General features: G+C 59.2%; 67 protein-coding genes and 3 tRNA genes (1 of these 70 only partly in view). 28 read left to right on the top strand and 42 right to left on the bottom strand.

Translation table 11 applies throughout. The features are described from left to right. Positions 1-655: 655 nt before the first annotated feature. The 3 genes from A6U87_RS23675 to A6U87_RS23665 are packed head-to-tail and all read right to left on the bottom strand — an operon-like array spanning position 656 to position 1,916. The gene (locus tag A6U87_RS23675) at positions 656-847 is read right to left on the bottom strand and encodes a hypothetical protein (protein WP_244499559.1); all 192 of its coding nucleotides are present in this window, start codon (positions 845-847) and stop codon (positions 656-658) included. Further along, on the bottom strand, positions 844-1,680 hold the full coding sequence (locus A6U87_RS23670) for a DUF2312 domain-containing protein (RefSeq protein WP_065693748.1): 837 nt from the start codon (positions 1,678-1,680) through the stop codon (positions 844-846). The genes A6U87_RS23675 and A6U87_RS23670 overlap by 4 nt, the downstream gene beginning before the upstream one ends. After that, on the bottom strand, positions 1,677-1,916 hold the full coding sequence (locus tag A6U87_RS23665) for a hypothetical protein (protein WP_065693747.1): 240 nt from the start codon (positions 1,914-1,916) through the stop codon (positions 1,677-1,679). Before A6U87_RS23665 ends, A6U87_RS23670 begins: the two co-directional genes overlap by 4 nt. Positions 1,917-1,999: 83 nt before the next feature. On the opposite strand from A6U87_RS23665, the gene A6U87_RS23660 reads away from it, so the two are divergent. Next, positions 2,000-2,728, top strand: coding sequence for an XRE family transcriptional regulator (locus tag A6U87_RS23660; protein ID WP_065693746.1), 729 nt, complete (start codon positions 2,000-2,002; stop codon positions 2,726-2,728). Further along, positions 2,728-3,597 carry a DUF3800 domain-containing protein gene (locus A6U87_RS23655; RefSeq protein ID WP_065693745.1) on the top strand — a complete coding sequence of 290 codons (870 nt, stop codon included), beginning with the start codon at positions 2,728-2,730 and terminating at the stop codon, positions 3,595-3,597. Before A6U87_RS23660 ends, A6U87_RS23655 begins: the two co-directional genes overlap by 1 nt. 177 nt (positions 3,598-3,774) lie before the next feature. On the opposite strand, the gene A6U87_RS23650 is transcribed toward A6U87_RS23655, so the two are convergent. Continuing rightward, the gene (locus A6U87_RS23650) at positions 3,775-4,083 is read right to left on the bottom strand and encodes a hypothetical protein (protein ID WP_065693744.1); all 309 of its coding nucleotides are present in this window, start codon (positions 4,081-4,083) and stop codon (positions 3,775-3,777) included. A gap of 400 nt (positions 4,084-4,483) precedes the next feature. Between A6U87_RS23650 and A6U87_RS23640 the strand changes: the two genes are divergently transcribed. The 10 genes from A6U87_RS23640 to A6U87_RS23595 are packed head-to-tail and all read left to right on the top strand — an operon-like array spanning position 4,484 to position 9,179. Continuing rightward, positions 4,484-4,747, top strand: a complete 264-nt coding sequence (locus A6U87_RS23640) for a hypothetical protein (RefSeq protein WP_065693742.1) — start codon at positions 4,484-4,486, stop codon at positions 4,745-4,747. Between the two features lie 10 nt (positions 4,748-4,757). Beyond that, entirely contained in the window at positions 4,758-4,964 is a 207-nt protein-coding gene (locus tag A6U87_RS23635) for a hypothetical protein (protein ID WP_065693741.1), read from the top strand. Continuing rightward, positions 4,961-5,185 carry a hypothetical protein gene (locus tag A6U87_RS23630; RefSeq protein WP_065693740.1) on the top strand — a complete coding sequence of 75 codons (225 nt, stop codon included), beginning with the start codon at positions 4,961-4,963 and terminating at the stop codon, positions 5,183-5,185. The genes A6U87_RS23635 and A6U87_RS23630 overlap by 4 nt, the downstream gene beginning before the upstream one ends. Then, positions 5,170-6,189 carry a hypothetical protein gene (locus A6U87_RS23625; RefSeq protein WP_065693739.1) on the top strand — a complete coding sequence of 340 codons (1,020 nt, stop codon included), beginning with the start codon at positions 5,170-5,172 and terminating at the stop codon, positions 6,187-6,189. The genes A6U87_RS23630 and A6U87_RS23625 overlap by 16 nt, the downstream gene beginning before the upstream one ends. Beyond that, positions 6,189-6,431, top strand: coding sequence for a hypothetical protein (locus tag A6U87_RS23620; protein ID WP_065693738.1), 243 nt, complete (start codon positions 6,189-6,191; stop codon positions 6,429-6,431). The genes A6U87_RS23625 and A6U87_RS23620 overlap by 1 nt, the downstream gene beginning before the upstream one ends. Next, positions 6,428-7,387, top strand: coding sequence for a recombinase RecT (locus A6U87_RS23615; protein WP_065693737.1), 960 nt, complete (start codon positions 6,428-6,430; stop codon positions 7,385-7,387). Before A6U87_RS23620 ends, A6U87_RS23615 begins: the two co-directional genes overlap by 4 nt. Before the next feature lie 2 nt (positions 7,388-7,389). Next, complete coding sequence (locus A6U87_RS23610; protein WP_065693736.1) at positions 7,390-7,587, top strand: hypothetical protein; 198 nt, start codon at positions 7,390-7,392, stop codon at positions 7,585-7,587. After that, positions 7,587-7,934, top strand: a complete 348-nt coding sequence (locus tag A6U87_RS23605; RefSeq protein WP_065693735.1) for a hypothetical protein — start codon at positions 7,587-7,589, stop codon at positions 7,932-7,934. The genes A6U87_RS23610 and A6U87_RS23605 overlap by 1 nt, the downstream gene beginning before the upstream one ends. Then, complete coding sequence (locus tag A6U87_RS23600; protein ID WP_065693734.1) at positions 7,927-8,109, top strand: hypothetical protein; 183 nt, start codon at positions 7,927-7,929, stop codon at positions 8,107-8,109. Before A6U87_RS23605 ends, A6U87_RS23600 begins: the two co-directional genes overlap by 8 nt. After that, positions 8,109-9,179, top strand: coding sequence for a tyrosine-type recombinase/integrase (locus A6U87_RS23595; RefSeq protein ID WP_083199666.1), 1,071 nt, complete (start codon positions 8,109-8,111; stop codon positions 9,177-9,179). Before A6U87_RS23600 ends, A6U87_RS23595 begins: the two co-directional genes overlap by 1 nt. 26 nt (positions 9,180-9,205) lie before the next feature. Here A6U87_RS23595 and A6U87_RS23590 read toward each other — a convergent pair. The 3 genes from A6U87_RS23590 to A6U87_RS23580 form a co-directional block, all read right to left on the bottom strand. After that, positions 9,206-9,282: transfer RNA gene (locus A6U87_RS23590), tRNA-Arg, on the bottom strand. 52 nt (positions 9,283-9,334) lie between these two features. Further along, a complete protein-coding gene (locus tag A6U87_RS23585) occupies positions 9,335-9,640 on the bottom strand; it encodes an ETC complex I subunit (RefSeq protein ID WP_065693733.1) in 306 nt (101 codons plus the stop codon). A gap of 157 nt (positions 9,641-9,797) precedes the next feature. Next, entirely contained in the window at positions 9,798-11,468 is a 1,671-nt protein-coding gene (locus tag A6U87_RS23580; protein WP_065693732.1) for a phosphoethanolamine transferase, read from the bottom strand. A gap of 171 nt (positions 11,469-11,639) precedes the next feature. Between A6U87_RS23580 and A6U87_RS23575 the strand changes: the two genes are divergently transcribed. Next, positions 11,640-11,716: transfer RNA gene (locus A6U87_RS23575), tRNA-Pro, on the top strand. Positions 11,717-11,752: 36 nt separating this feature from the next. On the opposite strand, the gene A6U87_RS23570 is transcribed toward A6U87_RS23575, so the two are convergent. Both A6U87_RS23570 and A6U87_RS23565 read right to left on the bottom strand, forming a co-directional pair. After that, the gene (locus tag A6U87_RS23570; protein ID WP_065693731.1) at positions 11,753-12,019 is read right to left on the bottom strand and encodes a DUF2277 domain-containing protein; all 267 of its coding nucleotides are present in this window, start codon (positions 12,017-12,019) and stop codon (positions 11,753-11,755) included. Between the two features lie 219 nt (positions 12,020-12,238). Beyond that, positions 12,239-12,856, bottom strand: coding sequence for a L,D-transpeptidase (locus A6U87_RS23565; protein ID WP_065693730.1), 618 nt, complete (start codon positions 12,854-12,856; stop codon positions 12,239-12,241). A 239-nt stretch (positions 12,857-13,095) separates the two neighbouring features. Here A6U87_RS23565 and A6U87_RS23560 point away from each other — a divergent pair, with 239 nt between their 5' ends. Both A6U87_RS23560 and A6U87_RS23555 read left to right on the top strand, forming a co-directional pair. Further along, positions 13,096-13,311 carry a hypothetical protein gene (locus A6U87_RS23560; RefSeq protein WP_065693729.1) on the top strand — a complete coding sequence of 72 codons (216 nt, stop codon included), beginning with the start codon at positions 13,096-13,098 and terminating at the stop codon, positions 13,309-13,311. A gap of 207 nt (positions 13,312-13,518) precedes the next feature. Next, positions 13,519-14,157, top strand: a complete 639-nt coding sequence (locus A6U87_RS23555; RefSeq protein WP_065693728.1) for an outer membrane protein — start codon at positions 13,519-13,521, stop codon at positions 14,155-14,157. Between the two features lie 45 nt (positions 14,158-14,202). On the opposite strand, the gene A6U87_RS23550 is transcribed toward A6U87_RS23555, so the two are convergent. Together A6U87_RS23550 and A6U87_RS23545 are read right to left on the bottom strand one after the other, a co-directional pair. Continuing rightward, positions 14,203-14,685, bottom strand: a complete 483-nt coding sequence (locus tag A6U87_RS23550; RefSeq protein WP_065693727.1) for a DUF192 domain-containing protein — start codon at positions 14,683-14,685, stop codon at positions 14,203-14,205. Next, the gene (locus tag A6U87_RS23545) at positions 14,685-15,263 is read right to left on the bottom strand and encodes a cold-shock protein (protein ID WP_065693726.1); all 579 of its coding nucleotides are present in this window, start codon (positions 15,261-15,263) and stop codon (positions 14,685-14,687) included. The genes A6U87_RS23550 and A6U87_RS23545 overlap by 1 nt, the downstream gene beginning before the upstream one ends. Positions 15,264-15,456: 193 nt before the next feature. On the opposite strand from A6U87_RS23545, the gene A6U87_RS23540 reads away from it, so the two are divergent. The 3 genes from A6U87_RS23540 to A6U87_RS23530 all read left to right on the top strand — a co-directional run bounded on the left by A6U87_RS23540 (position 15,457) and on the right by A6U87_RS23530 (position 17,390). Further along, positions 15,457-15,897: a VOC family protein gene (locus tag A6U87_RS23540; RefSeq protein WP_065693725.1), complete on the top strand. Its 441-nt coding sequence runs from the start codon at positions 15,457-15,459 to the stop codon at positions 15,895-15,897. 157 nt (positions 15,898-16,054) lie between these two features. After that, entirely contained in the window at positions 16,055-17,119 is a 1,065-nt protein-coding gene (locus tag A6U87_RS23535) for a D-Ala-D-Ala carboxypeptidase family metallohydrolase (RefSeq protein ID WP_065693724.1), read from the top strand. A 196-nt stretch (positions 17,120-17,315) separates the two neighbouring features. Beyond that, positions 17,316-17,390 (top strand) — tRNA-Glu (locus tag A6U87_RS23530). Positions 17,391-17,483: 93 nt separating this feature from the next. Here A6U87_RS23530 and A6U87_RS23525 read toward each other — a convergent pair. From A6U87_RS23525 to A6U87_RS29965, 4 genes are all read right to left on the bottom strand, one after another. Next, complete coding sequence (locus tag A6U87_RS23525; RefSeq protein ID WP_065693723.1) at positions 17,484-18,524, bottom strand: tyrosine-type recombinase/integrase; 1,041 nt, start codon at positions 18,522-18,524, stop codon at positions 17,484-17,486. Continuing rightward, positions 18,521-18,697, bottom strand: a complete 177-nt coding sequence (locus tag A6U87_RS29970) for a hypothetical protein (protein ID WP_158007294.1) — start codon at positions 18,695-18,697, stop codon at positions 18,521-18,523. The genes A6U87_RS23525 and A6U87_RS29970 overlap by 4 nt, the downstream gene beginning before the upstream one ends. 73 nt (positions 18,698-18,770) lie before the next feature. Further along, entirely contained in the window at positions 18,771-18,935 is a 165-nt protein-coding gene (locus A6U87_RS29425; RefSeq protein ID WP_083199665.1) for an Arc family DNA-binding protein, read from the bottom strand. Positions 18,936-19,013: 78 nt separating this feature from the next. Then, positions 19,014-19,187 carry a hypothetical protein gene (locus tag A6U87_RS29965; protein WP_158007293.1) on the bottom strand — a complete coding sequence of 58 codons (174 nt, stop codon included), beginning with the start codon at positions 19,185-19,187 and terminating at the stop codon, positions 19,014-19,016. Positions 19,188-19,271: 84 nt separating this feature from the next. Here A6U87_RS29965 and A6U87_RS23515 point away from each other — a divergent pair, with 84 nt between their 5' ends. Both A6U87_RS23515 and A6U87_RS23510 read left to right on the top strand, forming a co-directional pair. Continuing rightward, entirely contained in the window at positions 19,272-19,556 is a 285-nt protein-coding gene (locus A6U87_RS23515) for a TraY domain-containing protein (RefSeq protein ID WP_083199664.1), read from the top strand. 109 nt (positions 19,557-19,665) lie between these two features. Then, entirely contained in the window at positions 19,666-20,550 is an 885-nt protein-coding gene (locus A6U87_RS23510) for a DUF4747 family protein (protein WP_065693720.1), read from the top strand. 533 nt (positions 20,551-21,083) lie between these two features. Here the strand turns inward: A6U87_RS23510 and A6U87_RS23500 are convergent. Genes A6U87_RS23500 through A6U87_RS23470 form a run of 7 tightly spaced genes read right to left on the bottom strand, consistent with a single transcriptional unit; the run spans position 21,084 to position 27,390 of the window. Then, positions 21,084-23,780, bottom strand: a complete 2,697-nt coding sequence (locus A6U87_RS23500; RefSeq protein WP_065693718.1) for a phage tail tape measure protein — start codon at positions 23,778-23,780, stop codon at positions 21,084-21,086. A gap of 11 nt (positions 23,781-23,791) precedes the next feature. After that, positions 23,792-25,447 (bottom strand): terminase large subunit, encoded by a 1,656-nt coding sequence (locus A6U87_RS23495; protein WP_065693717.1) that lies wholly within the window; start codon positions 25,445-25,447, stop codon positions 23,792-23,794. Positions 25,448-25,449: 2 nt separating this feature from the next. Continuing rightward, entirely contained in the window at positions 25,450-25,866 is a 417-nt protein-coding gene (locus tag A6U87_RS23490; protein WP_065693716.1) for a phage terminase small subunit P27 family, read from the bottom strand. 54 nt (positions 25,867-25,920) lie between these two features. Further along, positions 25,921-26,265 carry a phage head closure protein gene (locus A6U87_RS23485; RefSeq protein WP_083199663.1) on the bottom strand — a complete coding sequence of 115 codons (345 nt, stop codon included), beginning with the start codon at positions 26,263-26,265 and terminating at the stop codon, positions 25,921-25,923. After that, the gene (locus tag A6U87_RS23480; RefSeq protein ID WP_065693715.1) at positions 26,262-26,669 is read right to left on the bottom strand and encodes a DUF3168 domain-containing protein; all 408 of its coding nucleotides are present in this window, start codon (positions 26,667-26,669) and stop codon (positions 26,262-26,264) included. Before A6U87_RS23480 ends, A6U87_RS23485 begins: the two co-directional genes overlap by 4 nt. Continuing rightward, positions 26,670-27,086 carry an HK97-gp10 family putative phage morphogenesis protein gene (locus tag A6U87_RS23475; RefSeq protein WP_065693714.1) on the bottom strand — a complete coding sequence of 139 codons (417 nt, stop codon included), beginning with the start codon at positions 27,084-27,086 and terminating at the stop codon, positions 26,670-26,672. Position 27,087: 1 nt separating this feature from the next. Further along, positions 27,088-27,390 (bottom strand): head-tail connector protein, encoded by a 303-nt coding sequence (locus tag A6U87_RS23470; RefSeq protein ID WP_065693713.1) that lies wholly within the window; start codon positions 27,388-27,390, stop codon positions 27,088-27,090. A gap of 188 nt (positions 27,391-27,578) precedes the next feature. On the opposite strand from A6U87_RS23470, the gene A6U87_RS23465 reads away from it, so the two are divergent. Then, a complete protein-coding gene (locus A6U87_RS23465; RefSeq protein ID WP_065693712.1) occupies positions 27,579-28,022 on the top strand; it encodes a hypothetical protein in 444 nt (147 codons plus the stop codon). A 43-nt stretch (positions 28,023-28,065) separates the two neighbouring features. Here the strand turns inward: A6U87_RS23465 and A6U87_RS23460 are convergent, their stop codons facing one another. From A6U87_RS23460 to A6U87_RS23395, 14 genes are all read right to left on the bottom strand, one after another. Further along, positions 28,066-28,665 (bottom strand): hypothetical protein, encoded by a 600-nt coding sequence (locus A6U87_RS23460; protein ID WP_065693711.1) that lies wholly within the window; start codon positions 28,663-28,665, stop codon positions 28,066-28,068. A 338-nt stretch (positions 28,666-29,003) separates the two neighbouring features. Beyond that, on the bottom strand, positions 29,004-29,600 hold the full coding sequence (locus tag A6U87_RS23455) for a hypothetical protein (protein ID WP_141684036.1): 597 nt from the start codon (positions 29,598-29,600) through the stop codon (positions 29,004-29,006). Between the two features lie 28 nt (positions 29,601-29,628). Next, positions 29,629-30,108 carry a hypothetical protein gene (locus A6U87_RS23450; RefSeq protein ID WP_065693709.1) on the bottom strand — a complete coding sequence of 160 codons (480 nt, stop codon included), beginning with the start codon at positions 30,106-30,108 and terminating at the stop codon, positions 29,629-29,631. Positions 30,109-30,184: 76 nt separating this feature from the next. Further along, the gene (locus A6U87_RS23445) at positions 30,185-30,565 is read right to left on the bottom strand and encodes a hypothetical protein (protein WP_065693708.1); all 381 of its coding nucleotides are present in this window, start codon (positions 30,563-30,565) and stop codon (positions 30,185-30,187) included. 69 nt (positions 30,566-30,634) lie between these two features. Beyond that, positions 30,635-31,786 carry a phage major capsid protein gene (locus tag A6U87_RS23440; RefSeq protein ID WP_065693707.1) on the bottom strand — a complete coding sequence of 384 codons (1,152 nt, stop codon included), beginning with the start codon at positions 31,784-31,786 and terminating at the stop codon, positions 30,635-30,637. 6 nt (positions 31,787-31,792) lie between these two features. Then, positions 31,793-32,323: an HK97 family phage prohead protease gene (locus tag A6U87_RS23435; protein WP_065693706.1), complete on the bottom strand. Its 531-nt coding sequence runs from the start codon at positions 32,321-32,323 to the stop codon at positions 31,793-31,795. Next, a complete protein-coding gene (locus tag A6U87_RS23430; RefSeq protein WP_065693705.1) occupies positions 32,310-32,687 on the bottom strand; it encodes a gene transfer agent family protein in 378 nt (125 codons plus the stop codon). The genes A6U87_RS23435 and A6U87_RS23430 overlap by 14 nt, the downstream gene beginning before the upstream one ends. Then, positions 32,680-33,930 (bottom strand): phage portal protein, encoded by a 1,251-nt coding sequence (locus A6U87_RS23425; RefSeq protein WP_065693704.1) that lies wholly within the window; start codon positions 33,928-33,930, stop codon positions 32,680-32,682. The genes A6U87_RS23430 and A6U87_RS23425 overlap by 8 nt, the downstream gene beginning before the upstream one ends. A 110-nt stretch (positions 33,931-34,040) precedes the next feature. After that, positions 34,041-34,469, bottom strand: a complete 429-nt coding sequence (locus tag A6U87_RS23420) for a hypothetical protein (RefSeq protein ID WP_141684035.1) — start codon at positions 34,467-34,469, stop codon at positions 34,041-34,043. A gap of 300 nt (positions 34,470-34,769) precedes the next feature. Continuing rightward, a complete protein-coding gene (locus A6U87_RS23415) occupies positions 34,770-35,405 on the bottom strand; it encodes a hypothetical protein (protein ID WP_065693702.1) in 636 nt (211 codons plus the stop codon). A 145-nt stretch (positions 35,406-35,550) separates the two neighbouring features. Beyond that, positions 35,551-35,826: a hypothetical protein gene (locus A6U87_RS23410; RefSeq protein WP_065693701.1), complete on the bottom strand. Its 276-nt coding sequence runs from the start codon at positions 35,824-35,826 to the stop codon at positions 35,551-35,553. 312 nt (positions 35,827-36,138) lie between these two features. Then, entirely contained in the window at positions 36,139-37,410 is a 1,272-nt protein-coding gene (locus tag A6U87_RS23405) for an NAD(P)/FAD-dependent oxidoreductase (RefSeq protein WP_342587911.1), read from the bottom strand. A gap of 110 nt (positions 37,411-37,520) precedes the next feature. Then, on the bottom strand, positions 37,521-38,009 hold the full coding sequence (locus A6U87_RS23400) for an SRPBCC family protein (protein WP_198928751.1): 489 nt from the start codon (positions 38,007-38,009) through the stop codon (positions 37,521-37,523). Further along, on the bottom strand, positions 37,984-38,340 hold the full coding sequence (locus tag A6U87_RS23395) for a helix-turn-helix transcriptional regulator (protein ID WP_065693698.1): 357 nt from the start codon (positions 38,338-38,340) through the stop codon (positions 37,984-37,986). Before A6U87_RS23395 ends, A6U87_RS23400 begins: the two co-directional genes overlap by 26 nt. Before the next feature lie 115 nt (positions 38,341-38,455). On the opposite strand from A6U87_RS23395, the gene A6U87_RS23390 reads away from it, so the two are divergent. Further along, positions 38,456-39,097, top strand: a complete 642-nt coding sequence (locus A6U87_RS23390; protein WP_065693697.1) for a dihydrofolate reductase family protein — start codon at positions 38,456-38,458, stop codon at positions 39,095-39,097. A 61-nt stretch (positions 39,098-39,158) separates the two neighbouring features. Here the strand turns inward: A6U87_RS23390 and A6U87_RS23385 are convergent, their stop codons facing one another. Next, positions 39,159-39,446: a hypothetical protein gene (locus tag A6U87_RS23385; protein ID WP_141684034.1), complete on the bottom strand. Its 288-nt coding sequence runs from the start codon at positions 39,444-39,446 to the stop codon at positions 39,159-39,161. A 420-nt stretch (positions 39,447-39,866) separates the two neighbouring features. On the opposite strand from A6U87_RS23385, the gene eco reads away from it, so the two are divergent. The 3 genes from eco to A6U87_RS23370 all read left to right on the top strand — a co-directional run bounded on the left by eco (position 39,867) and on the right by A6U87_RS23370 (position 43,609). Continuing rightward, positions 39,867-40,373, top strand: coding sequence for a serine protease inhibitor ecotin (gene eco, locus A6U87_RS23380; RefSeq protein ID WP_342587910.1), 507 nt, complete (start codon positions 39,867-39,869; stop codon positions 40,371-40,373). A gap of 140 nt (positions 40,374-40,513) precedes the next feature. Continuing rightward, on the top strand, positions 40,514-42,739 hold the full coding sequence (gene chrA / locus A6U87_RS29415; RefSeq protein ID WP_083199660.1) for a chromate efflux transporter: 2,226 nt from the start codon (positions 40,514-40,516) through the stop codon (positions 42,737-42,739). Positions 42,740-43,132: 393 nt separating this feature from the next. Beyond that, the gene (locus A6U87_RS23370; protein WP_065693695.1) at positions 43,133-43,609 is read left to right on the top strand and encodes an NUDIX hydrolase; all 477 of its coding nucleotides are present in this window, start codon (positions 43,133-43,135) and stop codon (positions 43,607-43,609) included. 82 nt (positions 43,610-43,691) lie between these two features. Here A6U87_RS23370 and A6U87_RS23365 read toward each other — a convergent pair whose 3' ends face one another. The 4 genes from A6U87_RS23365 to A6U87_RS23350 all read right to left on the bottom strand — a co-directional run bounded on the left by A6U87_RS23365 (position 43,692) and on the right by A6U87_RS23350 (position 49,526). Continuing rightward, positions 43,692-45,749 (bottom strand): acyltransferase family protein, encoded by a 2,058-nt coding sequence (locus A6U87_RS23365; protein ID WP_244499563.1) that lies wholly within the window; start codon positions 45,747-45,749, stop codon positions 43,692-43,694. A gap of 204 nt (positions 45,750-45,953) precedes the next feature. After that, positions 45,954-47,285 carry an FAD-binding oxidoreductase gene (locus A6U87_RS23360; RefSeq protein WP_065693694.1) on the bottom strand — a complete coding sequence of 444 codons (1,332 nt, stop codon included), beginning with the start codon at positions 47,283-47,285 and terminating at the stop codon, positions 45,954-45,956. 122 nt (positions 47,286-47,407) lie between these two features. Then, complete coding sequence (locus A6U87_RS23355; protein WP_065693693.1) at positions 47,408-48,634, bottom strand: adenylate/guanylate cyclase domain-containing protein; 1,227 nt, start codon at positions 48,632-48,634, stop codon at positions 47,408-47,410. Positions 48,635-48,758: 124 nt separating this feature from the next. Then, positions 48,759-49,526, bottom strand: a complete 768-nt coding sequence (locus A6U87_RS23350) for a TIM barrel protein (protein WP_198928754.1) — start codon at positions 49,524-49,526, stop codon at positions 48,759-48,761. Positions 49,527-49,701: 175 nt separating this feature from the next. Between A6U87_RS23350 and A6U87_RS23345 the strand changes: the two genes are divergently transcribed. Then, complete coding sequence (locus tag A6U87_RS23345) at positions 49,702-50,883, top strand: MFS transporter (protein ID WP_065693691.1); 1,182 nt, start codon at positions 49,702-49,704, stop codon at positions 50,881-50,883. A gap of 112 nt (positions 50,884-50,995) precedes the next feature. Further along, positions 50,996-51,208, top strand: coding sequence for a hypothetical protein (locus A6U87_RS23340; RefSeq protein WP_065693690.1), 213 nt, complete (start codon positions 50,996-50,998; stop codon positions 51,206-51,208). A gap of 94 nt (positions 51,209-51,302) precedes the next feature. Here the strand turns inward: A6U87_RS23340 and A6U87_RS23335 are convergent, their stop codons facing one another. Further along, entirely contained in the window at positions 51,303-51,587 is a 285-nt protein-coding gene (locus A6U87_RS23335) for a BON domain-containing protein (protein WP_065693689.1), read from the bottom strand. A 291-nt stretch (positions 51,588-51,878) separates the two neighbouring features. Between A6U87_RS23335 and A6U87_RS23330 the strand changes: the two genes are divergently transcribed. Beyond that, positions 51,879-52,884, top strand: partial view of an arylsulfatase gene (locus tag A6U87_RS23330; RefSeq protein ID WP_065693688.1) — the 5' portion only. 605 nt of this gene lie beyond the right edge of the window; only the first 1,006 of its 1,611 coding nucleotides appear in the window; it begins with the start codon at positions 51,879-51,881; its stop codon lies beyond the right edge, outside the window.

Here is a 52,884-nt window from a genome sequence, read left to right as displayed (position 1 = left end):
CGGAACAGCTCATGTGGCTTGATTGAAATTCTCGGGTCGGCGTACCAGGCGTCTTTCGTCCTGGTGTAGGACCAGCCCAAAGCGCGAGCCGCCGCTCTGATCCGCGCTTGGACGCTACCTACGAGAGGAGGAGCAATTTCCTCCCTCAGAGCCTTCTGGCAAAAGTCGACTGTGCTCATTTCTGATTTCTCCGAAGCCTTTTCGGACATTTCCGAAACCTCCTGTGCGATCACTGGTCTCGTTCCACGGAGACTACCGATGCGCAGGACCGACACTGAAAACGACAAAGGGGAATGCCTTGCAGGGCGTTCGCCCTTTGTCGCCGGCCCGCCGCCTGGGCATGCCGTCATTTCATTCCGCAGAGCCGAAACGTCCGCCTCGTCCGGTTCTGCTGCAGGTGGCGATCCGCCGTCGCCACCTGCTAATTTTGAGACCCTTGGCGATGCTGTGAGCGCAGTCCTTCTGCGCATTCAAAACAGCAGGCTGAGGATCAGGGTTGCTGGTCCCGGTGCTCGGGAGAAAGACCGGGACCAGCGCTGACGAGCCATGGGGGTCGCCCGTCAGTCTCGAAGCCGGAACCGAACGGTTTTGGCGAGAAGGAATCCGAGTGGAACCGACATGACGACCCAGGCGCCGAGCGCGATGATGATGATTGTCATGCTGCTTCACTCCCTTTGAGAGCTGCCTTGCGGCGGCGAATTTCCTGTTCGGCCTCGAAGCGGGAGCGGCCAGAAACAGCGCCAAGCTCCGGGTCAATGATGATGACCGTCCCGTCGTGCGTCGTGATCGCGCTCAACCGGGCAACTTCGGTATGGATATCCAGCGATGACTTTGTTTCGGGGATCATGCCGCCACCTCTTCCGTTTTCGCTGCCTTCTTGCAGGAGAAACAATGATTGCTGCCGTAGCCGCCGCAGTTCTCGGGACGCAGGCAATGTGGGCGAAGTGGTTTGGCCGGGGGTACTTTGAACGAGGCCCCGGCCAGATGTGTTGCGGCAGACGATTGAGCGGCTACATGATCGCCTCCTACGTTGGCGCCGACGGAATTCTTCTCACCGCCGAGGCTGTGGCCTTCGCTGCGATCCTCATTCGGATCGATCTCTGGATTGGTGGGGAGGTCGACCGAAGCCGCCTCCCCGTCGTGGCGGCCCTCACGATCCGCAAGCATCCCGGTTCCAGTCCCGGCAGGAGAGGCTTCGGCTTGCGGACCTACCTCTGGGGATGGCTCATCGTTATTCGAGGGCCTCTCGGGTGCATTCTGTTCCTCAGCCTCTTCCTGCTCGATCATGATATCGATGGCAGTGATCAACGCGGCGCGACCGGCTTCGGTCTGCATGCCGTCGACGACCTGCTTGATGAGGCGTGGATTTGTGTCGAAGACCTCGCCGGTTTCCCGATCGACGTTTTCCTCATGCGTGTGCGTAGCAACTGGCGTGCCAGATGCGCGCTGGTAAGCATGCAGGTATGTGTCGAAGATGCTCTCCGCTTCCGCGATGGCCACGGCACCCTTCTTCAGCTCTGCGCGCAGATGAGCCACAACCTTGCCCATGATGGTCTTGTCGTAGCCTTCAGCCTTCGCTTCGGCGTAGATCTCGCGAATGTCGTCGCCAAGGGCGTCCTGTTCTTCCTTCAGACGGAGAACACGGTCGATGTAAGCCTTGAGCTGATTGTCGGCGGTCATGCTGACACCGCCTTCCTGGACGATGTGTGCCGAGTGGCCAGCCACTTCCAATCAACGCCCTTGATGCTCTTTCGCGCCGCGGCGGCGATGACGCCGTTCCAGTGCCGGGGCGAGATGCTTTCTCGAAGCCTCATCTGGCGGGCCGCCTCGTATCCGCAGCCGACATCCGACGCGAATTCTCCGATGGTTTCCCACTCGTCTATGAGGCCAGAAATGGAAGTAGGTGTTTTGCTCATGACCGATATCGTACAAAGAGTACGACGAATGCGCAAGATGAAATCGTACACATTGCACGATAAATTTAAGCGATAATGTACGAATGGAATTGCCGAAGGATCGATTGAAGCGCGCGAGGGCAGCGGCCGGGTTTGACAGCCCTACCGATGCCGCCAACGCATTTCCCCGGGACATCAACAAGAACACGTTGATAAGCAACGAGAACGGAAACCGGCCGATTTCACGGAAAGCCGCTGAAAAATATGGCGAGCTCTTCGGCGTGAAGGCCGGGTGGATTCTATTTGGCGACCGTGAAGAAGAAGCTCCAGCCATCAGCGAGATTGCTCTCACGCGGGTTGGAATGGTGACCGGTCGCGTAGCAGGCCTCGTCGAGGCGGGCACCTTTCGCGAGGTCGACGAGTTCGACCAGTCTGAGCCTGAAGAGATTATGCTGCCGCGTGACGAACGCTTCCCGAACGCCCGGCTGCTCGTCTTCGACTGCAGCGGCGACAGCATGAATGATCTGCGCCCTCGCCCGATCTTCCCCGGCGATCGCCTCGTCTGTGTGGCATATGATGATATCGAGCACCTGGTCGAACTCAGGTCTGGAATGGTGGTCGTCGTCGAGCGTACCCGCGATGGCGGACACTTTCGCGAGTGGTCAGTGAAGCAGCTCGAGCTTTTTACGGATCGTGCCGAGTTTCACCCGCGATCCACAAACCCCAAGCATAAGCCGATTGTCGTACCCATCGATCATCAGGCGGACGACGGCGTACATGTTCATGTCATCGCGGTCGTGCGGCGTGTAATGAATGAGATGCCAGGGTTCTAATGAACGTCCCAGATTTCGAGTTCATCGCCTACATCGACGAAGCGGGCGACCCGAGCTTGAAACGCGTCAGGCCGATCGATGACAAAGGCGGCACGGAATGGATGGTGGTGTCCGCTATTCTCGTGAGCAGAGATGTTGATCCGAAACTGAAGGGCTGGGTGGCAGAGATTTGTCAAGCGATCGGCTCCCAGCACAACCAGGTCATCCATTTCAAGGATCTTACGGTTGAGCAAAAGCTAGCGGCCTGCAACTACGTTGGAGGATTGCCTATCCGCATCTTCACCGTCGCATCCAATAAGAAGAACATGCGCCGCTATCGTAACGAGAGGGCAGAGCGCGTTCACTCAAGACAATGGTTCTATAACTGGCTGGTGCGAATTCTGATTGAAAGGATGACCGACTGGTGCTGGCGTCGGGTCCAGAAATTTGAACTTCAGCGTCGCCACGTAAAGTTTGTCTTTTCCCAGTCAGGAGGGCACCTTTATAGCCAGACCGCTGCCTATCACGAATTGCTCCGCTACCAGTCCCAAGGCAACATCCATCTCAGAAAATGGATACCCCGCCGGGAGGTCATGAACATGAACTTGGTGGAGGCCTATCCGCACTGGAAATTTGCAGGCCTACAGCTCGCCGACATAGCAGCAAGTTCGTTCTATCAGGCGGTAGACAACCTAGACACCGGTCCATGTGACGTGCAGTTTGCCAAGGCCCTCGCACCTCGCTTAGCTCTGAACACAAGCGGAGAGCACCGAGATTACAGCTTGGTTTTGCAGCCCACTCCCCCTTGGGAAGCTGATATTTCGGCGGATCAGAAAGAGGTGTTCGAGTACTTCGGCTACGATTTCACCCGCCCGATTTGGGCAAAATGAGGTGGCAGGCCCCGGCTCCAGTTTCGTCCGGAATTGGTAGGCAGCATCATCGCTGCCATATCCCGAATAAGACGCTTTCGCGCCGAGAGTGATCGGCGTTCCTGCCGAGAACAAAATAGGAATATCCATCACGAGTCGCAAATGAACTTATGTTAACGACACGCAAGCTTCGGCCGGCTAAGCGGCGAAGTGGCGCAATCCCTGTAGATCGAACTGCCGGCAGGCAGCAGCGATCTCCTGCAACAGCCATCGCTTCGGTTGATTGCACATGTAGCTTTTGCCGTCGTCGCCTAGGAAGTTCATGATCGGCAGAACACAGAATTCATCCTCTTCGCCGACCGGCGCGAACGGCCCAACCTTGAAGCCGTAGCCTGGGAACCGGTTGCCGAGGTAATGCTCGAACCTCTCCTTTGCAGCCGCCACGGCGGCGCGCTGCTCGTAAGGCGGAATGATTACGAACTGCAGAACATCCTTCTCAGTAGCCATAAGCATTTTCTCCTCTGATACCAAATAAGCGCCCGATCACGCCCCCGCATGGGTGGCATCTGAATGGAAGCCTTTCCAAGAAAACGCTCTCGATAAGCTCGTCCGCATCTCGCGGCACGTCATCGCCGATCGGCATCTCAACTACCCTTTCGCTTTCCCTCAAGCAGTTGTCGCACCGAATGTGGAGCGTGAATTGTCTGGCCTGTTTCAGAAGCGCTAAACCCATAATGTTCTCCTTTCGTTCTCATGAAAGCAGAACGTCGCAGCCGAGTCGAATCGATTCTTTCCTCGGCGTTAAGTTTTCCATTTCGTACAAATCGTACAAAATGTACTTGACGATCCATCGTACATAACGTACGTTTTTCTCATCAACGAAACGCCACGGCGACGAGGGTGAGACATGCAGCACATTCGCAACATCGAGACTGAGCAGAGCAAGCGTGACCTGCGCTGGAACTCCGCTCGCACCCTCTCCGCATGTGATCAGTACATGGCGATCGAAGCCCAGCGCTGCGGCGCTCACGGCTTCATCTTCATCCGCCGTCCCGAGCACGCCGTGCGCGGTCCAGACTGGCTCAATGGCGCTCTGGCGAACGTCGCCAACCACTACGCCTACGCCCGCGAAATCATGGGCGTCACCGACGCCGACCAGCTTTACGCTTGAGGATCAGGACATGACCGAACGCGAACAGATCTACCAACTCCGTATGGGTCTCGCGACCGCCATCGGATACCTGCAGCACTTCAAGGGTGACGCCGAGTGCAATCTCCCGTCCTTCCCTGACACCATCCAGAAAGCGATCGACGAGCTTGAGAGCGTCCGTCGCGGCGGGTCGGGCACTCCAGCGCTGCAGTCCGCAGTTGTGGCTGGTGCTGCGTGAGCTCGCACCTCGAAGAGGCTCAGTCCTTCGTCGATCGCGCCAGGGCGATCAACGCCAAGCACGAAGCGGCCCGCCGCCAAATGATCGCCGGCCTCAATCAGGCGGTCGTGGTGATCATCCTTCTCGCCGCCGTCGGTGTCTGGGGCCTCTCCGAAGCCGACACTCAACTCAAAACCCGAGCACTAGAAAACCAGGAGAATGTGAAATGGCCGAAGCAGTGACAGACATCTGGTCCTGGTGGACCAACGCGCTCACGGGCAACTTCGGCCCGATCCACGATGGTGACCCACAGCAGGGCTACTACCGTACCCGCTTCAAGGATAAGCCTTGGGAGCCTGTCGCCATCTGGTTTGAGGATGGAAAGTGGCACGCCATGCGCGGCGAGCGCCAGATCGACGCTTCCGACATCTGGACGTGGTGCTGCCGCAACCCGATCACCTATGAAGCCTATACCAAGGCTATCGAAGGCGGCGGCTGGGATGACGAACCCGAAACAACCTTCGGCGACAACAAGCCGACCGACCTCGACCCCTATCAGGCGCTGCTCCACGAGTTTGCCGCCGAGAAGGAGCAGGCCGAGGCTTTCATGAAGAAGCCGATCACGACGCAGGCAGAAGCCGACCGCGCCGCGATCTGGTCGAAGCGCCTCTCGACGATCGCCAAGAAGGCCACCGACCTGCACAAGGTCGAGAAACAGCCTCACCTCGATGGCGGTCGGGCTGTCGACGACAAGTGGCGCGGCCTGAAGGACGAGCCGGACGCAATCAGCAAGCAGCTGAAGCGGCACATGGACGCCTTCCTGCAGGAGCAGGCCCGAAAAGAGCGCGAGCGCCAGGCGGCAGCGCGGGCGGAAGCCGATCGCATCCAGCGCGAAGCCGACGCAGCCCGTGTCGCGGCTGAGAAGGCTGCGGCCCAAAACGACAACGACGCGGCGGCTGTCGCTGCACAGAACAACGCCATCGCCGAGGCTGAACGTCTCGCCCAGCAGGCGGCTCAGGCCGAACGCGATGCTCAGGCCCGCAATGCCAGCGCTGGACGCACCGGCGCCAAGGTCTCGCTTCGCACCTTCGTCTTTGCCGAGATCACCGACTTCGATGCGCTCCTCATGGCGCTGAAGGACCGGCCCGAGATCAAGGAAGTCGTCGAGACCCTCGCCAACCGAGCCGCCAAGTCGGGCGTCGAGCTCGCAGGCATGGCGATCCGTTCTGAACAGAGGGCAGCCTAATGGACGACACGAACGCTCCGCTCCTCGTCGCCGCCATCAAGTTCAAATGGCAGAAGGACGAAAAGACCTACGACTACTTCATTCCGTCCGATCTGACCGTCAACGTCGGCGACAAGGTGGCCGTCGAGACCGTACGCGGTGAAACCACCGTCGAGGTCATGGAGATCAGGACGCTCTCGACGATGGCGCAGAAGAAGATCCTGCGCGTCGTTGAGCCGGTGACTGAAGGAGAGAAGGCATGAACGCCCATCTTCCTGCACTTTCCGGCGGCGGCAATGTCCTTGCCATCGTGCCCCAGACCTTCGAGGAAACCTTGCGCATTGCTCGAGCAGTGTGCGCCTCTGGGCTCGCTCCAGCCGCTCTGATCGGAAAGCTTGAGGGCGACGACGCGGCAGCTGCCGTCGCCGTGGCCATCATGTCCGGCGCAGAGCTTGGCCTCAAGCCGATGGTCAGTCTTCGCAGCTTCACCGTCATCAATGGTCGGCCAGCGCTTTACGGCGATGGTCTGATCAATGTCGTCCGCATGTCCGGCAAGGTCGCGTACCTCCGAACCGGCTGCGACGAGCGCGGCGGGAAGATGGTTGGTTACTGCGAAGCCAAGCGCCTCGATACCGGAGAAGACAAGCGCGTCGAGTTCTCGCAGGCCGACGCCGAGCGCGCTGGCTTGTGGCAGACCAAGGCCGTCGTCATGAAGTGGAACAAGTGGGACAAGAAGAACGAGGAGAAGCCGAACGATAGCCCGTGGTATCGCTTCCCCCAGCGCATGCTTGCCTGGCGCGCGGCTGGATACTGCCTGCGCGAACTCTTCGGCGACGTTCTCGGTGGTATCCGTGACGAGTTCGAGGTCCGCGAGATCGCCGACGCCGAGGAGATGCGCAACATCACTCCAGAGCCAGAAGTCGAAAACAAGCCGACACCTCCCAAGCCTCCGAAGCCTCCCGTTCCGCCGTCGGCAGCTAAGATCATCGACGCTGAGCCCGTCGTCGAAAACACCAGCGAGTTCGATCTGGGCGCATACCTCGACGAGATCGAGACCGCTTTGGCCAGCGCGAAGGACGAGGCAGACGTCGAGGAGATCTGGAACGACTTCGACGCGGGTGCTGTGCTTGAAACAGAAGGCCATGCCGACATGATCGAGACCGCTCTCGCGATCAAGATGCGCCGGCTCGCCGATCTGTCTCCCCTGAACGCGGGTTGACCATGATCAAGAAGGCACCAGAACACCCTCCCTTCTATCTCGTCCGCGATGGCGAGGCGCCCGCTGGTTGCGGCATTACCGACCCATCGGCACGCGATTGCCCAAACAGGAAGGAAGCCGGCGGCGGCATGGATGGCGAGCGATATCGCTGTGACGTGTGCGGCAAGGGCTACTTCCTCGATTATGAGGATATGAAGTGATGGTCGGTTTCCTCCTCAAGAAATACGACGTCGCGGTGCAGGGCTTCCCTGCTCATCCCTACGACGCCCATTCGCCTGCAGCGGCTCGCGTTAAGGCGTGGCATGCCTACTGCTCCTATCGTCACTGCTCATTCAAGGAGTTCATGACGATCAGCAGCATCAAGCGGGGAGTTGACCCCGAAGACTACGGACGCCCGATCATTGTCAGCGGCAAGCCAGCTTTCCTTGTGGGTCGCGATCACTACGTCCGGTTCGTCTTTCCAGGCGAGACGACTGTGCTGAATTCGCACCCGCTCGACGTTACGGAGGCCCCAGCGCCCCTACAGAGGGAGATAAACAATGGGTAGGCGTGCAGTTGCCTTCACTGAGGATTCCGTCTCCCGTGCAATTCGTGCCGTGAAGAAGGCCGGCGTGGACGTCAAAACGGTCCGCGTCGAGCCGGATGGCTCGGTCGTGATCAACGGCGAAAGCGAAGGCTTCACCAAGAAACAACTTGACGAGAGCGCGGCTGGTTACTTCTGATGGAGACCATGCCGCGCAAAAAATACGCCAACACCCTTCGAGAAGTCGATCGCTTCGGCAATGTCCGATGGTACTTCCGCATTGGGAAGGGAAAGCGAACGCGTCTGCCTGGCGAGTGGGGATCTCGGGAGTTCGCCGACGCGTGGCGCAAATGCATGGCCAACGAGGAAGCCCCGCCAGCTCCCACAAAACGCACCCTGCAATGGCTTGTAGATAGATATGTCCAGAGCGCGGCCTTCAAAGCGCTGCGCGAGTCCACCCAGAGAGCGCGGCACAATATCCTGAAGGTGGTTTGCAAGACAGGCGGCAAGGTCATTCTCTCACAAATCGATCGCAAGATGATAGCAGCCGGCCGTGACAGGCGAGCTGATACGCCATTCGCCGCGATCACGTACCTGAAGGTCATGGGATACCTGTTTGAGTGGGCTGTTGACGCCGGCGTTATGACAGAGAACCCGGCCAGGGGAGTGAAGAAGCCGAAAGCTAAAACTGAAGGCTTCAAGGCTTGGACGGCTGAAGATCTCGAAAACTTCTATGCGAAGCACGTGGAAGGTAGCCAAGCGCGACTCGCCATGGATCTGTTGCTCTTTACGGGCCTTCGGCGCTCCGACATCTACAGGATCGGTCCGCAGCACATCCGCGATGGGATCATTGAGTATCGAGCCTCGAAGAACGAGGAAATGACCTATAGCCCGGTTCACCCGACGCTCGCCACGATCCTCGAAGCGCATCAGACGACGCACATGGCCTATCTAATCACACCCGTTCACGGCCGACCGTTCAAGAGCGCGGCAGCTTTCGGCAATTGGTTTGGAGATGTGTGCGCTGAAGCAGGCGTCGACGGAAGAGCCCATGGGCTCCGCAAGACGCTAGCAACGATCCTGGCTGAAGCAGGAAACAGCAACAGCGAACTGAAGGCGCGGTTTGGTTGGAAAAGCGACGCGATGGCCAGCCTTTACACCCGCAGCGCCAATAAACGGAAGCTCGCGATCGCGGGCGCAGAGAAACTGAACGAGAACATCCTAACCCCTCACTTGCATTCAGTGAGGGGAAAACAGCCGAAAGATTAGGCGAAATCAATAGCTTAAAAAATGAGTGGCGACCCCTGCAGGAATCGAACCTGCGACAACCTGCTTAGAAGGCAGGTGCTCTATCCAGCTGAGCTAAGGGGCCGCGTGACCGTGTGTTTCACCACGACGGTCATATCTGTATGCCTGGAAGCGGTTCAGTGCGTCCAGGGCTGCGTCCGCGTATAGCGGAAATTGTCGGGATAGGCCACTACCTGTCGCTGCGGATCCTTCGGCGCGATCACACGATAGTCGATACCGTTGCGCGTCGCATAGGCTTCGGCAAGTTCCTGCGTTTCGAAGGTCAGCTTGACCTGCTGGCGCATATCCGAGGACGAGGTGTAGCCCATGATCGGATCGATCGTCCGTGGGGTCTCCTGATCGAACTCGAGTACCCACATATGGGTCTTTGCCTTGCCGGACTGCATCGCGGTCTTGGCTGGACGATAGATCTTGGCAGACATTGCTGCAACGCCTCCGAATTAGGGCCTTCGTATTCAAATCCTGCACGCCGTTGCCGGAGCGCTGTCTTCGTACCATCGCACGAAGAGGTGAATTTTGCTTAGCCGCGAATCCCCGCCTTTTCAAGAAAAAAGCCACGGCTCCAGAACGTTGCGGCCGTCAGCCCTTCTTCGTCGCTTGGGCAAGCGTATCGGATGTCTTGCGGCAGGTTGCGAAGAGATCGAGCTTGGCGTCGTAAACGCTGGTCGCGACGTCCATCAGGCCAAGTACGCTGTGGAAGAAATTATCATGCGACGCCGGCTCAGTTGTCTTTGCAATTAGGCACCCCATGTCGATCTTCGATGCGGCGCTGAAATCCGGCGACAGCCAGGCAATGATCGGAACACGGGTCTGAACGTCAGGAGCGATGATGTAGGGCGTGCCATGCAGGTAGAGGCCGTTTTCGCCAAGCGACTCGCCGTGGTCGGAGACGTAGAGCATCGACGCCGAAACCGAGTTCGCATGCTGCTTCAACTCATCGATCACCTTGGCGACGACGTGGTCGGTGAAGAGGATCGTATTGTCATAGGCGTTGACGATCTCCTCCGGCTTGCAGGAACCGAATTCCCCTGTCCGGCAATCCGGAGTGAACTTACGGAAATCGTCTGGATAGCGGCGATAATAGGCGGGGCCGTGGCTGCCGAGCTGGTGAAGCACCAGAACGCTGTCCGTCTTCACATTCGCAAGCCAATCATCGAGCTTGTCGAGCAACACCGTATCCAGGCATTCCCCGTCGGTGCAGAAGCGCGGATCGGCGGCATCGGGCAGGAACTTGTAGGAGACCCGGTTGGCGACGCCGTAGCTGCCGGTGTCGTTGTCCCACCATTCGACCTTGACCTTGGCGTGGCCGAGAATATCCGTCAGATTGTCCGTCTCCAGGCCTTTGCGATGCGTGTACTCTTGCCGCGGATAGACCGAGTACATGCAGGGAAGGGAAACGGCCGTCTCCGTCCCGCAGCTCGTCGCGTTAGCAAAATAGACGACGCCCCTCGCCTTCATCTCGGGATTGGTCTCGCGTGCATATCCCCCGAGCGAAAAGTCCTGCGCGCGCGCGGTCTCGCCGGCGACGATCACTGTCACGCGCGGCTTGCCGTTGGCGCTCGCCGAGCGCTGATGGGCATCGGTACCGAGCGGCCGACGCACAATGTTGCGATCCTCCTCCGACGCAAACACAAACCGTGCAACGCTGCCGATCGGCAGGAACGGATTGAGCGTCAGCATGATATCCCTGTGCAGCCGCCCGACCGCCGCAAATGTCTGAGAGAACCCCAGGCCCGCGGCGACGAAAATGGCTAGGCACGGCACGATCACCGCCATGTTCCAGGCAAACTTCTTCAGGAACGGCCGGTGCACCACCCTCACCCAGATGATGAAGAGCGACGGCAGTATGCCGGTCAGGAAAACGTGGAAGAGAAATGCGGGCGTAATCAGATGCGCCGATTCAGCGCGCGTCGTCACCGCCGCGTTGCGGATCATCTCCTTGTCGATAATGACGCCGAACTGATCGTTGAACCATGCAGCGATCGCCGAAATCAGGATGAAGATGATGAGCGCAGGCTTGATAAGATATTTTACCGACGGTGTCGTCATCGCTGCGATCATGAGTGCGGCGATTGCGACAACGAACGCCACAAAGGCATAGGGTGTTGGCGCGAGATACCCGTAGGCCCGCGTCCAGAATGTGTGGTTCGCAACAACAAGAATGTAAATGGCAGTCAGAACCGACAGCGTCACGCTGCCAATACGCGGACGCGCGCTCCGCGCCGGCGCCGCTACGTCGAAATCTTCCAAAATGTATCTCCGGATGCGAGAACCGAGGGCTGGCCGCAGCCATCACGCCTTCCGAAGGGAGATGTCAATCTTTTCTGACATCGACCTGAACGGCTGTGAAGAACCTTCCGGACAAATCATTTTAGTTATTGCGGCTTAGGAACGAACCGTGTATTGCGCTCCTCGTCGGCACGGAGTGTAGCGCAGTCTGGTAGCGCATCTGGTTTGGGACCAGAGGGTCGGGAGTTCGAATCTCTCCACTCCGACCACTTTACCCCTAGTTTATCATCATCATTCGCCGGTTCTTAAGCGAACCGGGCCGCCGTTCTTGCGCGCGCCTTGGCCGCGACTTCCTCGCGATCGCGGGGTGGCTGCGAGGTTTCCAGCGAATCGAGCAGCGCGCGTGCGCATGCTGCGATGGAGCTGACTGCCTGCTCGAATGCGATTTCATTGCGCTTCGATGGTTTGGTCGTTCCGCTCAGTTTGCGAACAAACTGGAGCGCGGCATCATGGATTTCGTCATCCGTTGCCGGCGGATCGAAGTTGAACAACGGCTTGATGTTTCGACACATGTTTCGCCTCCTGAACACCTGCCTCTGCCGTCGAAAGGCAGCTGACCGGAATAGAAGTAGTCGAATCACGGAAGGTGGCAACCGGTACCGGACGGAACGCTCCTCTGCATCGCGGCAGGTTTCGAACGCCTGCCGGGCAGAGCGCCACAGGAAACATGGACTACGGCGGCCACCGGGACCAAACCTAGGCGCATGCCGCGCGCCGATGACGAGATGACTTCAGCGCTCGACGATGACCCTCGTTCCCGGCTGGACCATCTCGTAGAGTTCCTCGACGTCCTGGCGATACATGCGAAAACATCCGCTCGACGCGTTGGTGCCGATCGAGGACGGATCATTCGTGCCGTGGATGCGCAGCAGCCCGTCGGCCAGATAGATTGCTCGGGTTCCAAGCGGGTTCTTCGGCCCCGGCCCGACGACAGCGGGGAGCCTCGGATTCTTCTGGCGCATACTCGCTGTCGGTCGCCACTCGGGGTGCTCCCGCTTCGACACCACCCGCGTCGATCCGTACCATTGCTTGCCTTCGCGACCGACGGCAATCGGGTAAACGTACTGCTCGCCGCGTGATGTCGTGTAGACCAACGTGTGTTCCCGCGTGGCAATGACGATGGCTCCAGCTGACCGCCGTGTCGACGGTGCCCTCCGCTCCCGCGGCGGCTCTCGATAACGAGGCATTGGCTCATAGATAGGCGGTGGCGGATACGCGCCGTACGGATCGTCATAACCGTAGCCGCCGTACTCGTCATAGCCGTCGTAAGGCCCATAAACCTGGGCTTGCGCCTGCGCCTGAAACACCGTCAGCAGAAGCGCTGCAGCGAGGAGAGCCAGCAATCTCATTTTTTGCCATCCACTGTTGTAAAAGCATGGTTGGGCCGAACTCTGTGGCGGCACTATGGCCAACTGCCATGACGAGTGCCGTGTTTCCATCCCGGCACGCTCCCCGGGATACAGGCGAGACGGCAGCTCCTGTTAAAATCTCTTGCCGGGACCATTGCCGTTTTCTGATTTTGCGCGAACTTACTGCTTACTATCTCCGCTCCGGCCGTGCCGGACGAACCTCAAGGTTGGAGGGAAAAATGGATCTGCCGAAACTTCGAGAAGACTACCAGCAGAAGATCAAGGAACACGAAGAGCACATTCAGACGCTTCGGGAAAACAAGGCACAGCACTTCGTGCAGGAGGGTAATGGCCCCTTGAAAAACATCACGAAACAGATCGAAGACGAGTATCACCGCCATATCGAGGGCTACGCAGCGCTGATTGCGCAGATCGACGCCATCCTCGGCGTCTAGCACCGGATAGCGCTCAGCCGACGGCAGGGTCTCCTGCCGTCCTCTCGTCATTCCCGCACCCATGGCGGGCAGATGACTTGGCCCCGCATGCGAAAAATACACGCGTCGCGGAAGCCTCGCGCCTCATCCGTCGGAAACCCATTGTTAAGGTTGTATATCGTATATTTACCATATTGCATGGTAAATCATTAACCTTGGGAGTGACGAATGAAGTCCTTGAGCGCAAGTGCAGCGCTGCTCGCGGTCGTGCTTGCAATGCCGGCCTATGCTGCAGATCTCGTTGAGGTGCCGATGCAGCCTGCCCCGGTGACCGCTCCGGTGTTTAGCTGGACAGGTCCATACGGTGGCTTGAGAGGCGGCATGAGCTTCACCAACGGTGACTTCAACGTCCTCGGCACAGATTCTTCGCAGCACTATAACGGCGGCCAGATCGGCGGCTTCCTTGGTGCGAACTACCAGATGGACACGATTGTCATCGGTATCGAAGGCGATCTCGCCTACACCTGGGATCAGAAGGAATCCGATTTCCTCGGCTCTGGCGTTGAAGCTGGCACGGATCTATCGGGCTCTGTTCGCGCACGCCTAGGCTACGCTTTTGACCGCGCACTGCTCTACACCACGGCCGGCTGGACGGGCCAGCGCGCCTACATCGAGACCAGCGGCGACAAGGAAGACAAGACCTTCAACGGCTGGACGATCGGCGCTGGAGTCGACTACGCCTTCACGGACAACGTCTTCGGACGCGCCGAGTATCGCTACAACGACTACGGCAGCAAGACCATTCGCGGCACCGATGTCGACCTCGACCAGCATCTTGTCTCGGCCGGTATCGGTCTCAAGTTCTAGGCTGCCGTCGTCACCGGCAGCATCCGAATGGCGTTTGGTGCGGCGCTACTTACGCTTGGTCGTGGTAGCGCTCATCACCCTGTCGCCGGTCTTGATCCCGAGCCTGGCGGTCACGCCTGCATTGAGCTCGATGACGTATTTAACCGACGTCATTGAGTCGATGATATCTTCCGAATAAGGCACCGCGTTCTGCTTGATGTTGCGGATCGTCCCTGTCGAATCCACGAACAGCATGTCCAGCGGCAGGATGGTATTTTCCATCCACATCTGAACCCGGCGAGAAACGCCGAAATCAAAGATCATGCCCGCGTCTTGCGCCATCTCCTTGCGATACATCAGGCCACGCTGACGCTGTTCGTTGGTATCGGCGACCTCAACGATGAAATTGAACGTCTTGCCGGATGCCGTCTGGATGACCAACGGCTCCTTGTCGAAGGTCATGGGTTCCTGGGCGAACACAGGAAAGACCAGCATGAAAAAAAGCGCCGCAAGGGCGCTTCTGATCGTATGAGCTGAGAGTGTACGCATCAGTGCGCGCGGCTCGTGGGGCTCGGAACATCCGGGTGGATTTCGGCCGCCATCAGGCCCTTGTCGCCGTCACCGAAACGAACGAGCACGACCTGACCGGGCCGCAGCTCGGTAAGACCGAAACGACGCAGCGTCTCCATGTGAACGAAGATGTCCTCAGTCCCCTCGCCGCGTGTCAGGAAGCCGAAGCCCTTCGTGCGGTTGAACCACTTGACCAGCGCCCGCTCGAGGCCGCTTGTTGCCGTCACCTGCACATGGGTGCGCACGGGAGGCAGCTGCGACGGATGAACCGCCGTGGACTGATCCATCGAAAGAATCTTGAACGCCTGATAGCCACGCTCGCGGCGCTGGATGAGCGCGACGATGCGGGTACCTTCGAGAATGGTCTGGAAGCCGTCGCGGCGAAGGCAGGTCACATGCAGAAGAACGTCCTGCATACCGTTGTCGGGGACAATGAAGCCAAACCCTTTGGCCACGTCGAACCACTTCACAACGCCGGTGATCTCAATGAGATCGATCGCGTCTCCCGCGAGTTGATCGAGGTCGGTGAATTCCTTCGATGAAATCCTGTCAGCCATTTCGCCAGCCCCCTCAATACGCGTCACACTGTTACGGTTAACTGATTCTTGAGATCAAGATTAACATGTTGGTAACGGATTAGCGCAAGTCCTACTTTCCGATTATTCGCAGTTCATAATCATACCCCTGTGTCTTGCCCGAAGCTGACGTTCTGCCACATAACATCGGGCCTGCATTTAGAGAGGAAACAGAATGCGTTATCTACACACGATGGTCCGCGTGAAGGACCTGGACGCCTCCCTGCGTTTTTATGGGACGCTCTTCGGCCTGGAGGAAGTTCGCAGGATCGAAAACGAAAAAGGCCGGTTCACCCTGGTTTTTCTCGCCGCCCGCGACGACAAGGCGGATGCGACGTCGAAAGGCGCCCCGTGCCTCGAGCTCACCTATAACTGGGACGCCGAAGACTATACCGGCGGGCGCAATTTCGGCCACCTCGCCTACGAGGTCGACGACATCTACGCCACATGCCGGAACCTGATGGACAACGGCATCACGATCAACCGTCCGCCGCGTGACGGCCACATGGCCTTCGTGCGGTCTCCGGATGGCATTTCGATCGAGATTCTCCAGAAGGGCGGCAGCCTTCCAAGCGCCGAGCCATGGGCTTCGATGGCCAATACCGGGGCCTGGTAGGCCGAGGCTTTTGCGAGGCTTGCGGCTTTTGCGATTTCCTGACCGCGTGTCCGGATCACGCTTGTAGCCGCTAGCCCACGCGGGCACTCTCCGCACGACTCGAGGCGAAGAGCGCATCATCTGCTGCGTTCTCCGCCATCCATTGGAGAATGCTCGCTTGCTCGCTGTTGAAAAGCGGATGCCCCTCGGGGCCACCTTTCTGATCGCTGCGTCGGCTCTGGCGCTTTGCGGCTGCGTGTCCGACAAGAATGCCGCCGACGCGACAGCAGCACTCACACCAGCGCCGGCAGCCGCTGCCGCGCCTGCCCAAGCGGCGCAAGGCGCGGCGCCCGCAGCATCCGGCTATCGCGATCCGATGATCGCCAATGTGTCCGGCGCCGCTGCCGCGACCACCGACCCAGCGACCGCCCAACCCGCCGCCGTGGGCTCCGCGGCTTCGGCTCCCGCCAATATCGGCGGTCTCGCAATGCAGTCGACCGGTATCAACGCCGAAGCCATGAGCATCTTTTCGGTGCGCACGGTGCCGCAGAACAATTCCACATCGACACAACTGCAGCCGGGAAATGCCTACGCACCGGGTGGCGTAAACGCAGTGCGCTCCAGCGTCTACAGCAGTCAGCTTCCCATCGAGCAGACGCCGCAGGCGGGTCAGGCAACCCAGCCACAGCAATCCTCGCAGAATACCAGCACGCAGTTCGCGCCGGCCCAGACCGCGTCGCTGGAGACGAACGCACTCCCCGGCCAGACGATGAACGCGCTCTACACGGCGCCGAAGCAGAACCTCCTCGGCAGCCTCTCCGGTCTGCTGCAGAAAGCATCCTTGCCGGGAATGACGCGAACGGCGCCGAACGGCCTGCTGATCCAGAACGACAAGGTGGAAGTCGGCTGCTTCAAGCCGGATCTGATGAATGTCATCAAATCCGTCGAAACCCATTTCGGAAAGCCCGTCGTCGTCACGTCGGGCTATCGCGATGCCGAACACAACCGGATGGTCGGCGGCGCGGAAGAATCGATGCACAAGACCTGCGACGCGGCCGACATCCAGATCTCCGGCGTCTCGAAGTGGGATGTCGCGAGCTACATCCGCTCGCTGCCAAACCGCGGCGGCGTCGGAACCTATTGCCATACAGACTCCGTCCATCTCGACACCGGCAAGAACCGGGACTGGAACTGGGGATGTGGCGGCAGAGGCCCTCAAACGACCATCGCACGGGCCCTCTGACGCCCGGCCGAGAATAGGCTGACGTTACGTCAGCACCGTCACGAATTTAAGAAGATCCACACATAGGCGCTTGATTTACAACCGCTAATAGCTTTTTCGCGCCTGCAAAAATATCCCGTCATTTTTTTGTAAAAAATCGAAATTGGCGCTTGCGGGATTCGCGATGCCTGACTATAAGGGCGCCACCACGAAGGAAGCGCCCTTCGTCTATCGGTTAGGACACCAGATTTTCATTCTGGGAAGAGGGGTTCGACTCCCCTAGGGCGTGCCATCGGGTTCTTCTCCCCCAATTTTTTCAATACGTTATAGTGGCCTTTGGCTAACCTGTATTCGGGGTTAGCCAATCTCTGTTTTTCGTCCGTTCTCATTCCAGCGTTCCTAGTTTGTCCATGGCCCCTATGGCCAGCTTCTTCTTGCTCGCTGCTGCGACGTAGACTTCAAGCTCCTTCAAGTTCGCGTGTCCGGTTATGCTCATGATCTGCGATGCTGATGCGCCAGCTTCTGCCAGTCGCCGGCATGCCGCCTTGCGCAGTCCGTGCGGCGATCGATGGGGCGGAAGCTCTGCTTTCGTCGCGGCCTCGATCATCCAATTCGTGAAGCTTTTTTCGGATCGAGACGCGCCGCGCTCGGTTACAATCAAGTTGAGATGATTGTGTTTGATCCCGTCTAACACCTTGCGGAAAACTGGTCTGATCGGAATGAAAAGGTCCGCTCCGGTCTTCGATGCAGTGATCTCGATGGCGTTGCCCTTGATATGCTGCCGGCCAAGACGAACCGCGTCTTTCCTCCGAAGTCCAGTATGTAACAGGATCTCAAAGGCAATTCGCTGGGGCGTACCCTCCCCCCAGAACGCACGGAACTTCGCAATGTCTTCCTCGGTCCACGTCTCGTAACCGGTGCTTTCGTGGTCCACCTGCCCAACGTTGACCATCGGATTGTCTTCCCGGTACTCCCATTTGACGGACAGTGAGAAGAGCGTGAACATGCGCTTATAGAGGTTCTTGGCTTGCGCTTTGGACGTCTCGGCTCGTTTGGCGATGATCTTCGACAGGTGCAGCGGTTTGGCAGCGGGCACGGAGAGTTCCCCGTATTCGGCGTCTAGCGCGTCGATCAAGCTCTGGTAGTTTCGTTTCGTCGCGTCGGCAAGTCCGGTGAATTCCTGCGAAGAGTAGTAGTCTGCAATGAGCGCACGGAGCGTGTGCTTCTTCGCGATCGCAGCCGCTGCCCCCGGCTTAACAACCGCCTTTCCATCTAACGCGGCAAAGTACGCCTTACAGAAAGCCTCGCTGCCCAGCGGACCCGGCAACGGGACCTTCGGGCATCCCGGCTTGCGTAGATAGATGCGTGTCTTTCCGTGCCGATCTAGGTGCACATGCACATAGCGAGGTTTCTTATAGGCGATCATTTGAATTTATCCTCCCAAGCTTGCTCCTCGGCACTGAGCGCGCTTGGCTCGGCTTTTGGGGCAGCTCCGGGGGCAATGCTGGCCACGGTGTACTTGCCATCGCCCTCCACGAAGATCGAAATATCCTTGCCCTTGCTTGTCAGGAACTTCGCCAGTTTCTTGACGTCGGACATTTGAGCTTTCCGGCGAGCGAGGACACGGGCTCTAGCGTCTGCCCGCATGCCTGCAGCGATCTTGCCGATAACGCTAGGCATTGGCGCGCTCTCCCCGGTCCCGGTTTCGTTCCTGTTTCAAAAGTTGCACAAGCTCGGCATTCATCGATCTGCCGTTCTCTTCGGCGCGCTGGGCCAGCCATTTCTTGATGTCGTCGGGCATACGAAGACCGAAAGGTGCTTTGGGCTGCTGTACCATTGTGATTTCCTTCTTGCTGAAGACTAATCATTCGCTGGGGGCAGGCCGCTAAGCCCGCCCCTGCTGGCACGATCGTATCTATTCGGTGATGTGATCAATGATCTGAGCAGCGTCCTCGCCGCCTCGGTCCTGCTGGACTCCTTCGGCGAATGAGCGAGCGTCGTCATGGGTCTTGAACGCATGGCTCTTGCCCGAGTAGCGGACCCAGTAGTTTGCATGTTCGTCGCGGACTATTTCGATACGTACGTTCATTGATGTGCTTCCTTGTTATTGACTACATGATGTAACTATAGCGACACCCTTTCGTCAATAAACCTTTCGCTGCATATTGGCTCTATGGCTACACGTGAACATGATTTGAAAATCGGCAGCATCACCCCGTTCGGGTTGCGCCTTCACCCTGACCTAAAACGGCGGTTAGAAGACGCTGCCCGCCGTTCTGGTAGATCCCTGAACGCTGAAATTGCGGCACGGCTGGAGGCGTCACTAATCGTTGACGAAGATGCACGAAGTGAAGATGCAGCGCGCCGGCTGCTGCGCTCGGGCATGGGGGATGATCTGGAGAAGCGACTGGGCGAACTAGAAGCTCGGGTTGAACACCTCGAACAAGCCGCTCGATAGCACCATTAAAGCTGCGGATAAGGGGGACCTGAGGCCAATTGCTTAGAAATTTCGCTTGCGGTATCTGCGGCTAAAATTACAACAATGGCGCGAATAACCGGAGATTGAAATGTCGCGTCCCTTTAAGCATGAAGTTGCTGCCCTAAATATTCGTATCAACGACAAGGACAGACGCGACTACCCAAAACTCATCAAACAAATAGCTGATCTCAAACGCGGCGTCCGCGTTCTAGGGAAGACAAATTTAGCAATTAGCTATTTTGACGAGATAAGCCTGCGCGGGATCATCCTCAAGTACGACGAATTGCCGGCAGCGGACGAGTGGTTTAATACGGAAAACTTTGATGGCGCTTCTCTGGAGGACCTGAAGGAGATTGTCATCCCCGACAAGCTCAAACCAAACTACGCTAGATTTTACTTTGCCCTCGATCCGAACTTGCACGTCATTGCTTTCCAAACCTACGGGCGGTCTAAAGGCCTCAGCACATTGGCCGTCGAGAAATATTTTAAAGCCGCGGTAAAGTTCGAGGAAATCACTGATGCCTTTGGACAGGTGGATGCTGACATAATTGCAGACCACGGAGCGATTGATCGCATTTTGAATTTGGACAATCTGAAAGAGTTGGAAATTATCATTCGTCCACCTAACTCCGACGACATTGGTGAAACGCTAGCCCAAATTATAGAAGATCGTCTGCGCGAACAAAACGCGGAAGAATATCGTGAGCGCCTAAAGACCAAGGGGAAAAAGCATATCGAACCCAATGAACGCACGCGTGCGCTTGCCCACGTTGCAGGCCAAAACGGTGAGGTCAAAGCGAAAAACTTGGAAGGCGGGGCACAAGTTAGCTACAACTCCGACAGTTCGCCGCTGAAAGAGATGCGCACTACAGCTGAAAACGGCCAAGACTTAACGATGTTCAACATTCTCTCACGGTTCATTTTTTCGAAGGTCGGGATCGCCCGCGAAAGGCAAAAAAGCGCAAGTTCATGAGTAGCGGGACCGGCTTAATCGAGAACCTTAAGATAGTCTATGAAAGCTACGGACGCTTCAAAAGCTTCTATAGCTCAGGCTACACGTGGGTTGCTTTTATCTTTACTGGTTTGTCGTGGAGAACCGCCTTTGACGGTAGTTGGGTTCAATTGGCTTTCCCAATACTTCCAACGTTGGCAGGCTTTTCGATCGCTGCATACGCTGTCTATTTCTCCGTGTTATCGGAGAAGGAAAGAGCCGCGTTGCAAAAGCCCGACCCCAAACTAGATAATCGGTCGCCGCTGTTGGTTTTGGCTAGCGCGGTATCTCACGCCGTTTTTGTTCAGGTTTCGGGAATACTCCTAGCAATCGTGTTCAATGCTAAGCCCTTTCCTACGCCCCCGGGTTATTCCGATTGGGCCCGTTACTTCAATTTTGCCTTTTCGTTCTGTGGTCTATTTCTCACAATATACGGGATACTTTTAATACTTGCGTCTGTTCTGTCCATCTTTCGCATTCTCCATATAAAGGCCAGCGTAGGGAACTAAGATCCGTTAGCGCCGCCGCTGTGCCGCGAAGAGCCCCCCGGGTCGCATCTGGTTGATGGTCCAATCGGTCATTTGCTGATCTATGGCTTGCGCGACCACGCGGCCCATATCCTTGCTGTATTGCTCGTCTTTGGCCTTGTCCCCGGTGCTGCCGTTGGCGTTCACGCTGACGTTGATCCCGCCGACATTCAAGCCGCCGCCCGCCGTGCCGGCCTTGCTGCTGCCGATCGCGCCGCCGTCTGCCAATGCCGGGACACGGCCCCCGTTGATGCTCTCCAGAAGGGAGCGATAGCGCGCCGTCTGTCTGGCGTTCACGACGAACTCGCCATCGGAGAGCATGGCCGGGATGCTGTCGCTCGTGCTCGTGCCGGGACCACGGACAGAACCGCCGCCCGCCAGATAGAGCCTGGTGCGGCGATCATGGGAGACGGGGCCGCCGTCTTTGCTGAATAGCCAGCCCAGAAGGCCACCAACGGCGGTAGAGCCTCCCCCCGATGATTTCCCGCCGCCAAGGCCGGCAAGTGGCCCCTCGCCCAATAGCGCTGCTCTGAGCGCCGCGTCTATCAGGCTATTGGCGAGTTGCTTGACTGCGCCTTCGAGTGTCTGTGTGCCTGTGAGCAGCCCAGATAGGCCGGAGGTGAAGTTTTCCGCGAAATATCGCTGAGCGTCCGCCAGCCCTTCACTGCTCGCCTGCACCTGCTTGTTGGCGGTGTTCAACTGTTCGGTCGCTGTGATCTTCTCACGGATCTGGTTTAGCTCTTGGTCGGAAAGCGTAATACCGGCGCGCGCGGCTTCCTGTTTGGCCCGGAAGACACCAAGCTCGATCTGCTGCTGATTGGCAGAAAGGCCGGATATGCTGTTTTCGAACTGGGCAAGGTCGAGGCTTTCTTGCACGGTCCTGTTGAGGCTTTTGCGGGCTTCGTCCTGCTGCTTGGTGAGTTCGGCGGCCTTTTGCTGTGCCGGCGTCGGATCGAGGGCCGCGCCCACCGTAGGCGTGGCGCTGGCAACGTTGCGAATGGTCGCGTCGTCTACGTTGCGCAGCCCTTCCCACTCATTGCGCAGCGCTGCAGGATCGTTGCCACGGCGGCGGTGCAGGAAGTCGAAAACCGCGTCCTGCGTATCCTCGTTAAAGAGACGGTCACCCGTAAGGCCAAGCCCGCTCATAGCGTCAAGGAGCGTTTGCCGGGTTACCTGATAGCGCCCGACTGCGGATGAATTGAAGGTGTTCGCCGGATTGGCGAGCATCTGCTGTTGCAATGCCAGGACCTGATCAATCGTCATGCCGGTGAGATTGACCGCGCCCCCGGTGAAAGCTCCATAGCCAAGCGTCTCGTTGTATCCCCGGCCCGCGTCGGTGCCTTCAGCCGCCCCCACCAAATCACGTAGGTTCGTGGCGTTTCCGAACCTCGCCGACGTAATTGCACGGTCCCGGATCGAGGTGGCATTTAGAACGTCTCCCATCGTCCGGGCGTTCTGGACGGTCTTCAAATATGCGCTCTCGATCCCGTTGACGGTGCCAAAGGTGTCCATCTCGGCTTTCAGCCCGGGCAGAAACGCCTTCAGTTCCGCGAGCGCAGATTTGAAGTTCGCGGCGCTGGCCGCACTGTGGTCGAAGCTGCTGGCCGCGTTCTGCGTGATGTTCGAAAGATCAGACAGGGCCTTTTTCAGCTCATCGGAGCCGCCGCCAAGATCTGCAATCTGATCGTCCACGGCCTTCAGCGAGGCTTGCAACTGCCGAAGCTCGGCAGGTTTCAGCGCCGACGAACTGCTCTCTACGTCGTTGATCATGGCGACGATCTTGGCGCGCTGATCGAGAAGCCGTTTCATCTGGGCTTCGGGATCTGTGGCCGCGTCCCGATCGCGTCCAATCAGCTTGTCACCCTTCAGGGTCGAGATTGCGTCAATGATCTTGCCGGCATAGCTGACGCTCTCGATCGCCGCCTTCTTGGCGTAAACAGTCGCGTTTCTCCAAAGCTCCTCGAATTCGGCATCGATCTTTTTCGCTGACTCGATCTGCTCATCGGAGAAGGTCGCCGCGTCCGCGCGAAGCTTCTTGATCTCGTCAACCGACTTGCCCAGCAGCTTGGCGAGTTGCTCCGCGCCCTGCCCGCCGAAGGTCTCATCGAGAATACGGGTCTGGGCCGAAGCGTTCATCTTCTGCAGCTTGCCAATGATTTCGTCCAAGAAGGCGCTGGGGTCCTTCAGGCGCTCGGCCACGTCGGTCGCGGTATAGCCGAGACGGGTGAAGGCTTCTTGGGCGCTGCCCTTCCCGGTCTTGGCGAATTCGTCGCCGCGAATATTCAGCTCTTTGAGTGCATCCGTGACCCCGTCTATCTCAAGGCCGCTAGCCTTCGCGACGAATGCCCACTGCTGCCACGTCTTGGCCGATACACCAGCCTTGCGGGCCTCGCGATCGACTTCGGCAACGCTCTTCGCTACCTCCTTCAGGGCCGTTGCTGCAGCCGTTACACCCGCGGCCAGAACGCCCCCAGCGAGGAACGGCTTAAACGCTCCTTCCAACTTGGCGCTGATCGAGCTGCCGGCCTTGTCGAAAGTCTTCTCCAGTGTGTCGGCTGATCGCTGCGCGCGCCTCTCAATCGCTGATAGGTTATCGTTGCCGGCTCGTCGGGCCTTCTGAAGGTTCTTTTCGAACTCATTAATGCGCGCTTCCAGCGAAAAAAGAAGTTGGTCTTCACCTGCCATGATGGTCTCCGTTAGAATATCAGAATGCCGTCTGGGCGTTCGTCGGTATCGTAGATTGAACGTTCGTCGCTGCCTTCGGCGGCCCGGGAAACCGCCATCCAAGTCGCTATCGCGCCATCGATTTTTTCGGTCGATTTCGCTTTGTGCATCGTGCGGTTCCCCGCGCTGTCCGTATGGATCGCAACATTGGAAAAGCACCAGCGCAATACGGGATGATTGCCATGCTGAAGGGCGCGGCTCACTATGGCCCGTTCCAAAATGTTCAGTGCTGGCGATTGCGTAAACCAGCCTTGCTGAATGGTGACGACGGGTAAACCGTCCTCCATCAACGGAGCCATGACAGGTTGCGCATATGCCTTATCGAAGCCGATCTCGCGAACGTCGTACAGTTCGCAAAGCTCGCGAATGTGCGCCTCTACGGCTCGGTAATCGATGACGTTGCCCGGGGTTGGTTTAATGAAGCCATCATCCGCCCATAGCGGGTATGGGACCTTGTCACGCTCGGCGCGTTCAGGCAGACGGTCTTCCGGGCAAAAGAATTGCGGGACAACAATGTACCCGTCCCCATCATCCCGGAACGCCGCGACGACGGCGGTCAAATCGGTCGTAACCGACATATCCACGCCAATCCAGCACGGCCGATTTCGAAGCTGGTCGAAGTCGATAGGTGCTGCGCCTTCGTCATAGACCGACATATCCACAAACGGGCTGAGGCTGTTGTCCTGCCAAATGTTCAGATGAAATTGCTGAAAGGCGATCCGATCGCTGGGCCGCTCTTTCGCCTCCCGCGCCATCTGGCGAAGTCCGCCGATATCGGGATACCCGTGCTTCAGTCCCGGGTTGGCGCGATACCAAACAGCCTCATCTTCCCAGTCGGCATCTTTGGAGGTTTCGAAGAGTACGGGCAGCGTTGCCGGATCTTCGATGTCGCCGCGCGCTACCTTGCGCGCATAGTCGATCTGTTCCCAAGCCAAGTTGTTTTGACCGCGTCCCGCCGTGGTGGCGATGACCAGCAAGGAGCCCGGGGTCTTGTTCAGCCCCCCTTTGATGGCTTGCCAGAGATCATATTTCTTCCAAACGTGGATTTCATCGACCAGCGCGAAAACCGGCGTGTGGCCGTGGGCCGATGCTGCGTCACTGGAAACGCATGCATAGAAGCTGCCGTGTTTGGCGTTGGTGATCTTGTGCTTGTGGTCCGTGATCCGGGCTAGTGATTCGATCTTGGATATGTTGGGGTTGGTACTCTGGCCGGTAGCCTGAATGACGCCGCGCACTTCTTCAAATGCGATCTTCGCCTGCGATCGGTCGGATGCAGCAGACAGGACTTCGCCCCCGGGGGTGCGCTCTGGGCCGAAGGTGTGAAGGAGTGCGAGAGCAGCGGCCAGCGAGGTCTTGCGGCTGCCACGGGGCAGCATCATGACGACGGTCTTCACAACGCGCGTCCCGTCCGCGTGGCGCGGTCCGTAGATGGCGCGGACGATCCTTTCCTGCCAACGGTCGAGCTGAAAGGCGTTCCCCGGCAGCGGGTTCTTGGGATGCTTCAGCGCACGGAGGAAATTCACAGCTCTTTCCCCGAAGCCAAACGGGTCCGCTATCGGGCTGTTGTCAAACACCCAATCGGGATAGCTCGTTCGCTTCTTCGGCTTCGTGGGGAGCTTCAGCTTCATGATCAATCGAGCCCTAGCGGATCATCTTCGGGTTTTGTCGGAGCGTCCCCGCCCATGCCGGCGCGCGATCGGGAAGCAGGTGTAAGCCCCAGCTCGGCAGCGAAGCGCGCGACGACGGCCTGCTGCTTGTGGAGAAGACCGCAAGCGGGGTTCGGCTTCTTCATGCCGTGCGCGGTGCCGACTAGAAGACCGTGCTCCTTGATCGCGGCTTGGCATTCCCGGACGTTCCACAGCGCTGTCACGTAGGTTTCCAGCGATCCCAAAACCGGCCTCGCCAGAAGCTTGCGCTCCTTCAGGTCGAAGGCGATCGCTTGCCATTCGTCGGCCATGCTCGGATCGACGCCAGCGGGCAGCGGCGGAATACCGTCTAAGCCTCCGGGGATCGCCTTCAATGCTGGTTTTACGCCGTGGTGTGCCATGTGAAATTCCCCTTTGTTTTCAACGCCAAAATCCAGTGCAACGAAATGCACCGATCAGGAGGCGCTTTTTGTGCAGCGAAGTTCGATACCGTCGCGCCGTGACAGTTCCTTGATTTCAACGATCTCGTAGAGCTGATCGGGAACCGGGAAGTAGCTCGGTTTGGTGATCCGAACGCGGTCGGAAACCCGGAGGTCACAACGCCAGCGGATACGGAAGACGACGGCAGTCTCTCCGGTGGTGCCGGCAGCCTTCAGAAATTCTTGAGTGCTGGACTGGATCAGCTCGGCCCGTGTTTCCGCGATCTCTTCCCAGCCCTGCGAGGGCGTGCCGTAATCGTCCACGACGGTCGCGGCGCGATCGATGCAGATGGTTCTATCGAGCTTCCCGGCGCGCATCATGCCACCTCTTTTACCCAAGCGTTGATTGAAATAACCCCATGCGAATGCCGTCCGTCTGGATCTCTAAGAAACCTGCTGGAGGCAATGCGGAGGTCGGCAACATGAAGCCCAGGTATCGACCAGATGGCATCAATCAGGGCCGCGCGGATGGCCCCCGCGATCTGTTTCGAGGTCACAAGCCCGGGCTCTTCGGTCCAGATGTGGAGATCCAAATAGGCTTCGTGGGTGCGGCGGGCGATGTCGTTGCCGGCCACGGTCTGCCCCTCGCCAATCAGGATCGAGGGATACAAGACGGGCAAGCCGCTGGCGTCTCGGATCGACTTCGCGGGGACAAGAGCGACCAGCGCCGAAGCGGCGACCAACTTCCCCCGGACTGCCTTCTGTAGCTCTAGGCTCGGCTCCATTTATTTCGCCTCCTTCACGGCCTTGGTGATTGCTCGCTTGATCCGGTTGCGCATGCGCTTTTTGAGCAGACGAACGGCGGGCCAAAAGTAGGGCTGAGCGACGGTTTCCGACGTGCCATATTCGACAAGGTGCGCGTATCGAACTTCGCTATTACCAACGGTCACGATCACTTCGTTTTCCTTGGCGGTGCGGCTGCCTCCGGGCTGCGAGTGTGGTGGCGTCGTTTGTCCCGGCAAGGTGACATGAATGCTGTTGATCAGCGCCCCAGTGTCGCGGGATCGCTCGGCAAATGCGCGCTGCGTGTCCGCCAGTTCTTCGGCTGACTTGACCAAGGCAGGCGTCACGGCTTCGCGGACGGCCTTCGGTATGGCCTCCATGCGCTTGTTAAACCGCTCTAAGCTGGGGTTCCTCGCCACGTCAGAAGCTCCATTCGCGATATGGGGCCATGAGATCGAAGAGCCCGGGGCTGTTCTGGGTGAGGTCGATCCCGACAAGCGTGGCTTCCCTATTTTCCCAAAGGTGAGCTGTGAGCTGCTTGACGGCCTCACGAAGCGCGTGCGGCAACGGGTCGAATTCGGAGAGCGGCTTTCCGATAAAGTTCCCGATGTAATCTTCCGCCGCCAATATCTTGCGGTAGAGATCCGGGGCCGGCTCGTTCTCCTCGATATTCATATGAAATTGCACTTCACTGACACTGACAACGGGCGATGGATTTGCCATTTCAGACGGCCTTTTCGGATTGAGTTGCGGTTTCGTTTTCCGGGGCCGATTGGCCTCTCTCTATTGCGATTGACCGTCGCCGGTTCCCCGGACACATACGAAAAGTTGGGTGATACCCCCCGGGCTGATCAATTGACGCCCTAGGACCTTCTGCTACCTTGACGGCAGGCAGTGGGGGACACACGTGAATGAACAGCAAATGGGAACGTGTAGTAGGCGTCTTATCTACAATCGTATTCACGATCGGCGGATTGTCGTTGGTAGCTGCGGCTTTTGTACCCAAGGACCGGACAGACCTTGCAATGGTGTGTGCGTTGATAGCGCTCTTTACGTATCCTGCATGGCTCGTGCTCAACGCCGGCGCTAACGCCTTATTCACGGCCTTTACCTCCACAGGAATGGCAAAAGAGCGTCTGAGCAAACGGTCAACTGGTACTAAGCGACTGGCCTGTGCGTCGCTGCTAGCAGGTCCGTTTTGGTTCTTGCTCTCGCGGGTCGGACGCGAAGAGATTTCTCTACGTATAGAAAGCCCGTCCGTGCTCGCGTCGATCTTCATAATCTCTGCTTTGGCTTGGATCGCCGCACATCTTGCCGGCTGGGTGATCAAAGGCTTCAAGGACGAAGCGACCTGATTGCCATCGAATACGCCGTTGAGTGTGTACTTCTTGGCCGCGGTCATGCTGATTGTTCCTTTGAGGTATTGGAGGTTTCCCCGCGATCCTGCTTTGAGATTGGCAAACGCAGACGCGTTACCTTGCGTTGGTGTGGCGCTCTGTTCAGGGGCTCGGTCAATGCGCGCTCCACTGGCCAGAATGACGCTTCGATACGGTCGCGAAGAACTGACTTCGCAATACCGAGTTCGCGGGACCATTCAGGGATGGTGAGGCTCTTCCCCGCGAATTCGTATCGCTTGGCGTTGGGGTGAGGCTTCGGCGGCCGAGCTACGGCACGTGGGCCGATACCCCTGTGCCCTTTGAGATATGGCGTTGTTAGCGCCATCTCAATCGGCCAGCCGTTTAGCACTATCCGTGCATAGAGACGGGCTCTGGGAATACCTGTCGCATTGGCCCAATCTGTGAGGTTGAGCGTCTTCCCGTCGTGGGTGTAAATAGGGGGTGGAGAGGTCGGGGTCGCAGCCTGCTTTAGGGACTGCCCTCTTTTAAGGCGCTCGCGAATAGTATCGTATCGAACGCCCGTGATCTCGGCTATCTCGGTTACCGTTCGCTTCTTGCCCTGAAAGAAATATTTGCCCGATCGCCATTTTTTCGTGCTCATGTGCGCTTCTCCATGGATTGGAGGGGGCCGTCGTGGCACGGCTTGCAGGCTGGCTTCCAAAGGCTGGTTTGCCAGAAGAGCTTCTTGTCGCCACGGTGGGGAACGGAGTGATGCACGACGGTCGCCGGCTGACCGCAACGGAAGCATTTGGAGTGTTTTGCGAGGAACCCGGCCCGGGCCTTCTCCCATTTGCTGTCATAGCCACGGGCTCTAGCGCTGGGGCGGTTCTGGTCGTGACGGGCCTTGCGCTCGCGATCACGCTTGTCTTGGCATTCGCAGCGCTGACCGCTGGGGACAGTTCGACCGCAAGAGCAAATTCTGGGGGCAGCGTATGGCATTCATGCCCCCGCTTCTTCTGATGATACCTTGATGATCTGATGCCCGCCGAAGATCTTGCGGACGTTGCGATCCCATGGGCCGCCTTTGTCCTCTGGCTTCTCTTCGCCGCTGCCGTAGACGGCTTTCAGCATTTCGATCCGGCCCGCGTGTGCTTCCATGATCTCGGCAATGGTGGCGTCTAGGGTGACGTCAGGCGTCCAGCCAAGCCAGCCCGTGCCGATGCGGTAGAGACCGCTTAGGAATTCTTCGATTGATTGGGTTTTGGCATCGCCCTTGGTCTTTCCCTCGCTCTTCGGCGGTTCGCTGGAGTCGATCCCCATCAATGCGAGTACAAAGAGAGACAGGGCTGTTTGATGTTTCGCGAAGCCGTCACGGAGAAGGATTTCGGCCAGATCCGGGCGCTGATCAAACTGCGAAACAATGGCGAGGGAGCCCGACAGTGCCCCCTCGCTGATGTCGCGGGCCAAAGCCTGCAAGCCGGTCCCGATACCTCCACGATAACCGGAATGCAAAGCAATGGCGCAGCTAAGAGACGGCCGGATGCCCAGTGGCCGCCCCTCGATATCCATAGTGATATTGCTGCCCGCGATTTTCACTACATCAACCTTCGCTTAGGAGGCAGCGTTAAGAGGCTGATGCAGCGACTTCGAAGATTGGCCCCGAGATGGCCAATTCGAAGGTCGTTTCAACCGGATCGTCGGGACCGCCCAGCTTCGTGGATGCCGACGAAACGATCGCCTTAAAATAAAACTTGGAGTTCTTGGGCGAAGAGCCGGTGCTCGGCTTGTCGTTCAGCTCCACGCAGAAATTGTAGGCATAAGAAGTCTTTTCCGCCGCGATCAGTGCGATATAGCCAACATCCGTGCTGTCACGCTCCACGAGAAGCGTAAGCGAACCGTTGTCCCGGCTTCCTTTCATCTTGCGGCTGTAGGTCTGATCTACGTATTTGGAAACGAGGACTTCGGCCTTCGGGCCGATCTCGCCCATGTCCTTGATGTTGCCAATGGCGACGAAGGTGTCAGCCGTGAAATCGGCAACGATCGTGCCGGCCCCTACGGTCGTGCCGATCGAGAATTTCGAGCCGGCGTTTGCAGTTGTACCCATTTTTATCCCCTTCAGGAAAAACGAAACGGTTTCGTATTTGGGAGAGCGGGAGCTTGGCTCCCGCCCCTAGCTCGGCTTAGGCGACAGGTCGCTTTGCGGGATTGCCCTTGATGATGGTCGCGGACGCGGCGATCGAGGTGCCAGAGTTCAGCGTGAGGACTGGGCGCACATAGCGCTTGTTGCCCTTGTAACCGACCTTGACGACGCTCGTGGCCACGAGAGCTGTCGGGAATGTTCCCTGCAGGTCGCCAGCGGCAACGTCCGTAAAGTTGGTGTTGTCGTCGCTTTCCTGAAGCTTCGGTGTGAAGTTCCCGGAGCCGGCAATAGCGCCCGTTTCGATGACGACGGCAGCGGAGCCGAAGCCAAGAAGATCGACGCCTGCCGGTGTATTCGTGGCCGTGAGGACTGCCGGGGCGATGGCCTGCACAATGCCAATGTTAGATGCGAGATCGCGCATGTTGTTTTCTCCATGTCGCCACGCGGCGACTTAACCTGATGGAAGACGAAAGGCGGAAAGCGGCCCCCGTTAGGAGGTCGCCATCTTCAGCTTCTTGAACTTGGCAGCCTGCAGCACGCCGCCGCCAACGCGACGGGTCGCATGAACGCGCGTCACGCCGTTCGTTGCGAGCAGGTACGGGTTGACGAGGATCGAAAGGCCGATCCGATCGACCACCCTATAACCGCTGAAGTCACCGAAGATGATCGGGAAGGCGTTTGCGCCAACGTCTGCCATGTCGGGCAGTTCGATGACAGGACGGCCAAGGATCGTTTCAGGCTGACCAGCTTGGAAGCTCGGCTGCCACAGATAGTTGTTGTTCCCGTCCTTGAGGGTACGGACAACGCCCAAGGTCGTGCCGTTCATCGCCCAAGTGCCGCTGTTGCGGTACAGGGTCGGCAGGCCATACATGAGCTTGATCAGCGCGTCGGCTGCCAAGTTGGTGGCGTGGCCGTTGGCGAGATAGGCAATGTCAGCGTTGGTCATGAGACCTTCGGGATCGACGGAGCCCGAACCGTTGACGAAAGCTGCGCCTTCCTTCTTGCCGAAGTCGTCAGCGAGTGCCAGACGAACTTCGCTTTCAGCGCCGCCGCCACTGTCTGCAAGGAGCTGATTGGAAATATCGACGTAGGTGTTGAGTTCCTTGACCGCGATTTCGGCCTGCCCGAAGCTCGGCTCGCTGCCTTCCTGCGCCTGTCCTTCGCCCTTCCACTTCGCGGCAGTGATGCCGGTGCGGGTCGGGTAGCTGACCGCTGGCGATGCCGTCTGGCGAACGCTGGCGACGGAACGAACCGGAGAGACCTGCACGAGATCGCGAAGGAACTCAGTCGAGGTTTCATTCGGTGCGAGGTAACCGCCCTGCGGATCGCCGGAAACGGTCAGCGTGCGCAGCTCTTCGGCGGGAGCTTCACGGCCCATGCGAAGATAGGTGCCAAATACACGGACTTCGGCGGCGGCCTGTTCGTTCTGCTGGTTCTGCTGGTCGGTCGTGCCCGGACGATTGAGGCGGGTTTCAACCGCTGCAAGGCGTTCGGTCAGCCCGCGAACTTCCGTGGCATGGGCTGTTGCGCGCTGCTCTGCGGCTTGGCGCATTTCTTCGACGGCCTGCGTTGCGGCTGCAAGCGGGTCGTCGTTCTGCTGGTTCTGCTGAGTGCTGCGTGTTTCAAGCTTAATCTGATCCATGATCAATCACTTCCCTTGATAAGAGCGCGTGGCCTTGGTGACGGCGTTCAGGAAGGCCATGGCGCTTGCATGGTCGGTGCCGTTTTCTGATTGTCGAATTTTGTGGACGCCGCTTCCCGGGACGCTCGCGAAGGTCACGACGCTGATCTCGTGGAGGCGGGCTTCGGTGATCCGGCGAATGCCATTGGCTTGCCGCTCATGCTTGAGGGTGCTGAAGCCTATCGAGAGCCCGGAGACGTCGCCGGCCTTCAGCAGCGCGCGAACTTCTTGAGCCTTGGCCACGGCCAGATTGAGCTTGCCCTTCGCGGTCAGGCCGCCGTCGCGGATCTGAAACGAGGACCAAGAGCCGATGACCTGCGAAGGGTCATGGCTCCAAAGCATCGGGATCGAACGGCCAGAGACATTGAAGGCGGTCGGTGCGAAGGTCGTGCGGTAGGAGTCGATTGTATCGAACTTGACCGCCGTTCCCTCGATCTCGCCATTTTCGCCCGGGTCGGTGAAGCGAACTTCGAAGTCGATAAGGTCATTCTGCTGCATCTTCGGCCCCTTCGGTCTGTGCAATTATTTGCAAATCGGACGCATTTGCATCTAGGGATTTGACCAGCATGCGGACTTCCAAGATTTCGAGGGCAAGCGAATAGGCTTCGGCCAAGGGGCGCGGGTGCACGTAGGCACGAATAAGAGCGTCTGCGTCTTCCGGGCTCGTGCCGCCGCCGATCAGTGCGAGGCGGATGGTCTGCGTGATCTCGCTGGCCGTGTAATCGCGGGCGATCACGCGTTTGATGATCGAGCCGATACCGCTGCCGGTGACGCGTTCCAATTCCAACACCATGGGTGCGGTCAGAACGAAGTCGCGCTGCTGATCGCCAAAGAAGGCGGTGTGGGTTACGGCCTCATGCATCGGTCGTGGCGTCCTTCTTGTCGGCGCTCGCGTCGGTCTTGGGGTCCGGGGTCGGCGCGGTCTTGTCGGTGGTCGTGTAGGGATTTTGCAGGACGTCGCCGCCGTCGATCTTCGGTAGGTTCAGGCCGGCGCGGACTTCGTTGGCGGTCATGACGCCCATTGAACGATACTGGCCGTAAGCCGTGGCTCGGCTGGCGAAGTCGGATCGCAGCAGCGAGTCCGTCAGATGCTCCACGAAGAGCGTTTTCTGATCTTCGGGAGCAATGAGCTTCAAAGTCACTTCCGCTTCCCAGCGGCTAAGCCAGGGCGAAAGACTGTAGGTCAAAAACTGCTGGCCGCCCGTCTCGGCGTTTGCCCACGTCTGCCGGCTGTAGTCCATGAGCAGGACCGGAGGCACGCGAAGCACGCGCGCAACGTCCGTGATCGAGAGAGCCCAGATTTCGAGAAACTGATTGTCCACGGAATTGAATGTCAGGGCTTCCCACTTGCCGCCCTCTTCGAGAACTGCGGTGCTTCCTGCGTTGCCGCCCGATGTCGCGGCTTGCCAACTGGCCTTGATACGCTTGGCGACTTCGGCCCCCAGCTTCTGCGGAAACGACAAGATGCCACTGGGGCGGCCACCATTGGCAAAGAGCTGATTGGCGTGGCGCTGCAGGATGATCAGAAGGCCGATAGCATCCTTTGCCTCGACCAGCGGCGAACGGCCCGTTACGGAGTCCCTAGAGAGCGGCGACGGTGCCCGGAGGTGCAGAACGTCCTTCGACGCCAGCAAGCGCGTCTGTGAGCCTGTACGGACTCGGTAGGATGGTTCGCCCGTGGTGCTGTCGATCTCGATCGCCGTGTTGGCTGGAAACAGGCGGTGCAGTTCGCGAGGTGCGTCACTGCCGTCGCGGACAATCTGCGCGTAGCCATTGCCGTATGCGATGGCGTCAGCAGTCAGCAGCTCGCGAAGCTGGCCGCCCATCGTCCACGGGTTGGCTCGACCATTGAGCAGGGTGAATGCAACATGCTCGGTGTCCCGTTCCCGGGAACCGTCCTCGCTACGAGTGTAAGCATGCATGGGAAGACCGCCAACGGCTTCGGCAATGGCCTTGATACCTGCGGCCACGGCGGGAACTGCGATGGCATTGGAAGGATTGACGACGATCCCGGCAGCCGATGGCAGTGCGCCAAATATCAGCGCTTCCAACTCGGTTGGATTGGAGAGACTGCGTGTCTCTGTCTTTTTGCCGAAGCGGAACAAAGCGTATCACCCTGCGTGATTTGAAGGTGATACTTTTGATAATCATTTTTCGGGGAGATGCAGCAAGGATCTCGTGCGCGCGTGCGCAATGGTACGCTACCGGATCATAGCTACTGTTTGGACTTCGTCAGGATAGCCCCGTCTCTCTGCCCCCAAGCTGCAAGGTTGGCCTTCGCTCTCTCGGTGTTGATGTACGAGAGGCAGACACGTCCCGCGACCTCTTGGAAAACGACCGAAGGCGGGAGCACCCAATCACCCACGTTTGCCTGATAGTGCTTTGTTACGGCATCGGCCAACAACGGAGCGGTGAGGCTTTGCTCAATGAAACAGGTGCTGAGCCCTTGGCGTCGTGCAGTCACCCAACTTTCCTCACCCACCGCGCCGTTACTGTCCTGCGCGTCGAATAGACCTTGGACATACATGTATTGCCCATACCGATCCTGTTTCTCCCAAGAGGCGTAGTTGGACAGAAACCCGGCATGCGCGGCAGACGCGATGAAGATGGAGAGAATAGGCAAGGCTCTAATTGATGATCGCATGTTCGGTAATCTTCTTCGTCACAGAACGGCCAACGGTTGTGTTGCAAATTATTGGCACGAAATGAGCGAGGGGGCTACGGGGGAGTGAGGCTTTCCCGGAGGGGAAGCTAACCGAACGAAGTGAGGTATACTTTCGTCCCGAAAACAGGGCGTAAGCCCGATAAGCTACGCATCGGGAGCGAAGCGAGCGAGCGCGTAGCTTTTATATCCTTTCATGACCGAATTATCTTGTCCCCTGTAAAGTGAAAGGAAATAAAGGCTATTATTTATTATTATATACAGTGGACAAGATACATTCGGTCAAACTGCCTTCGGGGCGGGCTTCTCCATTTTCCAGAGTTCGACGGCTACACCTGAGAAGCGTCTGATGACTTTCAGATTGGGCCACTGATAGAACGCGACCTTCCCCTGCCCTGATGCAGCGAGCGCGTCCATCTCGAATTTGACACCCGACATGAAGGCCGGCCATTGCTTCAAGACGATAGATAGGATTGCCGGCGCGGCTCCAGCCGGCCACGTCTCCACAAGGCCGCATATGCAACCGTAATCGGCCGGGGTCGTGCGCGGTTGTTTCATGTGCTCGCGCCAGATCTTGGAGAGAATATTCGCCCGATGGCGATCGGTGCCCCCTGCCTTCGTCACGCCTAGCCGCACCAGCGTCAGCTTGCGGCCTTCGATCATGCGAGTGTCACGGACAAAGGGCGGCTTGCTGATGGCCCGGAAGAAGGTGCTGATCGAGATCCCAAGTTCTGCGGCGAACTCATCTTGTGAGCGTTTCGCCCATCGCTTGCCGTCCAGCTCGTGGCCTTCGTCCAGCATGACGTCGAGGACATAGTCTTGAACGCGTTCACCTGTGGTTTGCGGCCTCTTCATCTCGTTCCGCATATCGGAGCGCGCGATGGTCGAGGCTTTTTTCAACCAATCAATTTTATTCATGGATCACCTTTCGGCTATCAATTCCTGTTGCGTTGACAGAACTGATCGCCTAAGGTGCAGATGTCCTAAATCCTAAGCGGGATTTTCAGCACCTTACAGCGATCAAAGCCCCCACCAGTTTCCCGACCGGTGGGGGTTTTTCATTTCAGGTGTTCTTCGCGAGGTAGTCTAGCTGGATCTGATGCAGCCCGATCAAACGGGCCTGTAGAGCATCCACGTAAACGCCGATGATCTCATTGGCCCGGACGGGGTGATCAGCATTTACCCATGCCTTGAAGCCGGCCAGACGACGCAGCACTGCCCCGTCCTTGAAATCGCCGCGTGCCCCGATCGGCACGTCCTCGGCTGCTTGCATGATTTCGCCAGCGTCCCTTCGGGCGCATTCGATGGCGGTTTCCCGGAGAGGATCACGTCTAGCCATGGGTGAGACCTCCCGCGATCCGGGCCAAAAGGCGGTTAGCCAATTGGAGAATTTCTCTTTTGATTACAATGATGCAGTTTTTGGAGGTTAGCCAGAAAAAACTCAATAAAATCATTGGCATGATCCTCCCCTAGGGCGTGCCACTTCTCTGATTTCATTGATTTTTACCACAATGAATAGAGAGCGGGTTCGAGGTGTTTCCAAAAACAAGAGCTGCATCAATGCATCCGGTAGCCCGGCAGCGCCGCTTGCGCCTTCGATCACCGCAGGTACCGATCACATGCCTAGCCTAGCGGCAGGGTGCTTCGCGATTCAGGTCATCGATGATCGCGAATCTCTCACTATGTGTTCGACAAGACGAGGCGCCTCCTCCGCGATCGCCAATATGATGCCTGACTTGCGCGTGGACGCGAAATCCAGTCCGGCGAAGTAGAGTCCCGGCAGAGCGCCCACGCCATCCGTGTGAACCGGCTGTCCGGCAGCGTTGAGCGCTCCGGGAAGCCCGACGTAGCCGAAATCGCCCTTGAAACCTGTGCACCACACCACGCTGGTCACTCCGGAGCGCGCGAGATCAAGCGAAAGGATGGCGGTATCCGGCTTACGCCATACGACCGTCTCCGCCGGATCGGGCTCCGCAGCCGGCGCGTCGATTCCCGCTCGGTCGATATAGTCGTCGATATGGCGTTTGGCGTTGGAGGAAGCTTCATCCCCGAAGCGCACATTCGGCCCGACCTCGTCCGCGAACGACAGGCTGCCATTATCGGCAACGCTGGTCAGCCGCCCGAGAAGCACGATACCTTGGGCAGCGAGCGACTGAAGGCTGATCGTATGCTCCGACCCGAGCACGCCACGCGGCGGGATACGGCCAGCAAGCCGTATAACCTCCTCTCGCCGCACGTCGAGAAACCCGCTTTCCTCGAGCCAGAGCATGACGTCGCGCCCCCGATACCGCCGCGGGAGCCGCCCCACTCGACTGGTCGCAAGGAAGACCGCCCGCCCCGCCTCCGCCAGTTCTTCCGCGATCTGGGCGCCTGATTGACCGCTCCCGACCACCAACACCGCTCCGGCAGGTAGATCGGCGGCACTGCGGTAGCTGGAAGCGTCGACCTGATAGATGTCAGCCGGCAATGCATCAGACGCGCTCGGACGGACGGCACAGTTCAGGTTGCCGCTTGCGACGACAACGTTGCGTGCTTTGAGCATGCCGCGTGAGGTGGTGAGCCGATAGACGCCATTCTCGTGCATGAGTTCGCTCACCACGGTATCCATTTCGATCGGCAGCGCATTCCTACCGGCGAAATCCTCGAGCAGGGCCACGAACTGGTCGCGCGTAAGGACACCCTGGGGATCCGGCCCGTCATAACGATCGCCGGGCATGATGGTCTGCACGTTGGGCGTATTCATATGAAAGGCATCCCAGCGCTGCGTCCGCCAGGTCTCTCCTATGCGCCCGCGCTCCAGCACGCGGTGGGTCAGACCCTTCCGTGCCAGCCAATAGCTGACACCAAGGCCCGCCCAGCCGGCTCCGACGACGACAGCATCGAGAACATCCACGCTGCCATTCAGTTGCCGTGGTGATCGCATGATCGGCATCCCCAGCCATCCCCGCGCGGCATTAAGCCTTGTTCATCGCAGCGTGTCCAGCCGCACTCTCAGTACGCGTGCCGGACACCACCGGCAGATTGGCCGGTCGTTCAGCCGTCCAGCCAGGCTGCGAGGCCCTCCAGCGTCTGCAGCCCGTATTCGACAGCGCCGAAGCCAATGACGAAGCGACGCCGCTCGGGAGTGGGGTGGAGTTGGCGGAGCGTCAACACCGTCTTGCCATCTGTCTGCTCATCGAAGGTTACCGTGACACGGAAACGATCGGGATCATCGGGATCGGGCGTGCCATAATCCATCACGATCCGCTCGTTCGGCACGATCGTCAGGAAACGCATGAGGTTCGCAAAGCGCTGCTCCCGGCCCTCGAACATGCCCACCATATCGAACCGCCAGAGCCCGCCCTCGCGGATATCGGCTTCGTGGCTCTCGATCGCAAGACCCGCCGGTCCGTACCATTGCGCCAGTGCATTGGGGTCCATCCAGGCAGCAAAGACCCTGTCGCGCGGGTGGTTCAACACCTTGACCAATACGACTTCGCGATCCAGCGACCATGTGTCAAACATTTTTGCCATTCTCTCCATCCTCCTCTTCCGTCTTATCAAGATAGACTTCCAGCCGGTCCAACCGCTCGGTCCAGCGCCGGCGCTCCGCCTGCATCCAGTCCGCCGCCTCCTCGAACCGCGCCTGCACCAGCCGACACCAGCGGCTGCGCCCGCGCTTCTCGCTGGCAATCAGCCCGCAATCCTCGAGCACCTTCAGATGCTGGGCGAAGGATGGCAGCGCCATGTCGAAAGGCTCGGCCAGAACACTGACCGGCACCTCACCCTCGGACAGCCGCGAGACCACCGCGCGGCGCGTCGGGTCGCTGAGAGCGTGAAAGGCAAGATCGAGAGGGGTCGAATGGTAGGGCATATCACTCACTAAGACGGGTTGGAGCTGCAGTCAAGAATAATAAGGCACTTGCCTTACTATTGAGTTCACGTAAGATCGGGGCGGTTTAGCCAACAACTTCGCAAGGAGAACTCCAGTGGCAGTTCGTGTCGATCTCATGGTCTCGCTCGACGGTTTCGCGACAACGACGGACCAAACGCCAGAAGTCCCGTTCGGCGAGGACTGGCCGCGTCTCGTCGGCGCCTACACTGCAACGCGAACGTTCCGCGAGCGCGTGCTCAAGGATACCAGTGGGGCTGGGACCACCGGTGTCGATGACGATTATGCGAGAGAATACTTTGCTGACGTCGGCGCCGAGATCATGGGCGCCGGCATGTTCGGCCTGCACGCCTTCCCCGACGATCCGAACTGGCGCGGCTGGTGGGGAGAAGAGCCGCCCTTCCGGATCCCGGTCTTCGTTCTCACTCACAAAAACCGCCCTTCCCTGCAAATGGCTGGCGGCACCACGTTCCATTTCATCAGCGCCACCCCGATCGATGCGCTCCAAAAGGCTATCGAGGTCGCGGGCGGCAAAGACGTGCGGATCGGCGGCGGCCCAACGGTCGTTCGCGACTTCCTGAAGGCAGGCCTTGTCGACCGTCTTCATGTTGCAATCACACCCATCCTGCTCGGGCGCGGGATACGCCTGTGGGACGAACTGCGGGGCCTGGAAACCGGCTACACCGTCAAGGCGGACACCGCACCGAGCGGCACCATCCACCTCACCTTCCAGCGCTAGTTTTTATGACCCGAGGCAATCCCAGGCTGCATGACCCGGGGCAGGCAAAGCCCGGATCGGCCTAGTTTCTTCGAATGCTATTGCACGCAACAAGCATCTTCTCGTCAGCCATGACGCGCTGGCCATTGCCGCGCTGCCACATGCTCTGGAGCCAAAAACTATTCGTGTCAGACATCCTGCTGTTGGGGACCAGGATGAATGGGGCGGGCTCATCTGAGCGATAGGTTTCGGCAAAGTGTTTCGCGTCGTCCAAGCTAGGAAGCTGCAACGCAACCCCTTCATAACCATCCGGCCCCTGCAGATGATACTTTCTCGCATCATCCCCAATCTGGGTAAGCTTGAACTTCATCGGCAGGGTGCTCAGGATGACGCATGTGTCCGCAGCGTTGCACGCTCCCCACACAGAGCATGACCATGGCGGCGGCCCCGGCTGCTCCACAGCCATTGCAGCCGAAAGAGGGGAAAGAAGCATAAGCATTACCCAAAATCTCATAGGCGCTGTTCCTTGATAGGCCGGTTCGGAGCCAACATAACTTACCCATGATAATCCACCAGAACTGATACACATCTGGGGCCAGATGGCCCTAATTGGCTCCGTTCTCCCGGTGATGGCAATGCCCGCTTGGCGCAAAGCGGTCGGTAGACGGCCCTCGTAAAATCTCCCTCGGTGAGAGCATTGCGAGACTGCAGAACTGGCTATACGCTTCTTGATCAAGGACGACAGCATGATCGGCAACCCAACCTCGGCACCACGAAGGGCAACAGGTCAATGATGGCAACTTCATTTTGGGTGGTTGGCGCAGCGAAACACGCGATTCGAGTTCTGGTTTTCCTTTCGCTCGCGGTCAGCGGGGTTTTCGCGGCTGAGTCCCCTCAGGGACGGGATGAACTGAAGGCATTTCCCGAGGCGACCGCCGGCCAACAACGGCACGTCATCTTCCTTCCAAAGCGTACAGACGAAGATGCGCGACGGGTTGGCGTGATCGTAGGCCGAACCGAATTGGTGGACTGCAATCGGCATACCTTTGGCGCCCGGTTGGAGACGCGTACGGTCGATGGCTGGGGATATGACTACTACGTCGTCACCGGGGTTGGCGCCGTCGCGAGTACGCAAATGGCCTGCCCAGGTAGCGCCAAGAAAAGAACGTTCGTGCGTAGCTCGGACGAGCCGCTCCTACGATACAACAGCAGGCTTCCCCTCGTCGTGTTCGCACCTGCCGACGTGGAAATCCGGTACCGAATCTGGAAAGCTGGCCCAGAGCGAACGGCAGACTGACCAGCATCGTTCATCGTTTCTCATGCTTGACACGGCGGTCCGGCTCTGAGAATTTTGATTGATGGGGCAGCGATCGCCCCACGAGGCCACGGCCGAAGAATCGCGTCCTGTAAACCCGCTTCAACGGAGGACGCGCCATCATGCCGTCATTTCTTGAAATCACATCAGACAAGCTTAACCGCATCGTGGGCACGCCTGGCGCGCCGACGTTGATCGACGTCCGGATCGACGAGGATTTCGATGCCGACGCGCGTCTGCTCCCCGGCTCCGTCAGGCACGACTACCGTACGGTCGGGGAATGGGGACCGTCACTTACCGGATCGGCCGTCATCATTTGCCAACAGGGCCGCAAGCTCAGCCACGGCGTGGCTGCCCATCTCCGACACGCCGGGATCGTCGCCGAAGTGCTCGAGGGTGGCTTCGAGGCATGGCGGCAGGCAGACGGGCTTCTCGTTCCGGAAGACAAGCTCCCCCGTCGCGATGATTGCGGCCGCACCGTCTGGGTGACGCGCTCGCGTCCGAAGATCGACAGGATCGCCTGCCCGTGGCTGATCCGGCGGTTTGTTGACCCTAATGCCGTCTTCCTCTTCGTTCCGGCATCGGAAGTTGCGCTTGTCGGCGATCGCTTCGGGGCGACGCCCTTCGACATCGAAGAGGTGTTCTGGTCCCACCGGGGCGAACTCTGCACCTTCGACGTCATGATCGAGGAGTTCGGCCTGAAATCCCGCCCTCTCCTGCACCTGGCGACCATCGTACGGGGCGCGGACACGGCGCGGCCGGAGCTTGCGCCCGAGGTCGCGGGGCTGCTTGCAGCATCACTCGGACTGTCCCGCATGTTCAACGACGATCTGGAGCAACTGGAAGCAGGCCTGACGCTTTACGACGCTTTCTATCGGTGGTGCCGGGACGCGACCAGCGAAACCCACAACTGGCCCAACGCAAGGCAGGACAGTAACATGGCAGCCGTGGTCAACGAAGATGCCCGGTCCTCCGGAACGGGCGATCATGAACTGCCGTTCTCCGAGGGAGTTAAGGTCTGGGCAAGAGTGGCGGCACTGAGCTTCGGCGGCCCCGCCGGCCAGATCGCCGTCATGCACAGGATCATAGTCGAGGAGAAGCGCTGGATCGGCGAGGAACGGTTCCTGCATGCTCTGAACTACTGCACGCTCTTGCCAGGCCCCGAGGCACAGCAACTGGCGATCTACATCGGCTGGCTGTTGCACAAGACCAAGGGAGGCATCGTCGCCGGAACACTGTTCGTGCTTCCCGGCGCGGTCGCGATCATGGGATTGAGCTGGATCTACGCGATCTTCGGCAATGCCGGCGCGGTCCAAGCATTGTTCTTCGGTCTGAAAGCGGCCGTTCTGGCCATCGTGCTCGGGGCAGTCCTTCGCATCGGCAGCCGATCACTGAAGAACAAGGTGATGATGGGCCTTGCGGCCGCTGCTTTCGTTGCTCTTTGGCTTTTCCAGGCTCCGTTTCCATTGGTGGTGGTCACCGCCGGCCTGATCGGCTTTATCGGCGGCAAGGCTGGCTGGGCTGCGTTCTCGACAGGGGGAGGCCATGGAAAGATCGGCGGCAGACAGGTCGCGGACGCCGACAGTTTGCTCGGTGAAGGCGTGCCGGCGCATACGCGTCCAAATGCCGTCTGGTTGCTGAAGGTCGCAGCAGTTGGTGCGGTCGCATGGTTTGGACCGATCATTCTCCCGTTCGCGTTCCTCGGTTCCCACAACGTCTTTTCCGATATCGCCGTGTTTTTCTCCAAGATGGCGATGGTGACATTCGGCGGGGCCTACGCGGTGCTGTCCTATGTTGCCCAGGAGGCGGTGAACCGCTACGGCTGGCTGAAGCCCGGCGAGATGCTAGACGGCTTGGGCCTTGCGGAGACGACACCCGGTCCGCTGATCATGGTGACCCAGTTCGTTGGGTTCATGGGCGCCTATCGCGCGCCCGGCGGACTCTCGCCGTTGCTTGCCGGAACGCTTGGGGGCCTGCTGACGACGTGGGTCACCTTCGTTCCCTGCTTCGTGTGGATCCTGCTCGGCGCTCCGTTCATGGAGAATCTGCGTCGCAACAAGGCCCTCTCTGCGGCACTGGCGGCCATCACGGCCGCGGTGGTGGGCATCATCCTCAACCTCGCCGTATGGTTCGCCCTGCACGTCCTGTTCTCAGAAGTCCGAAAGGTGAGCGGCTTTGGAATGACGCTCGACGTGCCGGTTCTGAGTTCCGTCAACCTGCCGTCGCTGGTGCTGACGATTGCCGCCGTCCTTGCGGTGTTCCGTTTCAAGGTCGGCATGCTGACAGTGCTGGCGTCAAGCGCAGTTGTGGGACTGGCCTATGGCCTGACGTTTGGAGTCCATCCGTGAGCGCTTCACGCCCGCGTTATTTCTTCTTCTCTTGATCGTGGTGCCACTTGATGGCGAAGAACATCCCCGTGCCTAAAACGAGAATCTTGAGCGGAAAGAAGACTATAGGGAACCAATCCCACATTTCGGATATTCCAGGCTAATATTTGACACTATCTATCGTGAGGGAGCACTACCGCAAAACTGCTGCATACGACATCAGCCATGTTGACGCAGATGGGATCATGACGTCCCCTCGCGCAGCATGAGTGGGCTTGCCCCTTGTTCCAAATCAGCTTCCGGAGAGCTGGGCATGACTTACTGATTGACCGGGGGCCCTTTCTTTTTATGACGGTTTTGTGACATAAGGGCGCTTCAAGTGTTCGGTCTTAACGTCCCACAGGAAGAGCCGACATGTTGCATCAACGTCGTCGTGCCGAGGATCAATTGTTGATCGCCAATAGAGTAGTTCCGCAAGCGGCAGCCATTTGCCTGGTCCTTCGGGAGAATGCGGATCCTCAGGTGATGCTTGTGCGCAGCAGGCGAACAGGGCAGTGGGGGATTCCGAAGGGCGGGATAGAGCCTGGGGAGTTGAGCTGGAAGGCTGCCGAACGTGAAGCCTTTGAAGAGGCAGGAGTAGTCGGCGTCGCCAACTCATCACCGGTCGGGCACTTCAGTTACACAAAACACGGAAATCTCAATCGGTATCGACTGGCGGTTCATGTTCTTGTGCAAGAGCGGATCGTTGACCAATACCCCGAGCAAGGGGTGCGGGAGCGACGATTATTTCCGATCACGGATGCGATTGAGGCCCTGAAGTCCTCGGAAACCAGCCACATGTGCGTCGACGTGCTAGAGCGTTTCCAGGTCGCAACGCCTTTTGACGCCTAGCAGCGGGCGACCCGAAATATCACAACACCTCACTCAGTAAGGTCAGTGTCTACCGAGGGCACAGGATCGCGCGTCGTCACCGCTACAACACCCCCGCCGCAGCCAGCCTGTTGTGAGCGTCGGTCATAACCGGCAGGTAGAGTGCGCTCAGCCCTTTCGCAAAGGTAGCGGCAAGGTGATCCGCATCCTTGTAGAGTGGCAGCCCGTTTCGCACGGCGTCGCAATGTTCGTCGTGGCAGATTGCCGGAAGAGGGTCGATGATCGAGGCGCCATATTGGGCGGCCGCGCGGGCCAGGATCGAACGCGAGAGCGCCTGGCGCTTCTCGATATAATCAAAGGGCGGCGCAACGTCGGTGGAGGCGCCCTCCATCATCGCCTTGGCGACTGCCTCGGGCATGTAACGACCCATCTCGGGAACGTCGGAGACAAGCACGACCTTGGTGCCCAGCCTCTGCAGTTCCGCCATGAGGCTGTCGAGCGTTTCCACCACCGATTGAGACCTGTCTTCCACTGGAGGCGGCACCGAGGGATCGAAATATGGCCCCTGGTTGGGCATTTCGGCATCGTGGACATATTTGGGCCAGTATGCGACGAGGAAGACCAGCGGGATATGGCGCGATACGATGAGATCATGCACTGCTTCATTGAAACGTCCGCAGCGGTCGGTGAGCCCTCGCTTGAGCTGCACGCCAGGCAGTGGCGGGCAGGATGAATGCCCGGCAAACAGCCCTTGCATGCCTACCTGCGCTGCGGCGGCATCGATCGCCGGAGCCATCGCGCCGGAATGGGAGTCTCCCCACACGAGGAAGGATGGCTTGCTTGCGTCCTCAATACCAAGTTTGCAGAGCCTACCGGCACGAATATCCGCAACGGCAGGGCCGTCGGTGTCGGAATCGGCAAAACATGGCGGTAGGCTGAAGCGGCTCTCGTCGTAGGTCGAGGCATAGACGCGCTGCACATCGGGCGCCAGGCGACCCGGCAGGCCGCTGTTTCCGGCAACATAGGCACCGAGCGAGATGGCGGCCATCACAACGGCCACGGCACCGGCAAATAGCGGCTTGCGCGCGACCGGGCTCGCGTGCCCCCTGAAGGGCTGCTCGACGAAACGCCACGACACCGTGGCGACCACCAAGGACGCGGCGATGACGAGGCCACCTTGTGACACAGAGAGCTGTCGTCCAGTCATCTCGCGGGTGAACACGATGATCGGCCAATGCCATAGATAGAGGGAATAGGAGATCAGGCCGACGAAGATCATCGGTCTGGATCGAAGGATCTTGCCAGCGGAACTCCATTCGTCCCGAGCATGAATGACGAGTGCTGCCCCGAGGCACGGCAGGAGCGCTGCCGGGCCCGGGAACAACATCCGATCGCTGAACGTGAAGACCGCCACAGCGATGAGCAGAATACCTGCGAAAGCCAGCCCTGCCCGCGTCCTGGGCTGCCATGGCCTTGGCACGGCGTTGAGAGCCAGCAGCGCTCCCAGAAGAAGTTCCCATGCACGAAACTGCAGGAGATAGAACGTCGCTGCCTGAGATCGGAACAGCATCCACGTGCTCGCTGCGAACGACACTGCCAGCAAGGCTCCCAGCACAAGCACCGCGTATCGCCGCGCAAATCGATGGACGGCAAGCAGCAACAATGGAAACAGGATGTAGAACTGTTCTTCTACAGCGAGCGACCAAGTGTGCAACAACGGCTTCATCTGCGCGCCGATGTCGAAGTAGCCGTTTTCCTTCTCGAACTGGATGTTCGATGCGAACAGTGCGGCAGCCTTCAGACTGCGCCCGAAGTAGGCGAATTCGGCAGGCATCAGCAGGAACCAGCCAGCCACGGATGATGCCGCAAGGAGGGCGAACAACGCGGGAAAGATCCTGCGAATGCGGCGTTCGTAGAAGCGCGTCAGGCTGAAGGTGCCGCGATCGAGCTCTCCTGAGATCAGCGATGCCATCAGGAAGCCGGAGATGACGAAGAAGACATCGACCCCAACGAATCCACCGCCAAATCCCGGGATGCCCGCGTGATAGAAAACGACCGGAAGGATCGCCAGCGCGCGCAGCCCGTCAATGTCGGGCCGGTAGGAAATCTCGCCGTGCGGAGGTGTGCTGATCGCGACCAAATGCGCCGAGCGCTCTGCGATGATGTTCAAATGCTGGCCTCTGAGTCCGGCTGCGCCCTGGGGATTGGTGGGTCACCGGTAGCCGCTTGAACTGACGGAAAGCTGAACAATCAATCCCGCGCGCATCTTGCCGCAGGGTGTCACTCCTCAAAGCCCGGTTTCTGCTCAGCAAACCGGGGCGCGCCGACGCACGCCGTACGGCCTCGCCCCTCGCCCGCGCCGCATTCAAAAACCGGTGATCAACTCAATCTTGGAGCCGTCGCTGAAGCGCGACAGCCGGAATGCCGTGGGATCGACGACAGGCTGGCCGCCGGTCACGATATCGGCCATCAAACGTCCTGCTGCCGGACCGATGCCGAAGCCGTGTCCGGAAAAACCGGTGGCGATATGGAATCCCGGAACGCTGTCCACCGCGGAAATGACCGGCACGGCATCCGGTGTGACGTCGATACACCCTGCCCAGCGCTGCGCGATCCTGACATTCTCGAAGACAGGAAAATCCCGCTTGAGATCGACCAGCGCCTTGTCCGCCAACCGCCGCGATGGCGCAGGATCGAGCACGCGATTGTATTCGAAGGGGCTGGCCTCATCCATCGACCATGTCCTGGAAAGCCTGAGTTCATCGAGGAACCGCCACCCGAGGCGGAAGGAAAGCGACTGCCACTCCGCACGCAATGCCGGTAGGAAGGATTTGGCGTAGCGAAACGATGCCGGCACGATGTCGACGATGTTGTCGTGGCCCGAAGCGATGGTATAGCCGCCGTCCTGCCGCTTGCGGATCGCAACGTCCTTCGACCAGATGGTTTGCTCCGGTCCGCCGTCAATCGGCTCACTGCGCATGACGCTGTTGATCACCTTGAGCTGCGGCAGATCGATTCCGAAGCGCCCGGAGAACAGATTGGACCACGCGCCGCCTGCGAGCACCACGGCCTTGCAGGCGATCGAGCCGCGCTCGGTAATCACGCCGCTCACCGCGCCGCCGGCCGTCTCGATCCCGCGAACGGCGCACTCCGTCAAAATCGCCGCTCCGCGATCACGCGCCGCCTCGGCAATTGCTGGCGTCGCGCGTTGCGGCTCGGCGCGGCCATCCGCTGGGGTATAGAGTGCACCCGCCTGAGCGAGCCGCGAGCCCGGCAACAGGTCGCGGAATTGGCTCGCCGTCAGCATGCGCGTCTCGATCTGATGCGCTTCGAGATTCGCCCGCCAGCGGTCGTTGGCATCGAACTCCTTCTCGTCCGCGCAGGCAAAGACGATGCCGGCACGTCTGAAGCCCGTATCGCGGCCAGTCCGTGCGTCCAACCCGTCCCAGATACGCAGTGCTTCCGCCATGAGCGGCACCTCCCGGGGATCGCGCATCGAGATACGCACCCATCCCCAGTTTCGGCTCGATTGCTCCTGGCCAATGCCGCCCTTTTCGCAGAGCGCGACGCGCAAACCGCGTTCGGCAAGCTCCAGCGCCGTGGAACTACCGACAATGCCGCCGCCAATGACGACGACATCGCATTCCTTCGGCAGCTCCGCGTCTCCATGGACGGGAACGACATAGGGACCAGGCATAGGGATAGATCTCCAGGCAGGCGGGTGGGACTCAGTCGCTCACCTTCCTATCGCGTCAGAGCGTGTTTAGGAACAGCCATCCGATCCCAGCGCCGCGAGGCCACAGAGCTCCTGATGGAGCCTCATTCGTTCGGAAACGCAAAGACGTCGACGGGCTGCCCGAGCCCCCGCAGCGGGAATGAACCAAGGGACTCCATATCGGCCTGGCAGGACGCCATTTCCACGAATGCCCCGGAGAGAAGCACGGGTCGCTTGATCTCCTTCGTCAGGCTTTCAAGCCGCGAAGCCACGTTGACGGCAGGGCCGATCACCGTAAAGTCGAGGCGGCGGCGGGAACCGATATTGCCATACATAACATCCCCGACATGGACTCCGATGCCGTAGCGAAGCACCTCGCGACCGTCTTTGCTGTTCTGCTCGTTGAGGGCCGCGATTGCCACCTCGGCCTCCTTTATGGCGCTTAGCAGATCCGCGCAGGCCGTGGGATTGGTCAAGGGGAAGATCGCCAGCATGCCGTCGCCCATGAATTTCAGTATTTCACCGCCATGCCGCTCGATCGGCTCGGACATCGCGTCGAAATAGGCGTTGAGCAGTTCGATGACATCATCGCGCGGCCAGTGATCCGATATGGTCGTGAAATCGCGCAGGTCGCAAATGAGGATCGCCGCCCCGACCGTTGCGCCGCTGCCGCGGGTCGTTGCCCCCGCCAGGATCTGCTCGCTCGCATGTGGGCCTACATAGGTCTGCAGCAACGTGCGCGCCAGAATGTTCTTCAGGCGGATCTCAGTCACCAGCGTCAGCGCCGGCAGAAGGTCTTCGAGCATTCCGACGTGCGCATCGGTGAAGCCGCCGGGCCGGTCGCTGCCAAACGTCACGATATGGCGCTTGCCAAGCGTGTGCTCCATCGGCCACGCGATATACTCGGTCAGCCCCTCCTGCCGTAGCTCGTCATAAAATTCGTGATGGCCATCGCCCTCGCGCATCGTCGCCAGATTCTTGCGGACTTCGCGCGCACCGCTGAATATCTCGTTCACCGGGCTCTTCAGGAACTGCGGTGTGTTTTCGATGCCGTAGCCGAAGGTGGCGATCTTCGCCTCCTTCAGACCCGTGCTCCATAAAATCCGCGCACCCAGCCACTGCGGATGGTGGGTTCGGAAATGCATCGTCGCCCGGGCCACCGGAACCCCCTCGTCCCGCAACCTTTCGCACAGCTGCACCAGGATATTGTCGATGAAGCGCTCATCGCGAGTCTCTTTCACCAGCCAATCGAGGATCTTTGTGCGCTGCCGCGGCCACGCCGGTTCGCTCTCGTCGCGCAAATCAGGCGTGGGGCTCGGAAAGGATTGCATGGCGGACACTCCGGAGATGCCAGAAAACGGGTACAACTGGAAAAACGTTCCTGCTTCGCAAGATGGGGTTCCCCATCGTGGAATGGAATGGCCACCACCATAAGATCGGTGGAATTTTTACCCCTTAGCCGAGAATCTGCCGCGTTGCGGCAATCGTCTCTGCACTTGACGCCAAAGGCCGGTATTCAAGGCCGATCGCGCCGCTGTAGCCTTGCTCGATCAGCCAGCCGACGCGTTTGCGCAAGTCGATCTCGCCGCTGCCAGGCTCGTTGCGCCCAGGGTGATCGGCGATGTGCACATGGAAGACGCGGTCGATATTGTCGTCGATCACCGCCGGGGTATGCTCTCCCATCACGGCGGAATGATAGACGTCGTAGATGATGCCGATCTCGGCGCGACCGGTCGCCTTGGCCACTTCGATCCCTTCCACCGTCGAGTGCAGGAAGTAACCGACGTGGTCGATCAGCGTATTCAAGGGCTCGACGCCCAACCGCACGCCGCTACCTTCCAGCACCTCGCCGGCGCGGGTCAACGTCTCGACCAGCGCAGCCTTCTGCTCCTCCCGCGACTTGCCGTCGAGATCATCGCCCGCCTGGGCAATCAGCGTGTGCGCGCCCAGGCGCCTTGCGACGTCGATCGAACGCTTCAATCCATCGAGAAAGGCATCGCGATTGGCACTGTCCGTGAGCGGAATCATCGGCTCGGCAACGAAGCTGGCGAGTTCGATGCCGGTTTCGTTCAAGGCCCACTCGATGCTGCCGAGATCCTTGTTCGTCCACTTCCAGAACTCCACCGCCTCCAGGCCGCTCTTGTGCGCCAGTCGGATACGGTCGGCAAAATTGTCAGCCTCGGCTGCAAACAACCACTCTACGCATGCGGATAATTTCATGATGCCCTCTTCCCGAATTTGCACTGATCAGGACGCAATCGTCACCGGATTGCAATAGGACAAAGACTCCCGGTGGCTTTTTACGCGCAACTGGCTGATCAGGGGTTGTGTCGGCCGCATACCAAACCTACAAGATCACCCGCGCACGATCGTGCGTATCGCCTCCCGGAGTAGCGCAATGCGATTTGCACCGCAGCACAGAATCTATGTCTGTTTCTTCCTGTTTGCCGTGTCGATGGGCGCGTTGCTCGCTCGCATGCCCGACCTGCAGATGGCGCTTGGGGTCGATAAGTCCGAACTTGGGCTGACGTTGATCGGTGCTGCAATCGGGGCGCTGATTTCATTGACCTTCGCGTCGCCGATCATCGCACGCCTGGGCGCCAGAACCACGGCTTTCATCACCGTCCTGGGAAGCTCCGCCCTGCTCGCATCCGTGCCCTGGGCAACGAGCGCACCGCTCGTCTTCGCGATTCTCTTCTTCGAGGGACTTCTTGCCGGCGCGCTGGAAATCAATCTCAACGTCGAGATCGACCGCATCGAGGCGCAACTCGGTCGCGGCGTGATGAACCGGGCACATGGCTTCTGGAGCCTCGGTTTCTTTCTGACAGCTCTTGCGGCGTCCGCGATCCGGCAGGCAGGTGTGCCGATGCAGTTGCATCTCGCCCTGACCTTCACCGCCGTTGCCATCGTCGGCACCATCGCTATCGCGGGCATGCGCAATGCGCCCGCACGAGACACGGGCGAGGAGGTAAAGGCACCTCTGATCGCGCTCCCGACCTGGGGCCTGCTGCCGCTTTGCGGCATCGGTATCGCAGCCTTCCTCGTCGAAGGTGCCGGCATCGACTGGTCGGCCATCTACATGCGCGATGTCTTCGCGTCCGAACCTTTCGTTGGCGGTCTCGGGCTGACGCTTTTCACCTTCTTCATGGCCGGTGCGCGTCTGTTCATCGACCCGCAGGTCGACCGTTTCGGCGCCCATGCGGTTGCCAGCGTCCTCCTCGTTTTGGCGGCGATCGGCGTTTGTGCCGTCTGGGCAGCGCCACATCCCTATGTCGCGCTCATGGGCTTCGCGTTGATGGGCGGCGGATGCAGCGCCGTCTACCCGCTGGCGGTCTCCGCAGCCGCACAACGCACCGACCGCCCAGCGCATATCAACGTTGCGGCCCTTGGCCAGATGTCGTTCGTGGTCTTTTTCCTGGCGCCTCCGCTTCTCGGCTTCATCGCCGAGCACGCCGGCATCAGGACGGCCTACCTCGTCTGTCTGCCGTTCATCGTCTATGCGCTCGTCTCGATCAAATCGCTGGCCGGTCGCAAATCCGACCCTTCTCTTCCGGAGCTTCCTGAAAGCAGCGCGACGTGATTTGGCGTCCGCGCCGGCGGGACATCACGATGGAAAGGCTCGTTGACAGTTGACCCGATCAACCGATGCTGACAGACAATCCTTGGAATGCGCAAGGACAGTGGAGCAAGCGATGGATCAGACACTCTTTATCAGCCTGTGCAAGGGCGGTAAGTTCAAGGAGGCGCTTAACCTCGCTATCGCTGGCCACGAGGACGAAAAGTTCACGCCCAGCCGTTTCTCCATGGACAAGAAGACGGGGCTGCCGATTTTCTACCGCGGCAACAAGCGCGTCGAGCCGGATGACACCGGAACGTGGCAGTTGTCGAAGAACACGAAATTCTAAGCTGGCGCTTATTGCAGCGGCGGTCGTCCGCAGGCCGGAGCCGGATGGGCAACAGTCCGTGCTCCTCCGCCAGACAGCCGGTAACGGCTAGCGCTTAGTTGGTATTCTTGGGAAAGCCCCGGCATATCAGCCTGTTGTGAACGCGGGCTGGACCGACGATCGAGGCCGCGATATCGACGGCCAGCGCGTCATCGCCCTGACACCGCACAAATCCTTCGAGAACGACATAATCGCCCAGCGTGGATACAATAACGCGCGTGCTGTCGAAGTCCGACGATGCCTCCAGCGCGCACCGCACGGCAGCCTTGGTGGCTGATGAGCTATGCCCAGCTTCAAAGCTGCTGAGCGACCAACCATGAGCGTCCAAACGTAAAACCATGTGTTCCTCCCACTTCGGCAAGCTGGAAGGCTACCGGTCGATAGAACAGCCGTCCATTAACTATGACATGTCGGGGTATCACGCTCCGTTTACCTGCATTCCCACAAAGGACCGGCGAGCGCTGTCGCAACGTAAATGCAGCCAGGATTTACAGTAACGTACTTACCTCCGACGCCGTTCTGAAGAACTCTGCAGACGTCGAACTGCGACCATCCCATTCCGGCGGTCTGAAAGACCGCTGTCAAAGGAGAGCGTAATGTTGAATGACCTGCAGCATAGGGAGAGGCTGTCATGACCGCTTCTTTTTCGCGAAGACTTCTTGGTGCGACCGCAGCGGTTGTCCTGGGTCTCTCGTCCTTGCCACTCGCCTCTACGGCGCTTGCCCAGACGGCAAGCCCGGCGGCGAGCGGCGCGAAACCGAACATCCTCGTCATCTTTGGCGACGACATCGGCCAGTCCAACATTAGCGCCTATTCTGATGGGTTGGTCGGGTATCGAACACCGAACATCGATCGCATCGCGAACGAGGGTATGCGGTTTACGGACTACTATGCGGAAAACTCCTGCACTGCTGGCCGTTCGACCTTCATAACTGGACAGGTCTGCCTGCGCACCGGCCTCTGCAAGGTCGGCATCCCCGGAGCGACGGTCGGTCTGCAGCCGCGTGACATCACCATCGCCCAAGCGTTGAAGCCGCTGGGTTATGCCACCGGTCAGTTCGGCAAGAACCACCTTGGAGATCGCGACGAGTTTCTACCAACGCAGCACGGCTTCGATGAGTTCTTCGGCAACCTCTATCACCTGAACGCCGAGGAAGAGCCGGAGCGGCCATACTATCCGAAGAACGACCAGGACTTCGTAAAGTCGAATTCGCCGCGTGGCGTGTTGCATTCCTATGCGGATGGTAGGGTGGAGGACACCGGTGCCCTAAACCGCAAGCGGATGGAAACGATCGACGATGAAACGACCGCGGCGGCCATCGACTTCATTCAACGGCAAGCGAAGGAAGGAAAGCCCTTCTTCACCTGGATGAATACCACGCGCATGCACGCCTTCACGCATGTGAGAGAGTCGCTGCAAGGCCAAAGCGGCATGCCCGGTAACGAGTATGCCGACGGGATGATTGAGCATGATGGAGACGTGGGAAAGCTGTTGAAGGCACTTGATGACCTGAAGATCGCGGACAACACGATTGTCGTCTACACGACCGACAACGGTCCCAACCAGTGGTCATGGCCCGATGCCGCGACGACACCTTTCCGAAGCGAAAAAGACACGAACTGGGAAGGTGCATTCC

It is taken from the genome of Rhizobium sp. AC44/96 (genome assembly GCF_001692185.1).
In the GTDB taxonomy this organism is placed as follows: Bacteria; Pseudomonadota; Alphaproteobacteria; order Rhizobiales; family Rhizobiaceae; genus Rhizobium.
Note: the sequence above shows the minus strand (reverse complement) of the source record. Positions and strands in the feature narration are given on the sequence as shown.

Coding starts and splice junctions, on each gene's coding strand:
- A6U87_RS23675 (WP_244499559.1), bottom strand. CDS start 847: ATGATCCCCGAAACAAAGTCATCGCTGGATATCCATACCGAAGTTGCC.
- A6U87_RS23670 (WP_065693748.1), bottom strand. CDS start 1,680: ATGACCGCCGACAATCAGCTCAAGGCTTACATCGACCGTGTTCTCCGT.
- A6U87_RS23665 (WP_065693747.1), bottom strand. CDS start 1,916: ATGAGCAAAACACCTACTTCCATTTCTGGCCTCATAGACGAGTGGGAA.
- A6U87_RS23660 (WP_065693746.1), top strand. CDS start 2,000: ATGGAATTGCCGAAGGATCGATTGAAGCGCGCGAGGGCAGCGGCCGGG.
- A6U87_RS23655 (WP_065693745.1), top strand. CDS start 2,728: ATGAACGTCCCAGATTTCGAGTTCATCGCCTACATCGACGAAGCGGGC.
- A6U87_RS23650 (WP_065693744.1), bottom strand. CDS start 4,083: ATGGCTACTGAGAAGGATGTTCTGCAGTTCGTAATCATTCCGCCTTAC.
- A6U87_RS23640 (WP_065693742.1), top strand. CDS start 4,484: ATGCAGCACATTCGCAACATCGAGACTGAGCAGAGCAAGCGTGACCTG.
- A6U87_RS23635 (WP_065693741.1), top strand. CDS start 4,758: ATGACCGAACGCGAACAGATCTACCAACTCCGTATGGGTCTCGCGACC.
- A6U87_RS23625 (WP_065693739.1), top strand. CDS start 5,170: ATGGCCGAAGCAGTGACAGACATCTGGTCCTGGTGGACCAACGCGCTC.
- A6U87_RS23620 (WP_065693738.1), top strand. CDS start 6,189: ATGGACGACACGAACGCTCCGCTCCTCGTCGCCGCCATCAAGTTCAAA.
- A6U87_RS23615 (WP_065693737.1), top strand. CDS start 6,428: ATGAACGCCCATCTTCCTGCACTTTCCGGCGGCGGCAATGTCCTTGCC.
- A6U87_RS23610 (WP_065693736.1), top strand. CDS start 7,390: ATGATCAAGAAGGCACCAGAACACCCTCCCTTCTATCTCGTCCGCGAT.
- A6U87_RS23605 (WP_065693735.1), top strand. CDS start 7,587: ATGGTCGGTTTCCTCCTCAAGAAATACGACGTCGCGGTGCAGGGCTTC.
- A6U87_RS23600 (WP_065693734.1), top strand. CDS start 7,927: ATGGGTAGGCGTGCAGTTGCCTTCACTGAGGATTCCGTCTCCCGTGCA.
- A6U87_RS23595 (WP_083199666.1), top strand. CDS start 8,109: ATGGAGACCATGCCGCGCAAAAAATACGCCAACACCCTTCGAGAAGTC.
- A6U87_RS23585 (WP_065693733.1), bottom strand. CDS start 9,640: ATGTCTGCCAAGATCTATCGTCCAGCCAAGACCGCGATGCAGTCCGGC.
- A6U87_RS23570 (WP_065693731.1), bottom strand. CDS start 12,019: ATGTGTCGAAACATCAAGCCGTTGTTCAACTTCGATCCGCCGGCAACG.
- A6U87_RS23565 (WP_065693730.1), bottom strand. CDS start 12,856: ATGAGATTGCTGGCTCTCCTCGCTGCAGCGCTTCTGCTGACGGTGTTT.
- A6U87_RS23560 (WP_065693729.1), top strand. CDS start 13,096: ATGGATCTGCCGAAACTTCGAGAAGACTACCAGCAGAAGATCAAGGAA.
- A6U87_RS23555 (WP_065693728.1), top strand. CDS start 13,519: ATGAAGTCCTTGAGCGCAAGTGCAGCGCTGCTCGCGGTCGTGCTTGCA.
- A6U87_RS23550 (WP_065693727.1), bottom strand. CDS start 14,685: ATGCGTACACTCTCAGCTCATACGATCAGAAGCGCCCTTGCGGCGCTT.
- A6U87_RS23545 (WP_065693726.1), bottom strand. CDS start 15,263: ATGGCTGACAGGATTTCATCGAAGGAATTCACCGACCTCGATCAACTC.
- A6U87_RS23540 (WP_065693725.1), top strand. CDS start 15,457: ATGCGTTATCTACACACGATGGTCCGCGTGAAGGACCTGGACGCCTCC.
- A6U87_RS23525 (WP_065693723.1), bottom strand. CDS start 18,524: ATGATCGCCTATAAGAAACCTCGCTATGTGCATGTGCACCTAGATCGG.
- A6U87_RS29970 (WP_158007294.1), bottom strand. CDS start 18,697: ATGTCCGACGTCAAGAAACTGGCGAAGTTCCTGACAAGCAAGGGCAAG.
- A6U87_RS29425 (WP_083199665.1), bottom strand. CDS start 18,935: ATGGTACAGCAGCCCAAAGCACCTTTCGGTCTTCGTATGCCCGACGAC.
- A6U87_RS29965 (WP_158007293.1), bottom strand. CDS start 19,187: ATGAACGTACGTATCGAAATAGTCCGCGACGAACATGCAAACTACTGG.
- A6U87_RS23515 (WP_083199664.1), top strand. CDS start 19,272: ATGGCTACACGTGAACATGATTTGAAAATCGGCAGCATCACCCCGTTC.
- A6U87_RS23510 (WP_065693720.1), top strand. CDS start 19,666: ATGTCGCGTCCCTTTAAGCATGAAGTTGCTGCCCTAAATATTCGTATC.
- A6U87_RS23500 (WP_065693718.1), bottom strand. CDS start 23,780: ATGGCAGGTGAAGACCAACTTCTTTTTTCGCTGGAAGCGCGCATTAAT.
- A6U87_RS23495 (WP_065693717.1), bottom strand. CDS start 25,447: ATGAAGCTGAAGCTCCCCACGAAGCCGAAGAAGCGAACGAGCTATCCC.
- A6U87_RS23490 (WP_065693716.1), bottom strand. CDS start 25,866: ATGGCACACCACGGCGTAAAACCAGCATTGAAGGCGATCCCCGGAGGC.
- A6U87_RS23485 (WP_083199663.1), bottom strand. CDS start 26,265: ATGATGCGCGCCGGGAAGCTCGATAGAACCATCTGCATCGATCGCGCC.
- A6U87_RS23480 (WP_065693715.1), bottom strand. CDS start 26,669: ATGGAGCCGAGCCTAGAGCTACAGAAGGCAGTCCGGGGGAAGTTGGTC.
- A6U87_RS23470 (WP_065693713.1), bottom strand. CDS start 27,390: ATGGCAAATCCATCGCCCGTTGTCAGTGTCAGTGAAGTGCAATTTCAT.
- A6U87_RS23465 (WP_065693712.1), top strand. CDS start 27,579: ATGAACAGCAAATGGGAACGTGTAGTAGGCGTCTTATCTACAATCGTA.
- A6U87_RS23460 (WP_065693711.1), bottom strand. CDS start 28,665: ATGAGCACGAAAAAATGGCGATCGGGCAAATATTTCTTTCAGGGCAAG.
- A6U87_RS23450 (WP_065693709.1), bottom strand. CDS start 30,108: ATGGGTACAACTGCAAACGCCGGCTCGAAATTCTCGATCGGCACGACC.
- A6U87_RS23445 (WP_065693708.1), bottom strand. CDS start 30,565: ATGCGCGATCTCGCATCTAACATTGGCATTGTGCAGGCCATCGCCCCG.
- A6U87_RS23440 (WP_065693707.1), bottom strand. CDS start 31,786: ATGGATCAGATTAAGCTTGAAACACGCAGCACTCAGCAGAACCAGCAG.
- A6U87_RS23435 (WP_065693706.1), bottom strand. CDS start 32,323: ATGCAGCAGAATGACCTTATCGACTTCGAAGTTCGCTTCACCGACCCG.
- A6U87_RS23430 (WP_065693705.1), bottom strand. CDS start 32,687: ATGCATGAGGCCGTAACCCACACCGCCTTCTTTGGCGATCAGCAGCGC.
- A6U87_RS23420 (WP_141684035.1), bottom strand. CDS start 34,469: ATGCGATCATCAATTAGAGCCTTGCCTATTCTCTCCATCTTCATCGCG.
- A6U87_RS23415 (WP_065693702.1), bottom strand. CDS start 35,405: ATGAATAAAATTGATTGGTTGAAAAAAGCCTCGACCATCGCGCGCTCC.
- A6U87_RS23410 (WP_065693701.1), bottom strand. CDS start 35,826: ATGGCTAGACGTGATCCTCTCCGGGAAACCGCCATCGAATGCGCCCGA.
- A6U87_RS23405 (WP_342587911.1), bottom strand. CDS start 37,410: ATGCGATCACCACGGCAACTGAATGGCAGCGTGGATGTTCTCGATGCT.
- A6U87_RS23400 (WP_198928751.1), bottom strand. CDS start 38,009: ATGGAGAGAATGGCAAAAATGTTTGACACATGGTCGCTGGATCGCGAA.
- A6U87_RS23395 (WP_065693698.1), bottom strand. CDS start 38,340: ATGCCCTACCATTCGACCCCTCTCGATCTTGCCTTTCACGCTCTCAGC.
- A6U87_RS23385 (WP_141684034.1), bottom strand. CDS start 39,446: ATGAAGTTCAAGCTTACCCAGATTGGGGATGATGCGAGAAAGTATCAT.
- eco (WP_342587910.1), top strand. CDS start 39,867: ATGATGGCAACTTCATTTTGGGTGGTTGGCGCAGCGAAACACGCGATT.
- chrA (WP_083199660.1), top strand. CDS start 40,514: ATGCCGTCATTTCTTGAAATCACATCAGACAAGCTTAACCGCATCGTG.
- A6U87_RS23370 (WP_065693695.1), top strand. CDS start 43,133: ATGTTGCATCAACGTCGTCGTGCCGAGGATCAATTGTTGATCGCCAAT.
- A6U87_RS23360 (WP_065693694.1), bottom strand. CDS start 47,285: ATGCCTGGTCCCTATGTCGTTCCCGTCCATGGAGACGCGGAGCTGCCG.
- A6U87_RS23355 (WP_065693693.1), bottom strand. CDS start 48,634: ATGCAATCCTTTCCGAGCCCCACGCCTGATTTGCGCGACGAGAGCGAA.
- A6U87_RS23345 (WP_065693691.1), top strand. CDS start 49,702: ATGCGATTTGCACCGCAGCACAGAATCTATGTCTGTTTCTTCCTGTTT.
- A6U87_RS23340 (WP_065693690.1), top strand. CDS start 50,996: ATGGATCAGACACTCTTTATCAGCCTGTGCAAGGGCGGTAAGTTCAAG.
- A6U87_RS23335 (WP_065693689.1), bottom strand. CDS start 51,587: ATGGTTTTACGTTTGGACGCTCATGGTTGGTCGCTCAGCAGCTTTGAA.